General features: G+C 63.3%; 51 protein-coding genes and 1 pseudogene (1 of these 52 only partly in view). 26 read left to right on the forward strand and 26 right to left on the reverse strand.

Translation table 11 applies throughout. The features are described 5' to 3' along the window. Positions 1-190: 190 nt before the first annotated feature. A complete protein-coding gene (locus M1B35_RS11050) occupies positions 191-868 on the reverse strand; it encodes a TetR/AcrR family transcriptional regulator (RefSeq protein WP_123334788.1) in 678 nt (225 codons plus the stop codon). A 104-nt stretch (positions 869-972) separates the two neighbouring features. Further along, positions 973-2,883 carry a 3-dehydroshikimate dehydratase QuiC gene (quiC, locus tag M1B35_RS11055; protein ID WP_123334786.1) on the reverse strand — a complete coding sequence of 637 codons (1,911 nt, stop codon included), beginning with the start codon at positions 2,881-2,883 and terminating at the stop codon, positions 973-975. 619 nt (positions 2,884-3,502) lie between these two features. Here quiC and M1B35_RS11060 point away from each other — a divergent pair. Further along, a complete protein-coding gene (locus tag M1B35_RS11060) occupies positions 3,503-4,840 on the forward strand; it encodes an MFS transporter (protein ID WP_123334784.1) in 1,338 nt (445 codons plus the stop codon). Positions 4,841-4,931: 91 nt separating this feature from the next. Further along, positions 4,932-6,554 carry a methyl-accepting chemotaxis protein gene (locus tag M1B35_RS11065; RefSeq protein ID WP_268261949.1) on the forward strand — a complete coding sequence of 541 codons (1,623 nt, stop codon included), beginning with the start codon at positions 4,932-4,934 and terminating at the stop codon, positions 6,552-6,554. Positions 6,555-6,560: 6 nt separating this feature from the next. Here M1B35_RS11065 and M1B35_RS11070 read toward each other — a convergent pair whose 3' ends face one another. The 4 genes and pseudogenes from M1B35_RS11070 to M1B35_RS11085 all read right to left on the reverse strand — a co-directional run bounded on the left by M1B35_RS11070 (position 6,561) and on the right by M1B35_RS11085 (position 10,303). Next, complete coding sequence (locus M1B35_RS11070) at positions 6,561-7,439, reverse strand: DMT family transporter (RefSeq protein ID WP_123334780.1); 879 nt, start codon at positions 7,437-7,439, stop codon at positions 6,561-6,563. 56 nt (positions 7,440-7,495) lie between these two features. Beyond that, positions 7,496-8,319 (reverse strand): annotated as a pseudogene (locus tag M1B35_RS11075) (sugar phosphate isomerase/epimerase family protein). A gap of 5 nt (positions 8,320-8,324) precedes the next feature. Then, positions 8,325-9,377: a Gfo/Idh/MocA family protein gene (locus tag M1B35_RS11080; RefSeq protein WP_268261950.1), complete on the reverse strand. Its 1,053-nt coding sequence runs from the start codon at positions 9,375-9,377 to the stop codon at positions 8,325-8,327. 149 nt (positions 9,378-9,526) lie between these two features. Continuing rightward, positions 9,527-10,303 carry an IclR family transcriptional regulator gene (locus M1B35_RS11085; protein ID WP_123334775.1) on the reverse strand — a complete coding sequence of 259 codons (777 nt, stop codon included), beginning with the start codon at positions 10,301-10,303 and terminating at the stop codon, positions 9,527-9,529. A 211-nt stretch (positions 10,304-10,514) separates the two neighbouring features. On the opposite strand from M1B35_RS11085, the gene M1B35_RS11090 reads away from it, so the two are divergent. Then, a complete protein-coding gene (locus M1B35_RS11090; protein ID WP_268261951.1) occupies positions 10,515-11,363 on the forward strand; it encodes an aldo/keto reductase in 849 nt (282 codons plus the stop codon). Positions 11,364-11,411: 48 nt separating this feature from the next. On the opposite strand, the gene pcaG is transcribed toward M1B35_RS11090, so the two are convergent. The 3 genes from pcaG to pcaQ form a co-directional block, all read right to left on the reverse strand. After that, positions 11,412-12,017, reverse strand: coding sequence for a protocatechuate 3,4-dioxygenase subunit alpha (pcaG, locus tag M1B35_RS11095; RefSeq protein WP_268261952.1), 606 nt, complete (start codon positions 12,015-12,017; stop codon positions 11,412-11,414). A gap of 10 nt (positions 12,018-12,027) precedes the next feature. Next, entirely contained in the window at positions 12,028-12,747 is a 720-nt protein-coding gene (gene pcaH, locus M1B35_RS11100; RefSeq protein ID WP_123334769.1) for a protocatechuate 3,4-dioxygenase subunit beta, read from the reverse strand. A 101-nt stretch (positions 12,748-12,848) separates the two neighbouring features. Beyond that, entirely contained in the window at positions 12,849-13,778 is a 930-nt protein-coding gene (gene pcaQ / locus M1B35_RS11105) for a pca operon transcription factor PcaQ (protein WP_123334767.1), read from the reverse strand. 139 nt (positions 13,779-13,917) lie between these two features. On the opposite strand from pcaQ, the gene ypfJ reads away from it, so the two are divergent. Beyond that, positions 13,918-14,808, forward strand: a complete 891-nt coding sequence (ypfJ, locus tag M1B35_RS11110) for a KPN_02809 family neutral zinc metallopeptidase (protein ID WP_123334765.1) — start codon at positions 13,918-13,920, stop codon at positions 14,806-14,808. Further along, positions 14,809-15,780 (forward strand): alpha/beta hydrolase, encoded by a 972-nt coding sequence (locus M1B35_RS11115; RefSeq protein WP_268261953.1) that lies wholly within the window; start codon positions 14,809-14,811, stop codon positions 15,778-15,780. It abuts the gene before it with no gap. Positions 15,781-15,808: 28 nt separating this feature from the next. Here the strand turns inward: M1B35_RS11115 and M1B35_RS11120 are convergent, their stop codons facing one another. From M1B35_RS11120 to M1B35_RS11130, 3 genes are all read right to left on the reverse strand, one after another. Next, positions 15,809-16,402: an HAD family hydrolase gene (locus M1B35_RS11120; protein ID WP_123334761.1), complete on the reverse strand. Its 594-nt coding sequence runs from the start codon at positions 16,400-16,402 to the stop codon at positions 15,809-15,811. Beyond that, positions 16,399-17,268, reverse strand: coding sequence for an acyl-CoA thioesterase II (gene tesB / locus M1B35_RS11125; RefSeq protein ID WP_123334759.1), 870 nt, complete (start codon positions 17,266-17,268; stop codon positions 16,399-16,401). Before tesB ends, M1B35_RS11120 begins: the two co-directional genes overlap by 4 nt. A gap of 102 nt (positions 17,269-17,370) precedes the next feature. Next, complete coding sequence (locus M1B35_RS11130; RefSeq protein WP_123334757.1) at positions 17,371-17,940, reverse strand: GNAT family N-acetyltransferase; 570 nt, start codon at positions 17,938-17,940, stop codon at positions 17,371-17,373. 76 nt (positions 17,941-18,016) lie between these two features. Between M1B35_RS11130 and M1B35_RS11135 the strand changes: the two genes are divergently transcribed. Beyond that, on the forward strand, positions 18,017-18,937 hold the full coding sequence (locus M1B35_RS11135; RefSeq protein ID WP_123334755.1) for a histone deacetylase family protein: 921 nt from the start codon (positions 18,017-18,019) through the stop codon (positions 18,935-18,937). A 188-nt stretch (positions 18,938-19,125) separates the two neighbouring features. Next, on the forward strand, positions 19,126-20,367 hold the full coding sequence (locus tag M1B35_RS11140; protein ID WP_268261954.1) for a TIGR03862 family flavoprotein: 1,242 nt from the start codon (positions 19,126-19,128) through the stop codon (positions 20,365-20,367). Positions 20,368-20,451: 84 nt separating this feature from the next. On the opposite strand, the gene rhlE1 is transcribed toward M1B35_RS11140, so the two are convergent. Next, the gene (gene rhlE1 / locus M1B35_RS11145) at positions 20,452-21,783 is read right to left on the reverse strand and encodes an RNA helicase RhlE1 (protein ID WP_123334998.1); all 1,332 of its coding nucleotides are present in this window, start codon (positions 21,781-21,783) and stop codon (positions 20,452-20,454) included. Positions 21,784-22,010: 227 nt separating this feature from the next. On the opposite strand from rhlE1, the gene M1B35_RS11150 reads away from it, so the two are divergent. Both M1B35_RS11150 and M1B35_RS11155 read left to right on the forward strand, forming a co-directional pair. Next, positions 22,011-22,457, forward strand: a complete 447-nt coding sequence (locus tag M1B35_RS11150; RefSeq protein WP_123334751.1) for a hypothetical protein — start codon at positions 22,011-22,013, stop codon at positions 22,455-22,457. A 301-nt stretch (positions 22,458-22,758) separates the two neighbouring features. Next, complete coding sequence (locus M1B35_RS11155; RefSeq protein ID WP_268261955.1) at positions 22,759-25,698, forward strand: discoidin domain-containing protein; 2,940 nt, start codon at positions 22,759-22,761, stop codon at positions 25,696-25,698. A gap of 60 nt (positions 25,699-25,758) precedes the next feature. On the opposite strand, the gene yedA is transcribed toward M1B35_RS11155, so the two are convergent. Beyond that, on the reverse strand, positions 25,759-26,667 hold the full coding sequence (yedA, locus tag M1B35_RS11160) for a drug/metabolite exporter YedA (RefSeq protein ID WP_268261956.1): 909 nt from the start codon (positions 26,665-26,667) through the stop codon (positions 25,759-25,761). 163 nt (positions 26,668-26,830) lie between these two features. Between yedA and M1B35_RS11165 the strand changes: the two genes are divergently transcribed. Further along, positions 26,831-27,289 carry an Lrp/AsnC family transcriptional regulator gene (locus M1B35_RS11165; RefSeq protein ID WP_123334744.1) on the forward strand — a complete coding sequence of 153 codons (459 nt, stop codon included), beginning with the start codon at positions 26,831-26,833 and terminating at the stop codon, positions 27,287-27,289. A gap of 21 nt (positions 27,290-27,310) precedes the next feature. On the opposite strand, the gene M1B35_RS11170 is transcribed toward M1B35_RS11165, so the two are convergent. From M1B35_RS11170 to M1B35_RS11180, 3 genes are all read right to left on the reverse strand, one after another. Next, entirely contained in the window at positions 27,311-27,922 is a 612-nt protein-coding gene (locus M1B35_RS11170) for a 3'-5' exonuclease (protein WP_123334742.1), read from the reverse strand. Positions 27,923-27,955: 33 nt separating this feature from the next. Then, the gene (locus M1B35_RS11175; RefSeq protein WP_020296927.1) at positions 27,956-28,435 is read right to left on the reverse strand and encodes an NYN domain-containing protein; all 480 of its coding nucleotides are present in this window, start codon (positions 28,433-28,435) and stop codon (positions 27,956-27,958) included. 136 nt (positions 28,436-28,571) lie between these two features. Continuing rightward, positions 28,572-29,372, reverse strand: coding sequence for a DUF2076 domain-containing protein (locus M1B35_RS11180; protein ID WP_268261957.1), 801 nt, complete (start codon positions 29,370-29,372; stop codon positions 28,572-28,574). A 179-nt stretch (positions 29,373-29,551) separates the two neighbouring features. Between M1B35_RS11180 and M1B35_RS11185 the strand changes: the two genes are divergently transcribed. Continuing rightward, a complete protein-coding gene (locus M1B35_RS11185; protein WP_123334738.1) occupies positions 29,552-30,214 on the forward strand; it encodes a YciC family protein in 663 nt (220 codons plus the stop codon). A gap of 88 nt (positions 30,215-30,302) precedes the next feature. Then, entirely contained in the window at positions 30,303-31,382 is a 1,080-nt protein-coding gene (locus M1B35_RS11190; RefSeq protein WP_268261958.1) for an endonuclease/exonuclease/phosphatase family protein, read from the forward strand. A 9-nt stretch (positions 31,383-31,391) separates the two neighbouring features. Here the strand turns inward: M1B35_RS11190 and hrpB are convergent, their stop codons facing one another. Beyond that, positions 31,392-33,923, reverse strand: a complete 2,532-nt coding sequence (hrpB, locus tag M1B35_RS11195; protein WP_268261959.1) for an ATP-dependent helicase HrpB — start codon at positions 33,921-33,923, stop codon at positions 31,392-31,394. Positions 33,924-34,042: 119 nt separating this feature from the next. On the opposite strand from hrpB, the gene M1B35_RS11200 reads away from it, so the two are divergent. Continuing rightward, a complete protein-coding gene (locus M1B35_RS11200; RefSeq protein ID WP_123334732.1) occupies positions 34,043-34,462 on the forward strand; it encodes a polyribonucleotide nucleotidyltransferase in 420 nt (139 codons plus the stop codon). A gap of 25 nt (positions 34,463-34,487) precedes the next feature. Continuing rightward, positions 34,488-35,384 carry a cation diffusion facilitator family transporter gene (locus M1B35_RS11205; RefSeq protein WP_123334730.1) on the forward strand — a complete coding sequence of 299 codons (897 nt, stop codon included), beginning with the start codon at positions 34,488-34,490 and terminating at the stop codon, positions 35,382-35,384. On the opposite strand, the gene M1B35_RS11210 is transcribed toward M1B35_RS11205, so the two are convergent. After that, complete coding sequence (locus M1B35_RS11210; protein ID WP_268261960.1) at positions 35,378-36,526, reverse strand: DUF6515 family protein; 1,149 nt, start codon at positions 36,524-36,526, stop codon at positions 35,378-35,380. The two genes, M1B35_RS11205 and M1B35_RS11210, sit on opposite strands and share 7 nt — an antisense overlap. Positions 36,527-36,939: 413 nt before the next feature. Here M1B35_RS11210 and M1B35_RS11215 point away from each other — a divergent pair, with 413 nt between their 5' ends. Next, complete coding sequence (locus tag M1B35_RS11215) at positions 36,940-37,419, forward strand: Lrp/AsnC family transcriptional regulator (protein ID WP_123334727.1); 480 nt, start codon at positions 36,940-36,942, stop codon at positions 37,417-37,419. A 217-nt stretch (positions 37,420-37,636) separates the two neighbouring features. Further along, positions 37,637-37,846, forward strand: coding sequence for a DUF2788 domain-containing protein (locus M1B35_RS11220; RefSeq protein ID WP_003228500.1), 210 nt, complete (start codon positions 37,637-37,639; stop codon positions 37,844-37,846). Here the strand turns inward: M1B35_RS11220 and M1B35_RS11225 are convergent. The 4 genes from M1B35_RS11225 to M1B35_RS11240 form a co-directional block, all read right to left on the reverse strand. Continuing rightward, on the reverse strand, positions 37,841-38,407 hold the full coding sequence (locus M1B35_RS11225) for a pseudouridine synthase (RefSeq protein ID WP_268261995.1): 567 nt from the start codon (positions 38,405-38,407) through the stop codon (positions 37,841-37,843). The genes M1B35_RS11220 and M1B35_RS11225 overlap by 6 nt on opposite strands. A 141-nt stretch (positions 38,408-38,548) precedes the next feature. Continuing rightward, positions 38,549-40,021, reverse strand: a complete 1,473-nt coding sequence (gene amn / locus M1B35_RS11230) for an AMP nucleosidase (protein WP_185039325.1) — start codon at positions 40,019-40,021, stop codon at positions 38,549-38,551. Between the two features lie 98 nt (positions 40,022-40,119). Beyond that, a complete protein-coding gene (locus M1B35_RS11235; protein WP_123334721.1) occupies positions 40,120-41,769 on the reverse strand; it encodes an acyl-CoA dehydrogenase family protein in 1,650 nt (549 codons plus the stop codon). A 75-nt stretch (positions 41,770-41,844) separates the two neighbouring features. Beyond that, positions 41,845-44,229 (reverse strand): hybrid sensor histidine kinase/response regulator, encoded by a 2,385-nt coding sequence (locus M1B35_RS11240; protein ID WP_268261961.1) that lies wholly within the window; start codon positions 44,227-44,229, stop codon positions 41,845-41,847. A gap of 291 nt (positions 44,230-44,520) precedes the next feature. Between M1B35_RS11240 and M1B35_RS11245 the strand changes: the two genes are divergently transcribed. From M1B35_RS11245 to M1B35_RS11260, 4 genes are all read left to right on the forward strand, one after another. After that, on the forward strand, positions 44,521-45,318 hold the full coding sequence (locus M1B35_RS11245) for a hydroxymethylpyrimidine/phosphomethylpyrimidine kinase (protein ID WP_123334717.1): 798 nt from the start codon (positions 44,521-44,523) through the stop codon (positions 45,316-45,318). A gap of 18 nt (positions 45,319-45,336) precedes the next feature. Next, a complete protein-coding gene (gene thiE / locus M1B35_RS11250; protein WP_123334715.1) occupies positions 45,337-45,960 on the forward strand; it encodes a thiamine phosphate synthase in 624 nt (207 codons plus the stop codon). Positions 45,961-45,977: 17 nt separating this feature from the next. Next, positions 45,978-47,261, forward strand: coding sequence for a glutamate-1-semialdehyde 2,1-aminomutase (gene hemL, locus M1B35_RS11255; RefSeq protein ID WP_268261962.1), 1,284 nt, complete (start codon positions 45,978-45,980; stop codon positions 47,259-47,261). A 224-nt stretch (positions 47,262-47,485) separates the two neighbouring features. After that, positions 47,486-48,040, forward strand: coding sequence for a tetratricopeptide repeat protein (locus tag M1B35_RS11260; protein ID WP_268261963.1), 555 nt, complete (start codon positions 47,486-47,488; stop codon positions 48,038-48,040). 76 nt (positions 48,041-48,116) lie between these two features. Here the strand turns inward: M1B35_RS11260 and M1B35_RS11265 are convergent, their stop codons facing one another. Beyond that, positions 48,117-48,443: a DUF1820 family protein gene (locus M1B35_RS11265; protein ID WP_020295297.1), complete on the reverse strand. Its 327-nt coding sequence runs from the start codon at positions 48,441-48,443 to the stop codon at positions 48,117-48,119. A 135-nt stretch (positions 48,444-48,578) separates the two neighbouring features. On the opposite strand from M1B35_RS11265, the gene miaB reads away from it, so the two are divergent. The 5 genes from miaB to lnt all read left to right on the forward strand — a co-directional run bounded on the left by miaB (position 48,579) and on the right by lnt (position 53,968). Continuing rightward, the gene (miaB, locus tag M1B35_RS11270; protein WP_185039337.1) at positions 48,579-49,910 is read left to right on the forward strand and encodes a tRNA (N6-isopentenyl adenosine(37)-C2)-methylthiotransferase MiaB; all 1,332 of its coding nucleotides are present in this window, start codon (positions 48,579-48,581) and stop codon (positions 49,908-49,910) included. A gap of 174 nt (positions 49,911-50,084) precedes the next feature. Then, positions 50,085-51,104 carry a PhoH family protein gene (locus M1B35_RS11275; RefSeq protein WP_123334707.1) on the forward strand — a complete coding sequence of 340 codons (1,020 nt, stop codon included), beginning with the start codon at positions 50,085-50,087 and terminating at the stop codon, positions 51,102-51,104. Then, a complete protein-coding gene (ybeY, locus tag M1B35_RS11280; protein WP_268261964.1) occupies positions 51,097-51,555 on the forward strand; it encodes an rRNA maturation RNase YbeY in 459 nt (152 codons plus the stop codon). The genes M1B35_RS11275 and ybeY overlap by 8 nt, the downstream gene beginning before the upstream one ends. Positions 51,556-51,596: 41 nt before the next feature. After that, entirely contained in the window at positions 51,597-52,436 is an 840-nt protein-coding gene (locus M1B35_RS11285; protein ID WP_123334703.1) for an HlyC/CorC family transporter, read from the forward strand. An 8-nt stretch (positions 52,437-52,444) separates the two neighbouring features. Further along, positions 52,445-53,968, forward strand: a complete 1,524-nt coding sequence (gene lnt, locus M1B35_RS11290) for an apolipoprotein N-acyltransferase (RefSeq protein ID WP_268261965.1) — start codon at positions 52,445-52,447, stop codon at positions 53,966-53,968. 67 nt (positions 53,969-54,035) lie between these two features. On the opposite strand, the gene M1B35_RS11295 is transcribed toward lnt, so the two are convergent. Beyond that, entirely contained in the window at positions 54,036-54,797 is a 762-nt protein-coding gene (locus M1B35_RS11295) for a YdcF family protein (RefSeq protein WP_268261966.1), read from the reverse strand. A gap of 142 nt (positions 54,798-54,939) precedes the next feature. After that, a complete protein-coding gene (locus M1B35_RS11300; RefSeq protein WP_123334698.1) occupies positions 54,940-55,257 on the reverse strand; it encodes a hypothetical protein in 318 nt (105 codons plus the stop codon). Positions 55,258-55,517: 260 nt separating this feature from the next. Here M1B35_RS11300 and leuS point away from each other — a divergent pair, with 260 nt between their 5' ends. Further along, a protein-coding gene (gene leuS, locus M1B35_RS11305; RefSeq protein WP_123334696.1) for a leucine--tRNA ligase crosses the window boundary here: on the forward strand, positions 55,518-56,652 show its 5' portion. The gene runs 1,472 nt beyond the window's last position; only the first 1,135 of its 2,607 coding nucleotides appear in the window; the start codon lies at positions 55,518-55,520; the stop codon falls past the right edge of the window.

Consider the following 56,652-nt stretch of genomic DNA (forward strand, 5'->3'; position numbering starts at 1 on the left):
GCTGGCGAGCCAGCTCCTACAATGGGTATTTCGATACCCTCCATGTGAATGTGGGAGCCGGCTTGCTGGCGATGGGGCCTCCAGGTTTTGCACAGGGCTTGAGGGCGCTATTGCTGGCGAGCCAGCTCCTACAATGGGTATTTCGATGCCTTCCAGGTGTGTAGGTGCCGGCACCACCGCGGATGTTGCGTCAGGCTTGCAGGTAGCGCAGTACCGATTCGCAGATCATTTCCCGATGACGCTGCTTGATGCTCTCGTCGGGCAGGTCGATCTGGAAGATCTCGCCGAAGGTGTGGCGATTGGAGACTCGGTAGAAACAGAACGAGCTGATCAGCAAGTGCACATCCAGCGCGTCCAGCCCTGGCCGGAACACCCCATCCTCAGCACCACGCCGGAGGATTTCACCCAAGGCGTCGAGGATGGTGTTGTTCATCGCCTTGATCACCCCGGACTGCTTCACGTACTCGCCCTTGTGGATATTCTCGATGCTGACGATCCGCACGAAATCGACGTTGAGGTCGTGGTGGTCGAAGGTGAACTCCACCAACCGGCGAATGGCCTCGCGGGGTTCGAGTTCCGCCAGGTGCAAGCGGCTCTCGGTGCTGCGGATGTCGCCGTAGAGCTTCTCCAGCACTTCGACGTAGAGCTGTTCCTTGCTGCCGAAGTAGTAATAGATCATGCGCTTGGAGGTATGGATGCGCTCGGCGATGGCATCCACCCGAGCGCCGGACAGCCCCTGCTGGACGAACTCGACAATGGCCTCTTGAAGAATGTTCTCGCGGGTCTTTTCGGGGTTGTTCTTGCGGCTCTTGCGCGGCTCGACGACAGGCTCATCGGGCGCAATGGGGAGTTGGTCAGTCATTGTCATTATGGGCTCACGGCCATCGCTACATACGCGGGCGATTATGGGCCGCGTCACCCCGCGAAAGAAAGCCGGGAGGCGGCTATTTGACCGCCTCCACTGGCAACCGCCTACAACTTCGCGTGGCGCAAGCCGCCGCTGCGGGACTTGGCCATGGCCGCCAGGCGCACCGCGACGTTGGCCGCGCCGTAACCCACATAACCATTCTTGCGCTGGATGATCTCGAAGAAGAAACGCCCCTCGAACGGTTCGGTGTAGACGTGGAACAACTCACCGCCTTGCGCGTCACGGTCGTAGAGCACGTTGTAATAGGCCAGTTCGCTGAGGAACTCGTCGTCAAAATCAAACCGCGCGGCCAGGTCGTCGTAGTAGTTCAGCGGGATGTCCAGCAGCGGCACTCCGGCCTCTTTGGCGCGGCTGACTTCGGCGAAGATGTCATCGCAATCGAAGGCAATGTGGTGCACACCCGAGCCGCCGTAGCTGGACAGCGCGTGGGAGATCGCGGTCTTGTGGCTTTCAGAGATGTTCAGCGGCAGGCGAATGGTGCTGCAGCGGCTGCGCAGGGCCCGGCTTTTCACCAGGCCGTAAGGGTCGGGCAGCACCACTTCGTCATCGGCGGTGAAGTCCAGCAGGCTCTTGTAGAACAGCACCCAACTGTCGAGGCTGTCGGCCGGCAGGGCCATGGCCATGTGATCGATGCGCTTGAGGCCGCCCTTGGCCACCACGCCCGGGTGCATGTTGAAGTCAGTGTCGTACAGGTGCTGGCCGCCCTTTTCCTGGTCCACCAGGTAGATCAGGCTGCCATCCAGCTCGCGCACGGCCGCCAGCTCCAGCTCATTGGGGCCGACCAGGCCACGGTAAGGCTGGCCCTTGTAGGCTACGGCACGTTCCAGGGCCTTGGCGCTGTCCTTGACCCGAATCGCCGTGGCACACACCGAAGGGCCATGGGATTCGAAGAAGCTGTGGGCAAAGGAATAGGGTTCGGAGTTGAGGATCAGGTTGATATCGCCTTGGCGCATCAGGCTGACGCTTTTCGAGCGGTGCTGCCCGGCCTTGGCAAAGCCCAGGCGCTCCAGCCAACTGCCGAGCTTGGCGCCCAGGGCTTCGTCCACGGCGAATTCAAGAAACTCGGTGCCGCCGTATTCGCTGGCTGGCGGCGGAGAAAACAGCAAGTCCGGGGTGGCCGGCACATGGCCTTCCTGCTGCAGGCGCTCGCGGGTCTTTTCTTCCAGGTACAGCAGGGAGCGCAGGCCGTCGGCAGCATTGGCCCGAGGCGGCGCGGCGCGGAAGCCGTCGTTGAAAATTTCCAGGGACAGCGGGCCGGTGTAGCCACTCTTGATGATCGGCGCCAGGAAGCCCGGCAAGTCGAACTCGCCCTGGCCCGGGAAGCAACGGAAATGCCGGCTCCACTCCAGTACGTCCATGGCCAGGATCGGCGCGTCGGCCATCTGCACGAAGAAGATCTTGTCGCCCGGAATGTCGGCGATCGCCGCCGGGTCACCCTTGAGCGACAGGGTATGGAAGCTGTCCAGCAACACCCCAAGGCTGGGGTGATCCGCCTGCCGCACGATGTCCCAGACTTGCTGGTAAGTGTTCACGTGGCGACCCCAGGCCAGGGCCTCATAACCGATGCGCAAGCCTCGCGCCCCGGCCCGCTCGGCCAGCAGGCGCAAATCGTCCACCAGGATCTGCTGGTCGCCCACACTGTCGGCGGCGGCGTTGCTGCACACCAGCACCAGGTCGGTGCCCAGTTCCTGCATCAGGTCGAACTTGCGCTCCGCGCGTTCCAGATTGCGTGCCAGGCGGTCACGGCGGCAGCCTTCAAAATCACGAAACGGCTGGAACAGGGTGATCGCAATCCCCAGGTCCGCGCACATCTGTTTAATTTCTCGTGGGCTGCCGTCGTAGTAGAGAAGGTCGTTCTCGAAAATCTCCACGCCGTCGAAACCGGCGGCGGCAATGGCTTCGAGTTTTTCCGGCAGGGTACCGCTCAAGGAGACGGTGGCAATGGAACGCTGCATGTTTCAACTCCCGGTGGTGGAGACAAGTCGGGCAGGACCTGAACAGCACGACTGTAGACCAAGTCGGTGACAGGTCTCACCTGCGGCAGGATAATGAGCGCCGCTTTATTATTGAGATGGGACGAATTATTGAGCTGGCCATTCTATACAGCAATTCATAGTGTACGAACCGGTTAGTTTTGTGTTCGATTATCGAACAAAATGCGGATTGGCGAATTGACGATTTTTCGTCCACTGCGCACCATCGTCAGCACATTGAGCCGGCCCACAAACCACCGGCTTCAATCACCCAAGACCCAGAACAGACCATAAAAATTTCAAAAATCGGGTACACCCTCATGCTTGCACTCCACATCCCGCATTGCTGCTTACCCATCCGCCTCGCGCCTGGCCCAGCCTCTATCGGCACCTTCGGTAAGGACGCTCTAAAGCCCCAGGGCTGAGCCGTACCTGCTCGCTGAACAGACCGTTTTCATCCCCGCAAGTACTTGCGCCGACGAAAGCACTCAGCCGATCAATCCTCGCCCTGTCTGCGGACCTACCGCTCACCTGACGATTGATCACGCGACCTAGAGTCCCGACGAGCTACCACTCGTCAGTCATTGAACGGATGGCACACATGATTCCTTCTCAAAGCTCCCGCATCGCCCCGAGCCTCGGCGCTGCAAACGGCGGCATCGGCGACAAGATCCGCGGCGCCATGGCTGTCGGCAAGACCCGCTGGGGCATGCTGGCCCTGGTGTTCTTCGCCACCACCCTGAACTACATCGACCGCGCCGCCCTGGGCGTAATGCAGCCGATCCTGGCCAAGGAAATGAGCTGGACGGCGATGGACTACGCCAACATCAACTTCTGGTTCCAGGTCGGCTACGCCATCGGCTTCGTGCTGCAGGGCCGCCTGATCGACCGGGTCGGGGTCAAGCGCGTGTTCTTCTTCGCGGTGCTGCTGTGGAGCCTGGCCACCGGCGCTCACGGCCTCGCCACCTCAGCCGTGGGCTTTATGGTCTGCCGCTTCATCCTCGGGCTGACCGAAGCGGCCAACTACCCGGCCTGTGTGAAAACCACACGCCTGTGGTTCCCGGCCGGTGAACGCGCTGTGGCTACCGGTATCTTCAACGCCGGCACCAACGTCGGCGCCATGTTCACGCCGATGCTGCTGCCGCTGATCCTGCACGTCTGGGGCTGGCAAGCCGCGTTCCTGTGCATGGCCTCCCTGGGCGCCGTCTGGTTGCTGTTCTGGGGCCTGAAGTACTTCAACCCGGAAGATCACCCAAGCGTCAAACAGTCGGAACTGGACTACATCCAGCAAGAAGTCGAACCTGAGCAGGCTCGCGTGCCGTTCTCTCGCATCCTGCGCATGCGTGGTACCTGGGCCTTCGCCCTGGCCTATGCCATCACCGCTCCAGTGTTCTGGTTCTACCTGTACTGGCTGCCACCGTTCCTCAACCAGCAGTACAACCTGGGCATCAACGTGACCCAGATGGGCATCCCGCTGATCATCATCTACCTGACCGCCGACTTCGGCAGCGTCGGTGGCGGCATCCTCTCGTCGTTCCTGATCGGCCGTGGCCTCAACCCGATCAAGGCCCGCCTGGTCTCCATGTTCCTGTTCGCCTGCTGCATCATCGGCGTGATCATGGCAGCCGGTACCTCCAGCCTGTGGCTGGCAGTGTTCGCCATCTCCCTGGGGATCGGCGCGCACCAGGCCTGGACCGCCAATATCTGGAGCCTGGTGATGGACTACACGCCCAAGCACATGATGAGTACGGTGTTCGGTTTCGGCGGTATGTGCGCAGCCATCGGCGGCATGTTCATGACCCAGATCGTCGGCCACATCCTCACTGTCACCAACAACAACTACACCGTGTTGTTCACCCTGATCCCGGCCATGTACTTCATCGCCCTGACCTGGATGTACTTCATGGCCCCACGCAAGATTCCGCACGTAGAAGACTGATGCTCCTTTCACGCAGGCCCGCTCCGGGCCTGCGTTTTTTTTATCTGTTCCCCCTCCCCCCTTTTGTTTTTCCACACTCGGAGATCGTCCCATGACGCTGGGTAACCTGAGCATCGCAAAACGCGCCGTGATCAGCTTCGGCGTGATTGCCCTGCTGGTCCTGCTGCAGGGGCTGTTCGCCCTCAAGCAAGTGGCCGAGGTCCGCGCCACCGGCCAGCACACCGAAAACATTTCCCTGCCCAGCACCCGCTACCTGGGGGAAGTGCGCGACTATGTGTTGAGCATCCGCGTGCTAAGCCTGCGCATGGCCCTCAACCGTGAACCGAAAGTGCTGGAAAGCACCATTGCCCGCCTGCATCAGGTGCAAGCCTGGCTCGACCAGGCCCTGGCCAAGTTCGCGCCGCTGGTGGGCGATCACAACCGGGTGCAATACGAGAAATTCCTCGCCACGGTAAAGAGCTACCAACAGGCCCTGGCCCAGTATGAAGCCCTGTCCCAGGACAACCGCAGCGCCGAGATGACCGCCCTGCTCAACGGCAAGATCCAGGATTACTCGACCCAGACCGGCGACCAGTTCGCCGAACTGATGAACCTTACCGCCGAGGAAGTCAGCCAGTCAGCCCAGCATGCCGACGCGCTTTACAGCCAGGTCAAAGTCACGGTGATCGGTGCCCTGCTGGCCGTCGCCCTGCTGACCCTGTGCCTGGCCTGGCTGTTGATTCGCAGCATCGTCGTGCCCATCCGCCAAGCCGTGGGCGTGGCCGAGCAAGTGGCCGCCGGCGACCTCAGCCGGCCGATCCACAGCGAGGGCAGCGATGAAACCGCGCGCCTGCTCAAGGCCCTGGCCAGCATGCAGGCCAGCCTGCGTGAAACCCTGCAACTGATCAGCAGCACCTCGACCCAACTGGCCGCCGCCGCGCAACAGATGAGCCAGAGCACCCATCAGGACTCCAGCCGCCTGCAGCAGCAACACAACGAAATCGAGCAAGCAGCCACTGCCGTCAACGAGATGACCGTGGCCGTCGAGGAAGTGGCACGCAATGCGGTGTCCACTTCCGACACCACCCGCCAGTCCACCGCCCAGGCCACCCAGGGGCAGGCCCGGGTGATCGAGACCCTGGATTCGATCCAGGCCATGAGCAGCGATGTCGGCACCGCCCTGCAGCAAGTGCAGACCCTGGCCGAGCAGTCACGGGAAATCGGCAAGGTGCTGGACGTGATCCGCGCCATCGCCGAACAGACCAACCTGCTGGCCCTGAACGCCGCCATCGAGGCCGCGCGGGCTGGGGAAGCCGGCCGTGGCTTTGCCGTGGTGGCCGATGAAGTGCGGGCCCTGGCCCATCGCACCCAGCAGTCGACCCAGGAAATCGAGCAGATGATCGGCCGGGTCCAGGGCGACACCGACAGCGTGGTGCAGTCCATGCACGGCAACAGTCACCGGGTGGCCCAGACCCTGTCCATCGCCGAACAGGCCGGGCTGGCCCTGGGGGAAATCACCCGGGCCATGGAGCAGATCCACGAGCGCAACCTGGTGATCGCCAGTGCCTCGGAAGAGCAGGCCCAAGTGGCCCGTGAAGTGGACCGCAACCTGCTGAACATCCGCGACCTGTCCCTGGAAAGCGCCGACGCCGCCACCCGCACCAACGCCACCAGCCAGGAGCTGTCGCACTTGGCGGCGGGGCTGCAGAATCTGGTGGTGCGCTTCCGTTTCTGAGCCATTTCAGCGGCGGCGTTGCTGCCAGGCCGCCGCCAGCCCACTGAGGCAGATCACTGCGATGCCCACTTGGGTAATCGCATCCGGCGTGTGGTTGAACAGCAACCAGCCCAGCAGCCCGGCAAAGACAATCTGGCAATAACCGAAAGGCGCCAGCAGGGCCGGCGCCGCCAGGCGAAAGGCCTGGGTCAGGAACAAGTGGGCGGTCATCCCGCACGCTCCCAGCGCCAGCATCAACACCCCGTGGCCAATACTCGGAATCTGCCAGAAGAACGGCACCAGCGCACTCATCAGCAGGGTGTTGCACAGCCCGGCGAAAAAGTTGCTGGTGGTCGGACTGTCATGCTCAGCCAGCTTGCGGGTCAGCAGTTGATAGAAACAGAAGAACAGCGCCGAGCAGAACGGCAGCAGCACCGCCGGAGTGAACAAATCACCGCCGGGGTGCACCACGATCAGCACCCCGACAAACCCGCAGATCACCGCCAGCCATTGGCCCCGCGTCACCTGCTCGCCCAACAGCGGCACCGACAGCGCCGTGACCAGCACCGGCGCCAGGAAGTTGACCGCCGTCGCCTCCGCCAGGGGAATGAACATCAGCGCCGAGGTGAACAACAGGCTGGTGCTGAGCAAGCACAGGGCCCGCACCACCTGGAGCAACGGCCGCTTGGTGCGCAACACCCGTAAGCCGGACTGAGGCAGGAAGATCCCGGCCATCAGCAAGGTGTGCACCAGGTAACGAGCCCAGACCACCATGACGATGGGGTAGAAACCCGAGAGGTATTTGGACAGCGCGTCGTGACTGGAAAACAAGAAGGTCGCCACGACCACCAGGAGAATGCCCTTCAAGGGCTGATTGACACCGGAAAGAGGTGTACTGACGGTCATGGGGCTTCCTTGTTGTTTCTCGGTCGGTTCAAACAGCGATAGACCCTTGAACGTGATCAGGCCATCTGGATGCTTGCCAATAATGCCCGTGTTTTGTCGAGAGCGGTTTGCGCCCGCTGCAAGGCACTCACACCCTGTTGCAACAATTGCACTGTGGGGATTTCCAGGCTCAGGGGCAAATCGGCTGGCAAACAATGCAAAAGCCCCGCCAGATCGCAGTCGCCGTCCCCAGGGAAACGCCGCTCGTTACGCGCCTGACGGAGGATTTCCTGCATGTCCGCAGGCCGCGGGCCGGCCACATCGCATAACTGGGCGTAACGCAGGCGCGCCGGTCGACCCGGGCCAGATCCTCCAGGCTCGACGCCGAGCGATCGAAATGAAAGGCATCCACCAACACACAGCCGTTGTCACGCCCGGCATGCTTGACCACCCGCAGCGCTCGCTCAAGGTTGGGCGCATCTGTCCAGGGCATGAACTCCAGGTGCGGGTGCAAACCGTAGCCGGCAGCCAGGTCGCAGAGGGCAGCGAAGTGGTCGGTCATGCGCGCCTCGTCTGCATCGTTGCCCGCCACCAGCAACTCACTGGCGCCGAACTCTGCACCCACCGCGAGGATGGCCTCGAAATCCGCCACCCGGGTCTCGGGCTTGAGGCGCAGGATTTCCACATCCAGCACCCGGACGCCGGTATCCCGCAGGCGCGCCATGGTTTGCCGGCGCAACTCGGCATCGGCCACCAAGGGGAAGTGATGCTCTTCCGCGGTGGCCGGCACCAAGCGCAGGCCCACATGGCTGTAACCGGCGCGCGCGGCAACCTCGACCATGTCCGGCGGGGACAACTCCAGCACCGTCAGGCTGGCCAGGGAAAAAATACGTTCGCTCATCGTTCTCACTCAATCAGGGCCGGCGCACAGGCGCGACCGGTCTGGGCGGCCTCGCGGATCGCTTCGACCAGGGCCAGGGTACGGGCAGCATCGGCAGCGCTGACCAACGGCAGCACCTCGCGCCGCGCCACTTTGATGAAATGCTGCAACTGCAAGCGCAAGGCTTCGTCGCGGCTGAAACTTTCCTGCACATTCAGCAACGGCTGGTGCCAGCCGGCGCCCGCTTCGGCGTAATGCCAGCGCTTGAGTTGAGGGATGCTCAAGGCGCCGCCCGTACCGGCCAGCAAGTAGCACGGTTGATCGGCCTGCCGCGGGTACACCGGGTTCTCGCCGGAGTCCAGCTCCCAACTCCAGGGCGCCGCCACCGCATCGGAACCGGTGAGGCTGCCCAAGGCACCGCTGTCGAACTGCAGCAATACCGCGGCGCAATCCTCATTGGCAAAGCCGCGCACCGCGTTGCTGGTGATGGCCTGGACCTGGCGCACCTCGCCACACAGGTGGCGCAGCAGGTCGAGGTCGTGGATCAAGTTGGTCAGGAGCATCCCGGCCCCCGCCTCCCGGCGCCAGGGGATGTCGAAATAATTGTCGGGTTTCTGCAACTGCCAGAGGGCGGTGACCGTTGTCAGTCGACCCAGGGCCCCGCTGTGCACCAGTTCGTGGGCCCGGGCAATCAGCGGGTTGTGTCGCCGATGGTGGCCCACCAGCACCGGCACCCCGGTGAGTTTCGAGGCGCCCACCAGCTCACGCACCTCGTCAAGATGCACGCCAACCGGTTTCTCCAGCAGCACCGGCACCCCGGCCGCCAGGCAATCCAGGGCGGTGCTTACGTGCAAGGTATTGGGGTTGGCGATGATCACCGCGTCGGGGCGCGCCTGCGCCAGCATGGCCGAGTGATCGGCAAAGTAAGGAACATCCCATTGCCCAGCCAGCTCCGCCGCTTGGGAGCCAGGGTCGGCAACGGCACAGAGTTGGGCTTCAGGAAGGGTCTTGAGGTGTTGATAGTGCTGCTGCCCCATGTTACCGGCGCCAATCAGGGCAATGCGCAGTGACGAATTCAAAGCAAAATCCTCTTGTGATTGTTATCAGGATGCTGGATTTCCAATATTTAGAACCCAGTTCCAATTTCCCACAAGAGACAAAGAAAATACTGTCCGATCAGCGCACAACTTTGCACGCTGAGCGGCCATCGACACTCCAAGTCAGGTCATCAGCTAAAGAGTTCGGAGGCCTGGCTGGCAGCGGACAGTTCTTCGGCGAAGCTCAGCAACAGCGGCGCCAACTCATGCAGGCGCGCTTGGGGCAGCCGGGCACTGGGCCCTGCGACGCTGAGCACGCCCACCACCCGACGATCCAACGGATGACGCACCACCGCGGCAATCGCCGAGGTGCCCACCGCCGAACTTTCCTCGACCCAGGCATAGCCCTGCTCCCGGGCCAGGCGCAGCCGCTCCAGCAATTCGATGTTGGAACGCGGGGCGTTGGGCCCCAGGCCTTCGGCAATCGCCACGTCCTGGCGCTCCACCAGGGACAAGGCCTCGGCATCGCTCAGGGTCGCCAGCCAGGCATGCCCGGAAGCGGTGTAGAACAGCGGCGCCTCGCGCCCCATGTCCGGGTCGTAGCGCAGGCCGGAGCGCGCGCCCTGCGACTTGGCGATCCAGGTCTGGCGCTCACCCTCGATCACCCCCAGGCGCACCAGCTCACCGGTTTCCTGGGCCAGCCGGTCGAGCACCGGCTGCACGATATCGGCACCGCTGCTGGCCAGGTAACGGAACCCCATGGCCACCAGCTTGGTCGACAACTGATAACGCAGGTTGTCCGGGTTCTGCCGCACATAGCCCAGGCGGACCAGCTCGGCCAACAAGCGATGGGTCGCGCTCTTGGGGATGCCCAACTGCTCTGCCAGGGTCTGCATGGGCAGCCCGCGAGGGTCCTGGGTGAGGTGTTCGAGAACACTGAGCACGCGTTCGATTTGACTGCCGGCCATGGGGGGGTCCACACGAAATTTGGCCGATTCTAGAGACAACCGGCGCAATCGGATAGCTCAGGCGCCCGGTTCGATTACCGCCCAGAAAAACCTCGACACAGGATTATCCAAGGCCGCTCGCCTTGCTGGGCGATACACCGCCCCGTATATTTTTTTGGAATCAAGTTCCGGAACAGTCTTGTTACCTGCCCCCCGCTGAAGGAGATCGATCATGCCCCATCCGGCTCATAGCCCGGTTCTGACTCACCACGGCCTGCACATGCCGAAACTCGGCCTCGGCACCTGGCCCATGTTGGGCGACGAATGCACCCGCGCCGTGGAACAAGCCCTGGAACTGGGTTACCGGCACATCGACACCGCCCAGGCCTACAACAATGAAGACGCCGTGGGCCGCGCCCTCGGCAACACCGCCGTGCCACGGGAACAGATCCACGTCACCACCAAGGTCTGGTGGGACCAACTGCAACCCGATGCCATGCGCCATTCCCTGGAGCGCAGCCTGAAAGCCCTGGGCAGCGACTACGTCGACCTGTTCCACATCCATTGGCCAACCCAAGGCTGGGACCTGGAGCGCAGCATCGAGACCCTGGTGTCGTTCAAGGAACAAGGGCTGGCGCGGCATATCGGCGTGGCCAACTTCCCGCTGCCGCTGTTGCGCAAGGTGGTGGAAGAACTGGGGGCGCCGCTTTCGGCGATTCAAGTGGAGTACCACGTGCTGCTGGGGCAGAACGCCCTGCTCGGTTACGCCCGCGAACATGACTTGGCGCTCACCGCCTACTCGCCGCTGGCCCGCAACAAAGTCTCCGAGGTGCCACAAATCCGGGCGATTGCCGCCAAGCACGGCGTGCTGCCGACCCAAGTGGCTTTGAAATGGCTGCTGGATCAGGACAACGTCTCGGCCATTCCCAAGGCCAGCAGCCAGGCCAACCAACTGGCTAACCTTGAGGCCCTGGACCTGGTGCTGGATGACGAGGACCGGGCCGTCATTGCTGCGCTGCCGAAGAATCAGCGCCTGGTAAGCCCGGACTTCGCCCCAGTCTGGGACGCCTTCGACCGCTAGGTGGTCGATGCTCCCACGTCGATGGCTCGACGTGGGAACAGGCCAGGCTCAGAAGTCGAAGAACACCGTCTCGCCTTCGCCCTGGATGCGGATATCAAAACGGTAGGCGCGCTGGCCATCCACCTCGCACGGCTGGGCCAGCAGGGTTTCACGACGCTGGGGCTGCTCAATCAGATTCAACACCGGGCACGCGGCGTTGGCCTCGGGCTCATCGGCGAAATACAGCCGCGTGTGCAGGTGGATATTGATCCCCCGGGCAAACAGCGACAGGTTGATGTGCGGCGCCATGGGCACGCCTGCGGCATTTTTTACCACGCCCGGTTTGACCGTGTTCAGGGTCCACTCACCGGCATCGAAGGTGGTGGCGGTACGGCCAAAGCTATTGAAGGGCTTTTCCGAATCGAACACCGGGTCGTAGACCCCTTCGTGGTTCGCCTGCCAGACCTCCAGGAACGAGTCGCGCACCAAGTGGCCGTTACCGTCGAAGACCCGACCGATCAGCACGATGCGCTCCCCCGGTGCGTCAGGCTTGGCCATCTGGTTCCAGATTTCGTCCGCGCGGGTCGGGTTGCCGGCGGCCGCCAGGGCCAGGCCAATGTGTACGTAAGGGCCGGCCGTCTGCGAAGGGGTTTCAGGTAGCAATTGGATAGGCATGGCAGGCTCCTCAGCAGTTCTCGAAATGGGTCTTGCGCTGGCCGCGCAGCACGATGTCGAAGCGATAGGCCAGGCAGTCCATCGGGTTGGCGCTGCCCATGTCCAGGCGCGCGATCAGGCTCTGCACCGCGTCCGGGTTGGCAATCGACTTGACGATCGGGCACAGCGGAATCAGCGGGTCGCCCTCGAAATACAGCTGAGTGATCAGCTTGGTGGCAATCGACGGGCCGCTGATGGAGAAGTGGATATGGGCCGGACGCCAGTCATTGGGGCCATTGCGCCATGGATAGGGCCCGGGCTTGATGGTGCGGAAGCTGTAATAGCCGTCACGGTCGGTCAGGGCCCGGCCGACGCCGCCGAAGTTCGGGTCCAGGGGCGCCAGGTAACGGTCGTTTTTGTGCCGGTAGCGGCCGCCGGCGTTGGCTTGCCACATCTCCACCAGGGTATGGGGAATCGGCTTGCCGTACTGGTCGCAGACCCGCCCGGAAACGATGATCCGCTCGCCCACCGGCAGACCGCCGTTGTTGAAGTTGAGCAGCAGGTCGTTGTCAAAACGCCCGGTCTTGAGGTGGGAAAAATCTGGGCCGGTGGTTTCACTGATCGACTGCGGAATGCTCACCAGGGCCTGACGCGGGGAGCGGGCCACTGAAGTCTTGTAGTCGGGGGTCAGGGCTTTGGGGTGCCAGTTGCGATCACGGATAACGAAACGACTGTTGTCTGCATCAGACATGTCGGTCTCCTGTTGTTGGATTTATGGAGCTGCCGGGGCAGTTTCAAACAACAGGACGCCCTAGAACATTGAAAAGCCGCCTTTTATCCATAACCAAATAGTTATGGATAAAGCCCCTCGCGATAGGCCTGCCCCACCTCACGCAGTACCTCGACACAGCCTTGCGCGGCCAGGGACAAAGGCAGGCTGGCATTGCTGGAGATGCCCACCGAGCCGCCCGGCTCCCGCAGGCCGAGGTCAATCTCCCGTAGGTCGCCATGGCCCAGGTCCAGGCGCACCGCGTCCAGCGGGGCAATCCACAGGGCGTCACTGGACAGGGCATAACGCCGGCTCAGGGCCACCGACAAGGTTTCCAGGCGCTGCTGGGGCTGACGGATGCCGCACTGCACAAAAAGGCTGTCGGCAAACTTGCGAATGGTGGTGCCGGCGAGCGGCAGCACCAGTGGATAACGTTCCAGGGCCTCGCGCTCCAGCGGCCCGTCGAACAGCGGATGCCCAGGCCGCGCCACCAGGGTCATGGACTCGCTGTACAGGTGCTCGAAACTCAGGCCCTGGATCTCCGGGCTTTCGGTCATGCGCCCCACCACCAGGTCCACATCGCCCACGCGCAGTTGCGACAGCAGGTAGGCGCTGGGCCCGGTGACCACGCTGACCACCAGCGCCGAATGCCGCTGATGCAGGCGCCGCACCACCTCGGGCAACAGCAGACTCTCGGCGGTGGAAAGCACCCCGAGACGCACCACCCCGGCGGCGTAATCGCCGCCGCGCAAGGTGTTGACCCCTTCGCGCAGAGCCTGCACCGACGGCCCGGCGTAATGCATGAAGGCCCGCCCGGCCTCCGTCAGGCTGAGCCCGGCCTTGCTGCGGGTGAACAGCGCCGTGTCCAGCAGTTGCTCCAGTTCCTTGAGGGTTTTCGACATGGCCGGCTGGCTCACCGCGAGCACGTCCGCCGCCCGTGCCAGGCTGCCCTGGCGGGCCATTTCAAGAAAACACACGAGGTGACGGAATTTGATGCGGGTGTCGATGTTCAATAGTGGGCCCCGAAGGTGTCGCGACAGAATCGATACGGCGGTGGGCAATGGTAACGTGCGCGCAAAACCCTGACGACCGGACTGGCGTCGCCCCCACTCACCAGCAACACTGATCAGCACAAAAAACGAGGATTCCCCCATGCTTTGGAAAAAAGGCCGGCGCAGCGACAACGTGGTGGATGCTCGCGATGACAGTGGCGGGGGCGGAGGCGGCATGCGTTTCGGCGGCGGCAAGGGCCTGAGCCTGACCGCCATCCTGCTGATCGTCGGCATTGGCTGGATCACCGGCCAGGACCCGATGCAGATCCTCGGGCAGTTGGCCGGGCAGATGGAACAGACCTCGGCCCCGGCCACCCCCCAGGCGCGCAAGGCTCCCCCGGCGAACGACGAGCAGGCGGAGTTCGTACGCGCCATCCTCGGCGACACCGAAGACACCTGGGGCCAGATTTTCCAACAGGCCGGGCGCCAGTATCAGCAGCCCAAGCTCATCCTGTTCCGCGGCCGGGTCAACTCCGCCTGCGGCGCCGCCAGTTCGGCCACCGGCCCCTTCTACTGCCCGGCTGACCAGCAGGTGTACCTGGACATGGACTTCTTCCGGGAAATGGCCCAGCGCTTTTCCGCCGCCGGTGACTTCGCCCAGGCCTACGTGATTGCCCATGAAATCGGCCACCACGTGCAGACCCTGCTGGGTGTCTCAGCCAAGGTCCAGGCGGCGCGGCAACAGGGTCGGCCGATGCAAGGCGACGGCGGCTTGCTGGTGCGCCAGGAACTGCAGGCCGACTGCCTGGCGGGGGTCTGGGCCTACCACGCGCAGAAACGCCTCAACTGGCTGGAACCCGGGGATGTGGAAGAAGCCCTGAACGCGGCCAACGCCATCGGTGACGACCGCCTGCAACAGCAAGGCCAGGGCCGTGTCGTGCCTGACTCCTTTACCCATGGCACCTCGGCGCAGCGGGTGCGCTGGTTCAAGACCGGCTTTGCCCAGGGCCAGGTCGGCCAGTGCGACACCTTTGCCGCCAAGAGCCTGTAGGTGCGTCGGCTACTGGCAACCTGGCTGTGCCTGGGCTGCCTCGGCGCCCAGGCTGCGGAACACGGGGTCAAGATCATCAGCCCCGAACGCCTGACCGTGGACGGCGGACAACTGGCCCTGGGCCTGAGCCAGGACTGGCGCCAGCCATTGCCCGAGGTGCAACGGGCGCTGATCATCGTCCACGGGCGGCTGCGCAATGCCCAGACCTACCTGCACAGCGGCGAGCGCGCCGCCGAGCAGGCCGGACAGCGCGCCACGACCCTGGTGATCGCTCCGCAGTTGCTCAATCAGGACGACATCGCCCGCCATCATTTGCCCGACGCCCTACTGCGCTGGAAGGGCAATGACTGGATGGCCGGCGCCCCGTCCAGCGGCCCCGTCACCTTGAGTTCCTACGCCGCGCTGGATGCCATCCTCCAACGCCTCAGCGATCGCAAACGCTACCCGGCACTCAAGCAGGTGGTGATTGCCGGGCACTCCGGTGGTGCCCAAGTGGTGCAGCGATATGCCCTGCTCACTGGCGAGCATGCCGAGCTGAAACAGGCCGGGATCGGTCTGCGCTACGTGATTGCCAATCCGTCGTCCTATGCCTACTTCGATGCCTGGCGGCCGATGCAGATCGTCAAGGACAGCTGCCCGGGCTTCAACGACTGGAAATACGGCCTGCAGAAGCTTCCGGCCTACGCAGCCGGGCACAGCGGCCGTGAGCTGGAACAACGCTATGTGCAGCGCGACATCACTTACCTGCTAGGGCAGCAAGACATCGACCCGCAGCACCCGGCACTGGACAAGGGCTGCGCCGCCGAGGCCCAGGGCGCCTATCGGCTGATTCGCGGGCACAACTACTTCGACTACCTCCGGCAGCGTCACCCGCAGGGGCTGATGCAACGCGTGGTGGAGGTGCCCGGGGTCGGGCATGACGGCGACAAGATGCTCACCTCGCCCGAAGGCCAGGCAGCACTTTTCCACTAGGCAGGAGCCGGCTTGCCGGCGAAAGCCCTCAAGCCAACAGCCATTCCCGCAACTGGGCACAATCCCGCGCATGCCAATCGGTCAGTTCCGGCCACGGATTATCCGGTAGGTTCACCAGCACCGTGCGCGTCCCGGCGGCGCGGCCACAGTCCAGGTCAAAGCGGTAGTCGCCCACCATGACCATGGCTTCAGGCGCCACTTGCCAGGCTTCGGCCAGCTTCAACAGCCCGCCCGGATGAGGCTTGGGCGGTGCTTCATCGCGACCCAGCACATCCTCCACGGCAAAGCAGTCCGCCAGGCCGATGGCCTCCAGGGTCACATGGGCCAGCTCCCGCGCATTGCGGGTAAGAATGCCCAGGCGATAACCGCGCCCCGCCAACTCACGCACCAGTTCCACGGCACCCGGTGCCGGGCGCGAACCCAGGGCCAGGTCGCGTTCATGCTCCAGCAGCCAGGCGTGCTTGGCCGCAGACTCATCGGCCGGCAACGCGGCCAGGTGGGTGAGGATGTCGTCTTGCGCGGGGATCGCCAGGGCTTGGCGAATCGCCGCAAAATCATGCACGGCCACGGTCAGGGTGCCGTCCATGTCGAACACCCAATGCCGAACGCCTGAGAGGCTCATGCCCAATCCTTGCGATGGCGAATCAGGCCTTCCTGGGTCACCGAGGCGACCAGTTGCCCGGCACGGTTGAACACGCTGCCCCGGGAAAACCCGCGGGAATTGCCGGCCCAGGGGCTGTCCATGGCGTACAGCAACCAGTCATCGGCACGCAGGTCAGCGTGGAACCACAGGGCGTGGTCCAGGCTGGCGACCTGCATGTCTTTCTGCCACACCGACTTGCCGTGGGGCAGCATCGAGGTGGTCAGCAGGCCGAAGTCCGAGGCGTAGGCCAACAGGTATTTGTGCAGTGCCGGGATGTCCGCCAGGGCGCCGTCTGCGCGGAACCAGACGTACTTCACCGGATCCATCGGCTGCGGGTTGTAGGGGTCTTTTTCGGTGACCGGGCGCACTTCGATGGGCTTGGGGCACAGCAGTTTTTCGCGCATGTGCTGAGGAATCAGGTGCGCACGCTGCTGGGTCAGTTCCAGCTCCGAGGGCAGGTTCTCCGGGCCGACCACCTCGGGCATGCTGCTCTGGTGTTCGAAGCCCTCTTCGTCGTACTGGAACGACGCGCTGCAGGTGAAGATCGGGTTGCCCTTCTGGATTGCCGTGACCCGGCGCGTGCTGAAGCTGCCACCGTCGCGGACCCGGTCCACTTGGTAGACCACCGGCAACGCGGCGTCCCCGGGGCGCAGGAAGTAACCATGCATGGAGTGCACATGCCGCGCTGCTTCAACGGTCTGGCTGGCGGCGGACAAGGACTGGCCGAGCACCTGGCCACCGAACAGCTGGCGGAAACCCAGGTCCTGGCTACGACCGCGGAACAGGTTTTCTTCGATCGCTTCCAGGGTCAACAGGTCGACCAGATCATCCAACACATGGCTCATTCAGACTCTCCTCACACAGAGCAATACCGCGCAGTCTTGGCTGCGGCGGTCAATTCAGTAGGCTGCTGCAAATAATCGGCACATTCTAAACGTGCCCGCCGGCTATCCATGCAAGGTTTCCAACCATTGTTCACGGGTGATGCGGTACAGCACGTGCCCGCGCAGCGGATGGTCGCCCGCCAGCGCAGGGTGGTCGAAATCGTCTTCGGGGGCCGGCTGCATGCCGATGGCCTGCATGACTTTCTGCGACGGCAGGTTGCTGCGGCTGGTGAACGCCACGATCTCTTGCAGGCTCAAGCGATCGAAACCGCAACGCAGCACCGTCCAGGCCGCCTCACTGGCGTACCCCAGCCCCCAATGCTCCTTGGCCAGGCGCCAGCCAATTTCCACGGCGGGGGTAAAAGACGCCTCGAAGCCCACCACGCCCAGGCCGGTGAAGCCGATAAAGGCCCCGGTGTCCTTGCGTTCCAGAGCCCAGAGACCAAAGCCGTGCTCGGCAAAATGCCCGCGCACGCGGCCGATCAGCGCGGCACTTTCCAGGCGGCTCAACGGCGCCGGAAAATAGCGCATGACCTGGGGATCGGCGCACATCGCCGCAAACTCCGCCAAATCGTCGTCATGCCATTGCCGCAACACCAGGCGTGCACTTTCGAGTTGCAGTATTGGCTCCATCGGTCCCCCTCCGTTCCCATGGGAGCCAGTCTACATCGCTGGTAGGATCCTTCACGGGTTCCTCTAAGAAAATGCCATGTCCTTGCCGCTGATTTACCACGACGACTACAGCCCCGAATTCCCTGCGGACCATCGCTTCCCCATGGACAAGTTCCGCTTGCTGCGCGATCACCTGGTGGCCAGCGGCCTGACCCGTGACGCCGACCTGCTGCGCCCGCAGCTGTGCCCGGCCGACGTGCTGGCCCTGGCCCACGACCCGAGTTACATCGAACGCTACATGAGCGGCGAGTTGTCCCGGGAAGACCAGCGGCGCCTCGGCCTGCCCTGGAGCGAAGCCCTGGCCCGACGCACCGTGCGTGCGGTGGGTGGCTCGTTGCTGGCCGCCGAACAAGCCTTGGAACACGGCCTGGCCTGCCATTTGGCGGGGGGCACCCACCACGCCCACTACGACTACCCGGCGGGGTTCTGCATCTTCAATGACCTGGCGGTGATCAGCCATTACTTGCTCGCCAGCGGCCGGGTCAGCCGAGTGCTGATCTTCGACTGCGACGTGCATCAGGGCGACGGTACCGCGCGGATTCTGCAACACACGCCAGACGCGGTGACCGTGTCGCTGCACTGTGAAAAGAACTTCCCCGCGCGCAAGGCCAGCAGCGACTGGGACATCCCCTTGCCCATGGGCATGGGCGACGCCGATTACCTGAAGGTGGTGGACGACGCCCTCAACTACCTGCTGCCGCTGTACCAGCCGGACCTGGTCCTCTACGACGCCGGTGTGGACGTGCACCAGGACGACGCCCTGGGTTACCTCAAGCTCACCGATGCCGGTGTGGCCGAGCGCGACGAGCGGGTCATGCGCCATTGCCTGGGCCGGGATATCCCCGTGGTAGGGGTAATCGGCGGTGGCTACAGCAAGGACCGCCAGGCCCTGGCGCGGCGCCACGGCATCCTCCACCACAGCGCCCAACGGGTGTGGCAGTCATCAGGCTGTCATTGAAGCGTGCTGGCGTTACCCACAATGCCTGTGGAACCGCCTGTGGATAACCTGAGCGAAAGCCCCTACAGGCCAGGCTGATCAAGGCCCACAGGAGCATGGTTGTTTTTTGATCAGCACTGTAGAGCGACGACAGCGGGGCATCCTCGGGTAGAATGCGCGGCTTATTCCGCCGACACCGCCCCTTTGCCATGACTCGATCCAGCCCTGCCCTTTCCCATCACGTCGTTATTATCGGTGGCGGCCCCGCAGGCTTGATGGCGGCCGAGGTGCTGAGCCTGGCCGGGGTTCGGGTCGAACTGTACGACGGCATGCCATCGGTGGGCCGCAAGTTCCTCCTGGCCGGGGTCGGCGGCATGAACATCACCCACTCCGAAGCCTACCCGGCCTTCCTTTCCCGTTACGCCGAACGGGCGCCGCAAATGGCCCCGCTGCTGCGGGAGTTTGGCGCCGAGGCCCTGTGCCAATGGATTCACGACCTGGGCATCGAGACCTTTGTCGGCAGTTCCGGCCGGGTGTTCCCCACCGACATGAAAGCCGCGCCGCTGTTGCGCGCCTGGCTCAAACGCCTGCGGGACGCCGGCGTGGTGATTCACACTCGCCATCGCTGGCTGGGCTGGCAGGCCGATGGCAGCCTGCGCTTCCAACATCCCGAGGGCGAATGCGCGGTACAGGCGGATGCCGTGATCCTGGCCCTGGGCGGTGGCAGTTGGGCACGCCTGGGCTCCGACGGCGCCTGGATGCCAGTGCTGGCAGAACGTGGCGTCGAGTTGGCGCCGTTGCAGCCGAGCAACTGCGGTTTCGAGGGGACGGGCTGGAGCGAACTGTTACGCAGCAAGTTCGCCGGCGCGCCGCTGAAAAACGTCGCCATCGGTCTCAACGACGATGTGCCACGCCTGGGTGAATGTGTGATCACCGCCGGCGGTGTCGAAGGCAGCCTGATCTATGCCCTGTCGGCATCGATTCGTGAGGCGATCCGGCAACACGGCCAGGCGACGATTCATATCGACCTGCTGCCCGGCAAGCCACGGGACAAGGTCCAGGCGGCCCTGGCCAAGCCGCGCGGTTCACGCTCAATGGCCAAGCACCTGCACAGCCAGTTGGGGATCGACGGGGTGAAAGCGGCGTTGTTGCGCGAACTGACGCCAGCGCAGACCTTCAATGACCCGGTCCAGTTGGCGGCGTCGATCAAGGCGCTGCCCTTGACGCTGGTCAGTACGCGACCACTGGACGAAGCCATCAGCAGCGCCGGCGGCGTGCCGTTCGAAGCGCTGGATGAGCAACTGATGCTCAAGCAATGCCCCGGAGTGTTCTGCGCCGGGGAAATGCTCGACTGGGAAGCCCCCACCGGCGGCTACCTGCTGACGGCCTGCTTTGCCAGCGGACGCCGGGCCGGATTGGGGATGTTGGAGTGGGTGAGGGGTAGGCGTTGAGCTGCAAGCTGCAAGCTGCAAGCTGCAAGCGTGGGGCTTTTCACTTACCGCTTGAAGCTTGCAGCTTGAATCCCCCAACTACTCCTAAGGCTTCCTTTTGCGCGGCCCGGTGTTGAATACGGGCACTTTGCGTACGGGTTTGGCCGCTGGCGCTTCGGCCACATCACCGCTGTCCACCCATTTGCCCAGGTTGCGTTTGCCGCCCCCGGAGGTTTTCGGCTTTTTGGGTTTCTTCGGCTTCTTGATCACCTGGCCACTGGCGTCGGTGTCCGGCACCCGGTGCTCCGGTTCGAAATCCTGCTCCATGTGACGGGTCAGGGTCTGGCGGGTCAGGGTCTCGATGGCCGACAGCAGGTTCACTTCGTCGGCACACACCAGGGAGATCGCCTCACCGGTGGCACCGGCGCGGCCGGTACGGCCGATGCGGTGAATGTAATCCTCGGCCACGATCGGCAGGTCGAAGTTCACCACCAGCGGCAGGTCTTCAATGTCCAGGCCACGGGCTGCCACATCGGTGGCCACCAGGATCTGGATTTCGCTGGCCTTGAACCGGTCCAGGGCGCGCTGACGGGTGGCCTGGGGTTTGTCGCCGTGGATGCCGTCGGCATTCACGCCCTGGCCTTGAAGTTTTTCCACCAGGGCGTCCACGCCGTTGCGGGTCTTGGCGAACACCAGCACCTGCTTCCAGCGGTTCTTGCGCAGCAGGTGGCTGAACAGCTCCGGCTTGCGCTTCTTGTCCACCGTCACCACCCATTGCTTGACGCTGCTGGCCGCCACGTTGCGCGGGCTGACTTCAATGCTCAGCGGGTCATTGAGCATCTGCCCGGCCAAGGCGCGGATAGCGTCGGAGAAGGTGGCGGAAAACAGCAGGGTCTGACGCTGCTTGGGCAGCGCGGCGTAGATGTCCTTGAGCTCTTCGGAGAAACCCAGGTCGAGCATGCGGTCGGCCTCGTCCAGGACCAGGGTCTGCAACTGGCTGAACTTCACCGCGTTCTGCCGGTGCAGGTCGAGCAGGCGGCCGGGCGTGGCCACCAGCAGGTCAATGCCTTTGCGCAGTTTCATCATCTGTGGGTTGATGCTGACCCCGCCGTACACCGCATAGGTGCTCAGCGGCAGGTGTTCGGCGTACTGGCGCACGCTCTCATGTACCTGCTCGGCCAGTTCCCGGGTCGGCACCAGGATCAGCGCACGCACCGAGTTGCTGGTGACCTTCGGCCCCTCCATGGTCAGCCGCTGCAACAGCGGCAAGGCGAAACCACCGGTCTTGCCGGTGCCGGTCTGGGCCGCCGCCATCAGGTCACGACCGGCCAGCACCGCAGGCACGGCCTGAGCCTGCACTGGGGTCGGGGTCTGGTAACCGAGGGTTTCGAGGGCGCGCAGCAAGGGTTCGATCAGGCCAAGGGTGGCGAATGTCATGGGGGTACCGTAGGAAAAAGTCAGCACAGGAAGGCAATGGGCGGCAGTTTACCTTAATTCAGGGCCGCACTCCCGGGCCGCACCGCAGGGCCCGAGACGCCCACGGTCAAGCCTGATGCGGTATGCTCGCCGCCCTCACACACCCCATGGCCTGACACGGGTCACCCGAGGACGCACAGCCCCGTCCCTCAACCCACTGCCGGGCCAATAAAGGAGTTCCAACCCCCATGGACAGCCAAAACCCCTTCCAGGCCCCCGCCGCCGAACTGCTCGCCAACCAGGCACCGGCCCAGAGCCCACGGCTCTACAGCGTCGCGGCGATCGGCCTGGGCACCTTCGTCGGCACCTCAGTGGCCGGCGCCTATTTCATCACTCAGAACCTCAAGGCGCTGGGACGTGAGCGTGAAATCAACAAGGTCTGGGCCATGGGCATCGGCATCTTTATCGCCATGACCCTGGCCGGCTTTCTGCTGCCGGACAGCGTCCCCGGGATCGTTTTCATCCTGCCGCCGATCTTTGCGATGAACACCTACGCCCGCCAGTTGCTCGGCCCACAGCTACAGATCCACGAGCACTTCTTCTCGTTATGGCGCGCGGTGGGTATCGGCCTGCTGTTCTCCCTGGTCGTGGTGGTGGCACTCATCGCCGTGGTGATGCTCAGCGGTTTTGAGTGACCTTCAGGGCTGAAACCAGAACGCCGGGCACTGCCCGGCGTTTTTTATGGCGCGCCGGTGCAACGCCTGGCCGCTGAACCCAACACCCGGCAAAACCACTGCCTAACGGCCATTTCAGCCCCTGGCCACGCAGGTTCCTTAGGACCGGTACTAAAAGCCCCCCTCTCGATGTACGGCACCCAGGCCACTGCCTATGATGCCCGCCGCCGGCACAACTCCTTATCCACACCCTCAGCGCGGACGCTTTAGCGGGCCTGTTCGCCAGGCGTTGCGCCGCGCTGCGTTTTTTTCAGGAATGGTTATGTCGAGCTTCACCTTGAACCCCTTGTCCCGCGCCAGCCGTCTCTGGATCGCCAGCCTGGGAAGCGCCCTGCTGTTGCCACTCAGTGGCATGGCCCTGGCCCATGAAGAACCCGTCACCAGCGCGCAGTCAGGCAGTGAACGCCGGATCAGCGGTCACTTCATCAACCTCCAGGCACTGACCGCCCACCCACAGCAGCGCACAGTCATCGAAGCGGGAACCGAACGCCTGCAGGAGGAAATCGGCCTGCGCATCCGCAACCTGGTGGCGCAGCCCAATGACCGCTTCAAAGACCTCCGAGTCATGACCGGTCAACTCGAAGGCCGCGCCCGCTCGCTGAGCCCGCCCGGGGAAATGACCCTGGTGGCCCGTGAGGACGGCAGCTTCATCGCCCTGCTGCCTGACGCCCACGCGATCATTCGCGGCCAGGCCAACGGCGAGCAGCAGTTGATCCGTCTCGACGCCCACCCCCAGGCGCCGGGCAACATCGACTACGTGGAAAGCGACGTGGTCGAGACGCCGCAGGTGTTGGAAACCCTGAGCGGCCAACGCAGCCTGCAACTCAACCGCAACGCCCAGGGCGAAACCGTGATCGACGTGCTCGCCGGTTTCTCCCAGGTAGCAGTCGACTACATCGGCGACCACGAAGCCTATGCCCTGGCCCAGATCGCCGCCGTCAACCGTGCCCTGAAACAGTCCCTGGTCCAGGGGGTGCGCCTGCGCCTGGTAGGAACTCAGGTGATCCCCGGTGACTACCCGATTACCGCCGCTGCCGGCACCGGCAGCCTGGGCAAGGTCAGCACCCTGTTCGCCGAAGGCATGAAGCAATACAGCCCTGACATGGTGGCGGCATTCGTCAAAGGCATACCCGGCGAAGACACTGCCGTGGGCTGGGGTTATGTCGGTGGCCGCTACACCATCAACTACGTCGGCTCGGCCGCCGTCTTCCGTCATGAAATCGGTCACAACGCCGGCGGCCATCACTGTTCCAACGGTTCCAGCTACAAATTCGGTCATAACAACGGCTCGGTCGGCAGCATCATGTGCGGCAACAACATCGGCTACTTCTCCAACCCCGATGTGAAAGACATCCGCGGGGTGCCGATTGGCGATGCACGCACCGCCAACATGGCGCGGGTATGGCGTGAAAACGCGGCAAGAATGTCCGCCTTCGCCCCTGCCGTGGTGCCCCTGGCCGAGGAACAGTCGAGCCGGACCCTCGAAGAGCGGGTCAGCCTGGACCAGAACCAGTGGCGCTACTTCCCGATTGACGTGGCCCCTGGCACAGAGCGCCTGGTGTTCATGATCACCAGCGGCGAGCGCACCGAGCACCCGGCAGCCACCCAGTTGCTGATCAAGCGTGGCGCCCAGCCGAGCCTCAGCGATTACGACTATCGCTCCCAGGAAAGTGCCGGGCCGTCGCTGGGGGTGAACAACCCGCAAGCCGGCCGTTGGTACCTGGCCGTGCGTGGCAACAAGAGCAAGGCCGTCTCTGACCTGGCCCTCGATGGTTTCAGCTACGCCAACCCGAGTGAAACCGCCCAGGCGCGTTACCTGAAGCTGGTGGCGACCTCGTCGGTGGACGGCAAGGACACTGCCAGCGTGGCTGAATTGCTGCTGGCCGACGCCAAGGGCCAATCGCTGCCACGCAGCAGCTGGCGTGTCCTGTCCACCAGCAGCGCCGTGGCCGGCTCCGCCGCAGGGGCTCACGTCCTCGACGGCAACCCCAAGTCCTACTGGAGCTCCGCCGCCGGTGCGCGCTACCCCCACGAGATCGTGATTGACCTGGGTGCAGACAGCCGCTTCTCGCAGTTGCATTACCTGCCCCGCCAGGACGCAGGCCAGGCCGGCAACATCAAGGGCTACCAGGTGTATGGCAGCAACAACCCAAGCGGCACCTGGAACTTGCTCGCCGATGGCGAATTCAGCGCCGACAACCAAGTCAAGGCAGCGTCGCTGAAGCCTGTGGATGCGGGCCAAGCCCCCGTGCCGGTCATCAATGGCAAGAGCCAAGCCAACGCTGGGGACAAGATCGTGCTGGACGCTTCCGCCTCCAGCGATCCGCAAGGCAACGCCCTGAGCTTCACCTGGCAAGCCTCGCCCAAGCTGGACTTCAGTTTCGCTGGCGCGCAGATCAGCTTTACCGCCCCCGAACTGACGGAGGACACCCGCTACGCCTTCACCCTGACCTTGAGCAACGGCAAGCAAAGCAGCACCCGCACCCACGACGTGCTGATCAAGGGCAAAGCCGCCACCGCCAGTTGCAAACCCGAGTGGAAAGTCGGTGGCACCTACGTCGCCAATGATGTGGTGCAGTGGAAAGGTCGTCAGTACCAGGCTCGCTGGTGGACATCCGGCAGCGAGCCGGGCACCCCCTCGTTCACCGGGCCCGATGGCGCCGGCAAAGTCTGGCGTGACCTCGGCCCCTGCCAGAGCGGTGGCGATAAACCGAGCGAACCGCCCGTGGAAGAGATCAAGCCGCCGGTGGCGATTATTGGCGGCGCGACCCAGGCCAAGGGCGGTGACACGGTCTACCTCAACGCCACTGACTCCAAGGACCCGGCCGGACTGGCCCTGAGTTACAACTGGAGCCTGAGCCCCAGCGTGGGCTTCCAGGCGGCGGGCTCACTGATGAAGTTCGTCGCCCCGAACGTCGCCCAGGACACGACCTACAAGGTCACCCTGACGGTGAGCAACGGCAAACACAGCGCAACCCGCGTGCATAACGTCAAGGTCCTGGCCGACACCGTGGAAAAACCCGTCGGCTGCCAAGGCCCATGGAGCCCGGCAGGCACCTACTGGGAAAACGATAAGGTCAGCCACAAGGGGCGCTTCTACACCGCTCGCTGGTGGACCAAAGGCAATGAGCCGGGCAACCCGGCGTTCACCGGCATAGAGGGCGCCGGCAAGGTCTGGCGTGACGAGGGCGCCTGCAACTGATACACGGGCGGTCGCTGACCCTGCTTCAGCGGCCGCCCCTGCCCCTCACCGCCTGGCTGCTCAGGCCACCTCTTGCTGGACCACCGCCTTGGGCTTGCGCCACTGAGGCAAGCCGATCAGCACCACGGCACTGATAATGACCACCATCGCCAGGGCCTCTTCCATCCCGATGGTCTCGCCCACGAACACGATGCCCAGCAACACCGCCACCGCCGGATTGACATAGGCGTAGCTGGTCGCGGCCGCCGGGCGCACGTTTTTCAGCAGGTACATGTAGGCGTTGAAGGCAATGATCGACCCGAAGCCGGTCAGGTAGGCCAAGGCGGCCCAACCTTCCAAAGGCGGCATGCTGTCCAATTGCTCGCCGCTCATGGCACTGGCGATCAACAGCACCACCCCGCCCACAAGCATTTCCGCGGCGCTGGCCATTGCCCCTTGAGGCAGCGGCAAGTGCTTGCTCCAGACCGAACCGAAGGCCCAGGCCGCCGCTGCAAACAGCAACAACGCCGCGCCCAGGGGGCTCGATTGCAGGTTGGAGCCCAGGTTGAGCATGCCGATACCAATCAGCCCAAGGGTGATGCCGGCCCACTCCAGGCGGGTGTTGCGCGCGCCCCAGAAGTAACCGCACAGCAGGGTGAACAGCGGCACCGTGGCCACTGCGAGGGCCGCAACGCCGGAAGTCACGCCCGTGTGCTCGGCCACACTGACCGCGCCGTTGCCGCAACTGAGCAGCAGGATGCCGATCATCCCGGCGGCCTTCCACTGCGCCCAGGTGGGTGCCGGCACGCCGCGCCAGCGCAGGTAGCCATACATCAGCGCGCCGGCGATCACGAAACGGATGCCCCCCAGCATCAGCGGCGGCCAGTACTGGACGCCGATGCGGATCACCAGATAGGTCGACCCCCAGATCACATACAAGGCAAAAAACGCCGCGATCAGCGGCAAGGGAAAACGGCGTGAACCAGGCATGGGGGGAGCACTCGCAGGCAGGCAAGAAAGAGCCTTATTCTAAAAAAGCCGGTCACGATAACTAAGCTACAAAAACTGTTTAAAAGGCCCATACACTTTTCAAACCCTTGAGTTAAGGGCTATATACCGTGCTTTCGAAAGCCGGCCACTTTAGGAGCCTTGGATGGACAAATACGACCGCATGCTGCTCGCCGGCCTGCTGGAAAACGGCCGGGCGAGCTACGCCGACCTGGCGCGCAAGGTCAACCTGTCGCCCCCGGCCGTGGCCGAGCGCGTGGCCAAGCTGGAGGCCAGCGGCGTGATCACCGGTTATCAGGCCAAGGTCGACATGGCCAAGCTGGGGCTACCGATCCAGTGCGTGATCGAACTGCGCCTGGCGCAACACGGCAACCAAAAGGCCTATGACGAGTTGATCAGCATCCCGCAACTGACCGAATGCCACCGGGTGACCGGCGACCCCTGCGTAATCATGCAAGCGGCCGTGGGCTCGATGCCGGAACTGGAGGAACTGATCAACCGGGTGGCTCAGTTCGGTTTCAGCAAAACATCCATTGTGCTGTCGAGCGCCATCGAGCGGCGCGTGCCCCTGGGGCAACTGGAAAACGCCACCAAGCCAGGCTGACGCGAGCGGCTGCGGCCGAGGCTAGACGCCGCGCTGACGCTTGAGGTGCTCGGGGATTTTCGCTGCAGGGACCTTCTGCAACTTGCACAGAAAATCATGGGACAGCTCGCGCAAACCGTGGGTTTGGCGCAGCTCCTGGGCCAGGTGCGCGGTGAGGTTGGCGGCCATCTCGGCATCGGCCATGGCCCGGTGAGCCTGACCGGTGTGGGGCAGGCTGGCGTAAGTGGTCAGGGTGCCAAGCTTGTGGTTCGGTGCCGCCGGCATCAGACGTCGGGCCAGCAACAGCGAACAGGCAAAATTCTGCAAGCGGGTGCGCTTGATCCGGCCCAGTTCGAAATCCCAGAACTTCTGGTCGAACGCGGCGTTGTGGGCCAGCAGCGGCGTGGTGCCGACAAACTCGTTGACCTCGTTCATCACCTGCTCCGCCGACGGCGCACTGCGCAGCATGGCGTTGCTGATGCCGGTCAGTTGCTCGATAAACGCCGGCACGCGCACGCCAGCGTTCATCAGGCTTTGGTAACGCTCGACGATGCGCCCCTGCTCCAGGATCACCACGGCAATTTCGGTGGCCCGGCAACTGCTGCTCGGGGAAATGCCAGTGGTCTCAAAGTCGATGACTGCAATGCGTTCCAAACCTGTGGAGCTCCGTAAACAAAGGGTCGATATTCAGTTCTTCAGCAGTAACGCGCCTTCAATCGGCACGTAGCGGCTGGCGGCGCGGATCAGCGAATTGGCGGTGAGCCCCGGCACGCCATACGCCACCGCTTGCACACCGTGCTTGTGGATGATGCGCTCCAACAGCATGTCGAAATCACCGTCGCCGGAGGCCAGCACCACTTCGTCGACATGGGCCGCAGCATCCATGATGTCGATGGTGATGCCCACGTCCCAGTCGCCCTTGGCCGAGCCGTCGCTGCGTTGGATATAGGGTTTGAGTTTTACCGTGAAGCCGAGGTTGCGCAGGATCTGCTGGAACTGCTGCTGCTTGCTGTCACCCCGGTCGATGGCATAGGCATAGGCCTCGACAATCTGCCCCTGCTTGCTGATATCCGCCCACAAGGCTGCGTAGTTGAAGTGGCAACCATAGGCCTGACGCACGGTGTAATAGAGGTTCTGGACATCGGCGAACACCGCGATTTTCTTCACCGCTAATCCTCATGGCGCTGACGCGCATAGGCTGGGTCGGGACTCGGGGCCCGAAAAGTCGCCCAGTATGCCAGCGCAAAGGAGTGTTCCGCGAATAATCGATCCGCGGCACGGGACGCCGCGGATCGAGGGTCGATCAGACGAAGGAGTCGTCGTCGGAGAACAGCGAGCTGTCGTCGTCGCCATAGTCGGCGTCGCTGAGGCCGCCCTGGTCGTTGTTGCCCCAGTTGTCGTTGTTGGCCAGGCGCGGCTCGTCATTGCCCCAGCCACCCGTATCACTGGCCGGTGCGGGCTCTTCCTTGATCACCTCAACGATTTCCTGAGGCTGCTGCTGGCTGTGGAACAGGCTGCTGATGCCCTGCGCCAGCATCACCCCGCCCGCCACACCGGCTGCGGTTTTCAGGGCACCGCCGAGAAAGCCGCTGCCGGCGGCGGGAGCCTGTTGGGGTGGTGGTGCATAGTTTTGCTGGCCGGCGCCATAGCCCGGCTGCCCTGAACCGTAGTTTGGCGGCGGGGCATTGAAGTTCTGTTGCGGCGCGACGCCAGCGGAAGGCCGGCCCGGCTCACGCCAGCCGCCTCCTGAAGATGGCGGTGCACTCGGCGCCGGAGCCGACTCTCGGGGCCCTCCACCAAAGATGCTGGAAAGAAAACCGCCACTGCTGGGGGCCGCTGCCGGCGCCTGGGCCTTGGCTTGCTGCAGGGCGTCTTGCAGTTGCTGGACCTGCTGGTTCAATTGCTGGTTCTGTTCATCGAGACTCTTGAGTGCAGCCTCCTGCACCAGAATCGCCTGGGTCATGAAATACCCCGCCGTGGGCTGGCGGGTCAGATGCTCCTTGATCAACGCCTCGGCCTGGGCGTCACGCGGGGCTGAATCCTTTTCGGCTTGCTGCAACCGTGAAAACAGTCCATCGATCAGGGTTTGCTCTTGGTGGTTCATGGCGACCTCTTTAGATTGCCGGTAGGAATCTGGTCCTTGGCCAGTGTGGCCAGGGTGCGCACCAGTAATGGGGCCTGCCATCGGGCTTTCAATGGCCTTTACCCAAGCTTTACGTTTGCTCGTGGCCCGGCTGCATCGGTTAAAGTGGCGGACCGCTTTGCGACCTGCGACCCCAATCGATGAATCCATTAGATGTACTCCGCGACTCGCTGTATTTCTTCCGCCGTCACCTGGGGCAGATCGCCCAGCTGTGCCTGCCGCTGGTGGTGTTCGAGGCCCTGCTGCAACACGCGGTGGACACTGCCCTGGGGCCAGAGGCTTCGCCCGGCTACAGCCTGGTGGTGGGGTTGCTGCTCTACCCGCTGTACACCGGTGCGCTGATTCTGTTCCTCGACGCCCGCAGCCGCGGCGAGTCGCCCCGCACCCGCGATGTGCTGGCCATGGCCCTGAGCCTGTGGCCACGCTTCGCCCTGCTGACCGCGGTCAGCACTTTGCTGATCATGCTCGGCTTGTCGCTGTATTTCCTGCCCGGGCTGTGGCTGATGGTGATGCTGGCATTCGCCGAGTACCTGCTGGTGCTCAAGGGCCTGCATCCGCTGGCGGCGATCAAGCAAAGCTTTCGCCTGAGCCGGGGGCATTTCCTGCGCATCCTGGTGTGCATCCTCTGTGTGATGGTGCCGCTGTGGCTGCTCAAGCGCGCCAGCCTGGAGGTCTACCCGGAGCCGCAGAACGCCATGCTTTCGCTGCTGATCGACAGCACCCACAGCTTTTTGCAGTTGTTCACCTGCGTGGTGTTGTACCGCCTGTTCACCCTGGTCAGCGAACGTGCCGAACGCCCCTGAATAGTGCGCTGGCCGCTCTGCCCCTTGGGCTGCGGCCACGCTCTCGGTTATGCTCGGGCGCACTCCTGGATCGCCATAAGCCGAGCCGATGACCCGTCTACTTCGCTCCATCCTGTTGGCCCTGCTGTTAATCATGATGCTGCTCGCCAGCCTCACCTACAGCCTGACTTGGCGCCCCGAAGCCAAGGCCCCGGCACCCGTCAGTTGCAGCGCCGGCGCCAGCCCGCTGGTGCCGGGCCAGGCGCTCAAGGTGATGACCTGGAACGTCCAGTACCTGGCCGGCAAGCGTTATGTGTTCTGGAACGACCAGGCCCATGGCGAGGATGAGCAGCCCACCGTCGAGGACATGGCCTTCAGCCTTGATGAAGTGGCCCGGGTCATTCGGGACGAACAACCGGACCTGGTGCTGTTGCAGGAACTGGATGACGGCGCCAAGGCCAGCGACTACCAGAACCAGCTCAAGCTGCTTCAGGAACGCCTCACCGACCTCTACCCCTGCAGCACCCAGGCGTTCGACTGGAAAGCCGACTTCGTACCCTGGCCCCAGGTGTTCGGCAGTGTCGGCCGGCAACTGGCAACCCTCAGCCGCTACCGCATCGAACATGCCGAACGCGTGCAATTGCCGGTTGCTCCGGCGAACCTCTTCAGCCGCCAGTTCCAGCCCAAGGACGCCTTGCTGGTGAGTTACCTGCCCATCAGCGACGGTGGGCAGATCGCGGTTCTCAACACCCACCTGGAACGTCCGCGACGGGCTGATGACACCCTGAAAACCCAAGTCACGGCGATTGCCAAGGTGCTGGACAAGTTCGAAGGCCGGGGCACACCGTGGCTGATCGGCGGCGACTTCAACTTGCTGCCCCTGAGCCAGTACCAGCGCCTGGCCCCGGAACAGCGGGCGCCTTACGCCGCCGATAGCGCGCTGCACGTATTGTGGGACAAGTACCCGATGATCCCGACCAACACCCAGGCCAGCGGCGTCGATCGCGCCAACTGGCTGACTCACTACCCCAACGACCCAAGCCTCAGCGGCCCGGACCGCACCGTCGATTACCTGTTCTACAGCCCACGGATCAAACGGGTGGAAGCCCGGGTGAGGCAGGACGACACCTTGCGCATCTCTGACCACTTGCCCGTGCTGGCGCGCTTCCTGTTGCCGGCCGCGCAGTAGCGACCGCCCCTATTTGCGCGGCTTGACCCGGGCCGTGGCTTCGGCCACCAGCGGGTCGTCCGGCCAGTAGTGTTTCGGGTAGCGGCCCTTGAGGTCCTTCTTCACCTCCGCGTAGGTGCTGCGCCAGAAGTTCGCCAGGTCCTGGGTCACCTGCACCGGACGCCGGGCGGGCGACAGCAGGTGCAACTTCACCACCTGCCGGCCACCGGCGATGCGCGGGGTCTCGGCCAGGCCGAACAACTCTTGCAGGCGTACCGCGAGAATCGGCGGCTGCTCGCTGTAGTCCAGGCGGATCGACGACCCCGAGGGCACCGACAGATGCTGCGGTGCCTGCTCTTCAAGGCGCTGGGGCAGCGGCCAGGGCAGCAGGTTATGGAGCATATTGGCCAAGTGCAGATTGGCGAAATGGCTCAGCCGCGAAACCTTGCCCAAGTAAGGCCGCAGCCAGTGTTCCAGATCCTTGAGCAAGGCACTGTCGCTGACATCCGGCCATTCGCTCTGCCCCTTGGCGCTCAGCTCAAGTTGCCGCAGCAAGGCCACCCGCGCCTGCCACTGGCGCAGCTCCGGGGTCCAGGGCAGCAGCTCCAGGCCCTTGCGCCGCACCAGGTTGACCAGCGCCTGGCTGCGCGCCGTTTCATCCAGACCGGTCAAGGGTTCACGGCTGAGCACCAGCTCACCCACCTTGCGCTGGCGCTCGGCACGCAGCACGCCTTCTCGCTCGTCCCAATCCAGTTGGTCGACGCTGCGCACCTGCTCGGCAAGCACGGAGTCGAACAGCGTCGGATCAAAATCCGCCGCCAGGTAAATACGCTCTTCGCGCTGCCCCTGGCGGCTGCCCAAATCAGCAATCACCAGCCACGGCTGCTTCATCAGGTTGTCGGCTTCACTGAACAACGCCGCGCGGCCGTTGGCCAGGCGATATTCAGCACCACCCGGACGGCGTTGCTGGGCGACTCGATCCGGATAGGCCAGCGCCAACAAGGCGCCGAGCCAGCGGGGATGTTCAGGGTCGGCCACCGGCTCACTCGCCGGCCCGCGCAAGTAACCGCGATATTGCCGGGCCAATTGTCGCGCCCGCTGCACGCCACCCTGAGCGCCACGGGCAGCACGCGCCTCACCGGCGAGCAAGGACAGGCGGCTGTGCAGATCAGCGCCGGCGCCGCGCAGGATGTCCCGCTCGCCGAGCAACGCCGCCACGTCACAGGCCATGTTCGCCAAGCCCAGGGCCTGGCCGCGCAGCAACAAATGGGCGATCCGCGGGTGCGCCGGCAACTCGGCCATGGCCTGGCCATGACGGGTCAGACTGCTGTCCTCGCCAGCCGTGATGTTCAGAGCGCCCAGGCGTTCGAGCAAATCCTGCGCCTGTGCATAAGCCGCCCCGGGCGGCACGTCCAGCCACACCAATTGCCCCGGGGTCACGCCCCAGCGCGCCAGTTGCAGGGCCAGCCCCGCGAGGTCGGCCTGGAGAATTTCCGCGCTGGCGTAGGCGGCCAGTTGCTCGTGCTGGTCTTCGGACCACAGGCGGTAACACACCCCCGGTTCCAGGCGCCCGGCGCGGCCGGCGCGCTGGGTGGCGCTGGCCCGGGAGATGCGCTGGGTATCGAGGCGGGTCATGCCGCTGCCCGGATCGAAACGCGGCACCCTGGCCAGGCCGGCATCAATCACCACCCGCACACCGTCGATGGTCAGGCTGGTTTCGGCAATGTTGGTGGCCAGCACTACTTTGCGCTGGCCGGCGGGGGCCGGGTCGATGGCCGCCCGCTGCGCCGCCAGGTCCAGTTCGCCGTGCAACGGGCAGAGCAACACATCACTGCCCTCGCCCAGGGCCTCGACCAACTGTTGATGGACCCGGCGAATTTCCGCCTGCCCCGGCAGGAACACCAGCAAGCTGCCGTGTTCGTCGTTGAGGGCTTCAAGAATGGTTTGCAGCACCCGGGGCTCGATGAACTCCCCAGCCTGGAACGGCCGTCCCCAGCGCTGCACCACCGGGAACATGCGGCCCTGGCTGCGCAGGATCGGCGCATCATCCAGCAGCCCGGCCAGGCGCTCGCCTTCCAGAGTGGCCGACATCAGGAGGATTTTCAGCGGCTGTTCATCACGGAACAATTCCCGGCCGTTGAGGCTCAAGGCCAGGGCCAGGTCAGCGTCCAGGCTGCGCTCGTGGAACTCATCGAAAATCAACAGGCCCACGCCTTCCAGGGCCGGGTCGTCCTGCAGGCGCCGGGTGAGGATGCCCTCGGTAACCACTTCGATCCGAGTCTTGGGACCGACCTTGCTGTCGAGGCGGATCCGGTAACCCACGGTCTCGCCGACTTTTTCTCCCAGCTCACTGGCCAGGCGCTCGGCCGCCGCACGCGCTGCCAGACGCCGGGGTTCGAGCATCAGGATGGTCTGTCCGGCCAGCCAGGCTTCCTGCAACAGTGCCAAGGGCACGCGGGTGGTCTTGCCGGCACCGGGCGGCGCTTCGAGCACCGCTTCGTGGCGTGTCGCCAAGGCTTCACGCAGTGCAGGTAAAACTTCATCGATTGGCAGAGAATTCATGCTGGCTCCAAAACAGAGGCGCGAGTATAACGGCGAACTGCCTGGCGTTAATCACGGTCTGACCTCAAACCGACAACGCTTTATCGACCTTTCATCACGTGCTTGCTCAGGAGATTTCCATGCGTATTCCCTTCCGTGTCATTGGTGGCGTCCTGGTCGCCAGCCTGCTGACCCAGGTCACGGCCTGCGGTTCGATCTTCTTCCCGGATCGGCGCGGCCAGATCGAAGGCAAGCTCGACCCGGTGGTGGTGGCCCTGGACGCCGTGGGCCTGCTGTTCTACGTGATTCCCGGGTTGATCGCCTTCGGCATCGACTTCGCCACCGGCGCGATCTACCTGGAGCCGGGCAAGACCGCACAGATCGCCCCGGAAAAACTCCAGCAAGCCATCGGCGCCGACGGCAAGGTCGACAACCGCAAGTTGCAGGCGATCCTCGAAAGCGAACTGGGCGGCAGCTTTCCCCTGGATGACCCACGTCTGATCCAGCACAAAGGCAGCGTGCAGCAACTGGCGCTGTACGGCCTGAAACCTTCTGCCTGAATGCACCGCTGAAGGAACCTCGCGCATGAGCAGCAGCCCGGAACACGCCCGCCTGTTACGCCTGGCCACCCGGGCCTCGCTGGCGGTGGCGAGCATCCTGATCGTCAGCAAGGCCATCGCCTGGTGGCTAAGCGGTTCGGTCAGCCTGCTGGCCGGGCTGACCGACTCGCTGCTGGATGGCGCGGCCTCCTTTCTCAACCTGCTGGCTGTGCACTACGCCCTGCGCCCGGCCGATGACGACCATCGTTACGGCCACGGCAAGGCGGAATCCCTGTCGGGCATGGCCCAGGCCCTGTTCATTGCCGTCAGTGCAGTGCTGATTGCCTTCCAGGCCGTTGAACGCCTGAAAAACCCCGAGCCTCTCGGGGCGCCCTGGATCGGCATCGGCGTAATGCTGCTGTCACTGGCGCTGACCGTGGCGTTGCTGATGGTGCAGCACCGGGTGATCCGCGAAACCGGTTCCACCGCCGTGCGCGCCGACTCGCTGCACTACCGCTCCGATCTGCTGCTCAATGCCAGCATCCTGGTCGCACTGGTGCTGGCGAGCTTCGGCTGGCAACAACTGGACGCCTGGTTCGGTTTGGCGATTGCCGTCTACATCCTCTGGAGCGCCCTGCAGATTGCCCGCGAAAGCGTTGCCGTGTTGATGGATGAGGAACTGCCGCCAGACGTCAGCCAGCACATGCTGGAACTGGCCTGCAGTGTGCCCGGAGTGTTGGGGGCCCACGATTTGCGCACGCGCATTTCCGGCAATCACTGGTTCGTGCAACTGCACCTGGAATTGCCGGGGGAACTGAGCCTATCGGTGGCCCACAGCATCAGCGATCAAGCTGCCGACGCCATTCACACCGCCTACCCACGGGCCGAAGTGCTGGTGCACGCCGACCCGCAAGAAGTGGTTGAGGCCGCCCGGGCTCAGTAAGTGACCTGGTAGCCGCGCGAACTCAGGCAATTGCCCTGGGCCTGACGGTAGGTCTGCACCACTTGGGGCGCTGGCGGGTAGGTCATTGCCGCCGGGTCGAAGCCGCTTTGCTGCACTGCCCAGCGATAGCAATCGTAGCGATCCTGATCGACCTGTTGCGGGGGCTGGCCGTTGATGGGGTAGGCCACCACGTCATACCCGCTGTTGACCGGTTGCGGCTGCGCCACCGGCGGCTCGACCACTACATATTCTCGGGTATTGGCTTCGTAGGTGTAGTAGGCGCCGGCGGCGAGGAAGAACAGCGCGCTGCCGATCCATACTTCACGGGCATAGTCCGGCAGGTAGCCCACGCGGATCCCGTAGGGCGGCCGTACCACGACATAACGCGGACCCTGGGGCTGGTACCAATAGCCACCGGAGAAGAAATAGTCGCGCCCACGGTAAGGCACACGAAAGTTGCGATCCGGAAACCGATCGACCACGTAACCCGGCCGGTGTTGCGGGCCGGGGCCCCAACCATTGCCACGGCCATCCGGACGACCCGGCCAGCGCTGATCGTTGCTCGGACGCGCCCCTGGGCCGCCCGCTTGCCAATGCTGATTGCCGTCGTTGCGCCGTGGAATGTCCTGGTAGTAGCCCCGTTGCGGTTCCTGGGTCTGCCGAACGGTGTCGGGGCGCCCCTGGATCGGCAGGTTATTGCCCGGCTGCGACACTGGGCGGCCCTGGCCATTCGGGTCTTGCTGGGGGCGATCTTGCTGCTGACGGTTTTGCCACTGGCCACCGGCGTTCTGGCCGTTGTGTTCGAACTTCTGGCTGTTGTCGCCCCGAATGATTTCATTCTGTGGACGCGGCGCATTGTTCTGGGAACGGCCCTGCGCCGCCTCATTACGGCCCGGGTTCTGCTCACCGCGGCCCGGGTTGCCTTCCGGGCGACGCTGGCTGTTGTCAGGGCGCTGTTGATTGTTTTCCGCCCGCGGCTGGCTCGGTGCCGGACGCGCTTCGGGGCCACGCTGCCCCGCATTGTTATTACCGCCGTGGGGAGGCCGTTGCTGGCCCTCATCATGCTCTTCTGCCAGGAGCTGGGTCGTCACACTTGCACACAGCAAACCAACACCTGCCAAACGCCAGATGCGCGATTTCATGCTATTCCTCACTGCGGATGGGGGCCTGAACATAAGACTGGAAAAGCACAGGCGCGTTCGGCGACAGATTATCAGTCGCGCAACTTATTTCGCAGGCAATAAAAAAGGGCGACCCGTCGGCCGCCCCTTGAGATTTTGTCCGTGCTCGACGCTTTTGACGCCGGCTCACCTCACGCCGTCTTCTGGACAGTGTGTAGCCCGGGGGCCGACTCAACCCTGTGGGGTTGGCGACCGCGGCAGGCCTGATTCGGCGGGCCGCATTGGACTCTGTGTCCGGGCAGTGATTCTGGTGATAAGAATAGGCCTATGGGGCCGACAGCGGATTGCGAATATTGCTCAATAAAACACTACTTGCGCAATTTTTAACCCTAGATAGATAATCTGTCGCAATATTTAAGACAAAGGCCCGAACGATGAGCAAACTCGACCGCTACGACCTAAGTATTTTGGCGGAATTGCAACGCGACGCGCGCATCTCCAACCAGGAACTGGCCGAGCGCATCGGCCTGTCGCCGTCCCCCTGTTCGCGCCGGGTCAAGCAACTGGAAGACGACGGGTACATCAGCCGCCAGGTCGCACTGCTGGACCGCAAGATGCTCGGCCTGAGCCTGACCGCCTACGTGCTGATCGGCATGGATCGGCACACGCCGGAGCGTTTCGAGAACTTCGAAGCGGCGATCCGCAACCTGCCCCAGGTCCTGGAGTGCAGCCTGGTGACCGGAATGGACGCCGACTATCAGCTCAAAGTGCTGGTGCCAGACATGGACCACTACCAAAAACTGCTGCTGGGCCACTTGACCCGCATCGAAGGCGTGACCAGCGTGCGCTCCAGTTTCGTGCTCAACCAAGTACTGAACAGCACGGAACTGCCCCTGACCCACCTGCGCAGCTAATCCTGACCACCTCCCCCTGTAGCCAGCTTGCCGGCGAAGAGGCCCTTCAGAGTGGCGTTGACCCGGTGGGCGCTATCGCTGGCGAGCCAGCGCCTATATAAGCCGGGCACGAGGTGTGGGCTGTGGCGACGTAACGCACGCAGATCAATGCTTGGCCAGTATCCCTTGGCGTATACTCGCCCCGCCTTTTTTGCCCTGCCTGCGCTGGAGAAAGTCGATGGATCCTGCCGTATTCGAAGAGTGGATGATGACCGGACTGGTCAGCATCCTGATCATTTTCATGGGTTTCATCGTCTGGGACCTGGCGAAGAAATCCAAAGCCGGGCGCTTTGGTTCCTTCATCCTGTTCTTCGTCCTTGGCCTCGGTGTGGCCGCCTTCATCATCAAGAGCGTGGTGATCGGCCTGATCGAGTCGGGCGCCCTATAGGCGCGCCGGCACTTCCTTCCACTGGCCCTCATCGAGCCCCTCAAGGGTCCAGTCACCGATGCGCACACGCACCAGACGCAGGGTCGGCAACCCCACCGCGGCGGTCATGCGCCGCACCTGACGGTTGCGCCCCTCGCGAATCACCAGTTCCAGCCAGTGGGTGGGCACACTCTTGCGAAAACGCACCGGCGGGTTGCGCGGCCACAGCTCGGGCTCATCGAGTTGACGCGCCTCAGCCGGCAAGGTCATGCCGTCATTCAACTCAACACCATCACGCAAGCGCTGCAACTGCTCGGCACTGGGCTCACCCTCGACTTGCACCCAATAGGTCTTGGCCAGCTTGTGCTTGGGGTCAGCGATCCGCGCCTGCAGCTGGCCGTCATTGGTCAGCAGCAGCAAACCTTCGCTGTCCCGATCCAGGCGGCCTGCCGGGTAGATGCCGGGGATGGCGATGAAATCCTTGAGGGTCGCCCGCCCTTCACCGTCGCTGAACTGGGTCAGCACATCAAACGGCTTGTTGAACAGGATCAGCTTCGGCTCGGCCGGCGGCGCCTTGGCGATGCGGCGGGGAGCGGAGGAAGACGCAGGCTTCACGCCGGGGCGGCGAGAAGGGGGACGCAGAGGACGGGACATGGCGAAGGGAAATCTAACGTTCAGGGCCACTTATCCTAGTGGCCCGAACGCCAAATAACCATCCCGCAATCAGCGGAACGGCGGTTCGTCGAAGCTGCGCAGTTTGCGCGAATGCAGGGAGTTGAGCTCGGTACGCAGCAGGTCTACCGCCTCGATACCGATCTTCAAGTGCTGGCTGACCGCACGCTCATAGAAGGCGTTGGCCGAACCCGGCAGCTTGATTTCACTGTGCAGCGGCTTGTCCGAGACACACAGCAAGGTGCCGTAAGGCACTCGCAGGCGATAGCCCTGGGCCGCGATGGTGCCGCTTTCCATATCTACCGCCACGGCGCGCGACAAGTTGATCAGCGGCCGTTCCTGGGCCCAGCGCAATTCCCAGTTACGGTCGTCGTAGGTCAACACGGTGCCGGTGCGCAAGCGCTTCTTCAGATCGTCGCCCTTCTCCCCGGTCACGTTCGCCGCCGCCTGTTGCAGGGCCATCTGCACCTCGGCCAGGGCCGGGATCGGGATGTTCGGCGGCACCACCCGATCGAGAATGCCGTCGCGGCGCATGTAGGCGTGAGCCAGTACATAGTCGCCAATGGTCTGCGACTGCCGCAGGCCGCCACAGTGACCAATCATCAGCCAGCAGTGCGGACGCAGCACCGCCAGGTGGTCGGTGATGTTCTTGGCATTGGACGGGCCGACGCCGATATTGACCAGGGTCACGCCGTGGCCGTCGCTGGCCTGCAGGTGATAGGCCGGCATCTGATAACGGTGCCAGACCACACCGGCGGCGATGGCCGAGGCCTCACCGTGGTCCATGTTTTTCTCGATGATCACGTTGCCCGGCAGAACCATGCGCACAAAACGCGGGTCGCTGCGCAATTGCTCCAGGCCATGGGTGATGAACTGATCGACGTAGCGGTGATAGTTGGTCAGCAGGATCCACGGCTGCACATGGCGCCAGTCACTGCCGGTGTAGTGCACCAGGCGCCGCAGAGAGAAATCCACCCGCGCCGCATCGAACAGTGCCAGCGGCAGTGGGTCGGTATTTTCCCAGTCGTACAGGCCATCGGCGATGCCGTCGGTGGCGGCCGACAGGTCAGTGCTAGGGAATACCCGGGCCAGCACGGCAGCAGTCACGCCGGAGCCGGCCAGTTCATCGCCCTGCTCCACCACGTAAGGGTAAGGAATGTTCTGCTCGCTGACGCCCACTTCCACGGTCACCGTGAAGTCGTGCATCAAAGGCACCAACTGCTCCAGCAGGTACTTACGAAACGCCGCGGGGTGAGTGACGGTTACGCTGTAGGTGCCCGGCAACTGCACCTTGGCATAGGCCCGGGTGGTCTGTGGGACTTCACCCTGGCAGAGGTAGGTCAGGCGCAACTCGGGGTAGCGAAACAGCGCGCGCTGCTCGGCATCCGGTTCCACCCGATCCTTGAGGTAGCGCTTGAGGGCCTGGCTCAGCGCCGTGGTGGCCCGCTCATGCAACGCGGCCAGCCGGTCCACGGCTTGCTCGGCGGTTTGAACGACAATAAAAGCTTCGGTCACGGTAAGCATCCTGTGTTCTGATCTTGCAGGCGCTCATCTTGCCTGCATCGCCGTCCCACGGAAACAGCGGATTCGCCGCAGGCGCCGGCAAATCGGCGCCCATCGGATCAGAACCCTTGCACGCTGGAGCGAGCGACAATCGCCGCCGCCTCCACTCCTCGCGGCAGCCCACCGTAAACCCGCCCGGCCGCGCCCAGGCGACTGGCGATAAAGCCATCGCTGACCGCGGCATTGCCGGCCTCCAGCAGCAACTTGGCCTGCAGGGCCAGGGCGATGTCTTCGGTCAGTTGGCGAGCACGATACTGAATATCCCCGGTGTCCTTGAAGGCCGCCTTGAGCCCTTCGATGTGGCTGGCCAGACGCCGGTCACCGTGGCCATCCCCCAACTCGGTGAACAACGCATCGAGCACCCCCGGCTCTTTTGACAGGGCACGCAGCACATCCAGGCACTGCACGTTGCCGGAGCCTTCCCAGGTCGAGTTGACCGGCGCTTCGCGGTACAGGCGCGGCAGAATGCTTTCCTCGACGTAACCGGCACCGCCCATGCATTCAGCCGCTTCGTTGATCATTGCCGGGGCACGCTTGCAGATCCAATACTTGCCCACCGCCGTCACCAGCCGGGCAAAACGGGCTTCCTGAGGATCATCCTGATGGTCCAGGGCGCGCCCCATGCGCAGGCTCAGGGCCAGCGCGGCTTCGCTTTCCAGGGCCAGGTCGGCTAGCACGTTCTGCATCAGCGGCTGTTCGCTGAGCAGTCGGCCGCCTACCGTGCGATGGGCGCAGTGATGGCTGGCCTGAGTCAGCGCTTGGCGCATCAACGCGCTGGAGCCGACCATGCAATCGAAACGGGTCATGGCGACCATTTCAATAATGGTCGGCACCCCACGCCCCTCCTCCCCCAGCATCCACGCCAGAGCCCCGCGAAACTCCACTTCGCTGGAAGCGTTGGAGCAGTTGCCGAGCTTGTTCTTCAGGCGCTGGATGTAGAACTGGTTACGGCTGTCGTCGGGGCGATGCCGGGGCAGCAAGAAACAGGTCAAGCCCTTGTCGGTCTGGGCCAAAGTAAGGAAGGCATCGCACATCGGCGCCGAGCAGAACCATTTATGGCCTACCAGCTCATAGGCCTGGCCCGGCCCGGCGGCGCCCACTGGATAGGCCCGGGTGGTGTTGGCCCGCACATCGGTACCGCCCTGTTTCTCGGTCATGGCCATGCCGATGGTCACGCCTGCCTTGTGTGCCATGCCGACATTGCGCGGGTCGTATTCGGTGGCCAGCACCTTGGGCAACCACTGCCCAGCGATCTCGGGCTGCAACTGCAAGGCTGGCACACAGGCAAAGGTCATGGTCAGTGGGCAACCTGTTCCTGCCTCCGCCTGGCTATGCAGGTAGGTCATGGCCGCGCGAGCCACGTGGGCACCGGATTGGGGGTGAGCCCAAGGCAGCGAGTGCAAACCATGCTCCACCGCCGTGCCCATCAGCTGGTGGTAAGCCGGGTGGAACTCCACCAGGTCGAGGCGATGCCCATAGCGGTCGTGGCTGACAAACTCCGGCTTGTTTTGATTGGCCAGAAACCCCGCCGCCATCAAGGGACCGCCGGCCAGGGCACCGTAGGCATCGATCCGCGACTCGGCCCAGCCCGCGCCGAAACGCCGAGCCCACTCTTGCAGAGGCACGTCGATTCGGTAGAGGTTGGCGCCGTCCAGCGGTGGCGGCTGATTGGTAACTTCGTGGGTTTCAGCGAACTGATGGAAGTTCATCGCGGGGCTCCTTCAGGGTGTGCCAAGACCCCAAGTTAAGCACCCACGCCCCGCTGAAAAAAGCGTCATACACGCCTAAACCCCGGCGCTTTCACCCTGTTCCGAGCACAGCACTTGGGTGAACAGCACGGCCTGCAGCTCCTCGAATTTAACCGGCTTGGCCAGGCATTCAGCACCGCTATCGGCCTGGCTGCGCTCACCACCCAGGGGCGTGGCCAGCGCCAGCAACACGGGCAACCCAGCGCACCCCGGCAGGGACCTGGCCTGGTTGCGGAAGGTCTGGGCCGCCAGCACCGACACCTGGCAATCCAGCAGCACCGCGTCCACCGGCTGCTCGCGCAACAGCTCCAGAGCGCCGCCCAATGCGTCAGCGGTGCGCACCCGATAACCGAGCTTGAGCAACATGCCCCGCACCACCAGTTGGTTGATGCTGTCGTCGTCCACCAGCAGCACCGTGCAGTCCTGGGGTGCCCGCCGGGATTGCGAACGCGGGGCCCCTGAGGCCGGTAACAACGGTACCCATTCGCCACCCAGCTCGACTTCCAGGCGGAAGCAGCTGCCACGCCCTGGTTCGGACTCGTGGGTCAAATGCCCACCCAGCAACTCCACCAATTGCCGACAGATCGCCAGGCCCACACCGAGCCCGCCGTATTCGCGAGTCATCGAACCATCGAGTTGGAAAAAGCGCTGATACAGCGTCGCCTCGTCCAGACCGACAAAACCGATGCCGGTGTCGATCACCGCAAAGCACAGCGCCACCCGTCCCTGGCCCGCCGGCTTGGCACTGATACGCAACACCACACCGCCGACCCGCGTGAACTTGATCGCGTTGTCCAGCAGGCACTCCAGGCATTGATTGATCTTGTTGCGATCGCCCTGCAAACGATCCGGCACTCCCTCGGCCAGGTCGACATCAAAGCCCAGGGACTTGGCAGCCGCATTGGCACAGAACTGCACCTGCAGCGCATCCAGCAGCCCGCGCAGGCTGAACCACTCAGACTGGGCACTAAGCTTGCCGGCCTGCAACTCGGTCAGGGTGAGGATGCCGTTGACCATGCGCATCATGTCCCGGGCCGAACCGGCAGCGGTCTGCTGGTACTGCTCCAGTTCGGGATCGAGGTCGAGGGTCTGCATCAATTCCAGGGAACCGATGACGCCGTTCATCGGCGTGCGCAACTCGTGGGTCAAGGTGGCCAGGAACTCGTCCTTGAGCCGATTGCTGTGGGCCAGTTGCTGGTTGAGCACTTCCAGCTTCTGCCCGGCGTCGAACAGGGTCTGGGCCTGCTGCTCGCGCATCGCGTTGATGCGGTCGGCCAGGGCCAGGGACAACAGCGCCACCTCAATCGCCGAGCCGATCTGGCTGGCGTACATGGTCAGGAACACATTGGGCAGGTAGCCGAGCACCATCAAGGTGTTGACCACGCCACCAAACAGGAACGCCGACCAGGCAATGATGAAATACCGCGCCACCCGCAGCCCGCGGCACCAGGCGACGATGCCGGAAATAAAGATCACCACGGTGAAGATCAGCGCCAGGGCCGTGGCCAGGCGCAAAGCCAGGGCGTAGCTGGTCATCAGCGACAGGGCCATGACCAATGCGCTGCAAGCCATCAACAGCAGCAACAGCCGATCGACCCAGGGGCTGTGGCTGGAGGTCTGCAGGAAGCGACGGGCGAACTGGCTGCCAAAGAACGACGCGGCGCCGATGAACAGCGGCGTCGCGGCATTGGCCCACCAGGGGTTGTTGGGCCAGAAATACTCGACGGCAGCGCCGTTGACCGACACCTGGTAGAGACCGAAGGAGGCGATGTAGACGATGTAATAGAGGTAGCTGGTGTCGCGCACGCTGAGGTAGATGAACAGGTTGTAGACCAGCATCCCCAGCAGCACGCCGTAAATCAGCCCCAGCACATACAGGCGCACCGGTTGCGCTTCGAGGTAGGCGGTGCTGGACCAGAGCGTCACCGGGGCCTGGATCGACCCTTCGCTGGCCAGGCGCAGGAACAGCGTCTGCTGCTGATAGGGGACAAAATTCAGGTTGAACAGGTAGTTGTTCTGGCGAATCTGCCGACTGTCGAAGGGCAAGGCGTCGCCGGTACGGCCAGCCAAGCGGAAACCGCCAGAAGGGTCGGGCACGTAAAGGTCAAGGTGGTCCAGCGGCGGATAAGCCAGCTCCAGCAGCCAGGAACGCTGTGCATTGGGGTTGCCGGGGCGGTACTCAAGGTCGATCTTCAGCCAGAACGCCGAGTGCGAGTAACCGGCGTTGAGGGTCGCCTGGTCATGGGGTTTGAAATGGCCGGCCAACGCCTGGGAACTGACCTCGGCGATGGTCGCCGTGCCGCCCACGTCTTCGTAGACCTGCATCACCCGGCCCAGAGGCAGGTTTTCAGTAAACTCGTCGAATTCGACTGCGCTGGCCAACATCGGCAAGCTCAACAGCAACATCAGCAAATAGCGCATAAAGCCCCAGCGTGGCCTGTCCGGTTGTGTCAGGAAGCCCCCCATTTCCTTTGAGTCGACGTAAAACCGGCATTACCTGTTATTGGTTTGGATCCACTCTAGCATAGCCGCTGATGGCCATTGAGCACCATTGAAAGTTTTAGTTTAAAGGCTCTAGAACAAGCGTTTCAGCGTCATCCATTGAGCTAGAGCGGCCGCGTCACTGAAGGGGATTATGCCCCTCGACCGGCATCGCCCAATCGCGTGCCGACAGCCGCGAAAAAAAAACGTTTGGTGGTAAGCTCGCGCACCATGAATATCTATAGCTCTCGCCCCGTTGTCCTCTGTCTCTCCGGCCACGACCCAAGTGGTGGCGCCGGCTTGCAGGCAGATATCGAAGCCCTGCTCGCTCAGGGTTGCCATGCCGCTCCGGCAGTCACCGCCCTGACCGTGCAAGACACGGTCAACGTCAGCGATTTCCGCGTCCTGGATCGCGAGTGGGTATTGGCCCAGGCCAATGCCGTGCTCAACGATTCCGAGGTGGCGGCGGTCAAGCTGGGCATGCTCGGCTCCCTGGAAATGGTCGACACCGTGGTCGAGCTGCTCCAGGCCCACCCGCACCTGCCACTGGTCTGCGACCCGGTGCTGCGTGCCGGCGGCGGCGGTCGACTGGGCAAGGACGAGGTGGGTTACGCCATGCGCGAGCGCCTCCTGCCGCTGGCCACCATCGCCACGCCGAACCTTCCGGAAGCACGCATCCTGGCCGAACTGCCCGAGGGCACTGCGGACCAGTGCGCTGAAAAACTCCTGCCGTTCGTCAAGCACCTGCTGATCACCGGCGGCCATGGCGACGAACATGAAGTGCACAATCGCCTCTACAGCCGCGATGGCCGTCGCGAAACCTACACCTGCCAACGCTTGCCAGGCAGCTATCACGGCTCCGGCTGCACCCTGGCCAGCGCCCTGGCCGGGCGCCTGGCACAAGGCGAGAACCTGGCCAGTGCCGTAAAGTCGGCCCTCGATTACACCTGGCGCACCCTGCGTGACGCCGAACAGCTGGGCAAAGGCCAGTTCGTGCCCCGCCGCCTGCCACTGGACTTCTGTTCGTAACACCATGAGGCCTGCTCGATGAAACTACGTGGTCTGTACGCCATTACCGACAGCCAACTGTTGGCCGGCAAGTTTCTGCAGTATGTGGAGGCGGCGCTGGAAGGCGGCGTGACGCTGCTGCAATACCGCGACAAGAGCACGGACGAAGCCCGTCGCCTGCGAGAAGCCGAAGCGCTGCACACCCTGTGCGAACGCTACAAGACCCGCTTGATCATCAATGACGATGCAGAACTGGCAGCCCGTATCGGCGCCGGCGTGCACCTGGGCCAGACCGACGGCCCGCTGACACCCGCGCGAGCCCTGCTGGGCCGCACCGCCATCATCGGTTCCACGTGCCACGCGCAATTGTCCCTGGCCGAGCAGGCCGCCAAGGAAGGCGCCAGCTATGTCGCCTTCGGTCGCTTTTTCAATTCCAACACCAAGCCCGGAGCGCCGAGCGCCAGCCTTGAACTGCTGGACCAGGCCCGCGCCAGCCTGCACCTGCCGATCTGCGTGATTGGCGGCATCACCCTGGAAAACGCCGCGCCCCTGGTGGCCCATGGTGCCGACCTGCTGGCGGTGGTCCATGGTTTGTTCGGCGCCGAAAACGCCCAGGAAGTGACGCGCCGCGCCCGCGCCTTCAACGCCCTATTCAATAGCTGATGCCTGAGAGCCCGATCATGTCTCGTTCCGAAACCCTGTTTGCCAATGCCCAGAAACACATCCCCGGCGGCGTCAACTCGCCTGTGCGGGCGTTCAAGAGCGTTGGCGGCACGCCGTTGTTCTTCAAGCACGCCGAAGGCGCCTATGTCACCGATGAAGACGACAAGCGCTACGTCGACTACGTCGGTTCCTGGGGCCCGATGATCCTCGGCCACAGCCACCCTGACGTGCTGGACGCAGTACGCAAACAGCTGGAACACGGCCTGTCCTATGGCGCACCGACCGCCATGGAAACTGAAATGGCCGACCTGGTCTGCTCGATCGTGCCGTCCATGGAAATGGTACGCATGGTCAGCTCCGGCACCGAGGCCACCATGAGCGCCATTCGCCTGGCCCGCGGTTTCACTGGTCGCGACAGCATCATCAAATTCGAAGGCTGCTACCACGGCCACTCTGACAGCCTGCTGGTCAAAGCCGGCTCTGGCGCGCTGACCCAGGGCGTTCCCAGCTCCGCTGGGGTTCCTGCAGCGTTCGCCAAACACACCCTGACCCTGCCGTTCAACGACATCGATGCGGTGGAGAAGATGCTCGGTGAAGTCGGCCGGGAAGTGGCCTGCATCATCGTCGAGCCCGTGGCCGGCAACATGAACTGTGTGCCGCCCGCACCGGGCTTCCTCGACGGCCTGCGCCGCCTGTGCGACCAACATGGCGTGGTGCTGATTTTCGACGAAGTGATGACGGGTTTCCGCGTCGCCCTGGGTGGCGCCCAGGCCTACTACGGCGTGACCCCGGACCTGAGCACCTTCGGCAAGATCATCGGCGGCGGCATGCCGGTGGGCTGCTTCGGCGGCAAGCGCAAGATCATGGAGCACATCGCGCCACTGGGCCCGGTCTACCAGGCCGGCACCCTGTCGGGTAACCCGCTGGCCATGGCCGCTGGCCTGACCACCCTGCGCCTGATCAGTCGCCCAGGCTTCCACGACGAGTTGAGCGACTACACCAGCCGCCTGCTCGCCGGCCTGCAGGAACGCGCCGATGCCGCGGGCATTCCCTTCGTCACCACCCAGGCCGGGGGCATGTTCGGCCTGTACTTCAGCGGCGCCGACGACATCGTCACCTTCGACGATGTGATGGCCAGCGATGCCAACCTGTTCAAGCGCTTCTTCCACCTGATGCTCGAGGGCGGCGTGTACCTGGCGCCAAGCGCCTTTGAGGCGGGCTTCACCTCGATTGCCCATGGCGACGCCGAGCTGCAATTGACACTGGACGCTGCCGAGCGCGCGTTCGCCGCCCTGAAATAACGGCCTGGCCACTGGCGCCGGCCTTGGTCGGCGTCAGCTATAACCTTCTCATTCGAACTTTTTCTGCCCGAGCAGCGCCAAATCCCCGGAAAGCGGCGGATATAGCGCCCACGCAGCAGAAAAACGAGTAAAGACTTTGTAAGGTTGGCCCTGCTTATTTCATAATGCGCGCTTATTGGATCCCTCGATGGGTCCACGCGCCCTTCAGAGGTAAGTCGATTCCCATGAACCGCACCGGCCGCGCCCTTGCACTGGGCTGCCTGTTGCTCCTTCAGCCCCTGCTCGCGCACGCACAAGCAGGCGGCAACTCGTTGTTGATCCCAGCGATGGGCCGTTGCACCCTCAATACTCAGCCACAAGATCAGGCAGAGGCCTTGGCCGCCTGCCAGAAAGCGTCTGATGAAGGGGATGCACAAGCGCAATACGAGTTGGGCGAGTTCTACTACGAAGGCAAAACCACCGAGCGCGATCTCAATCAGGCCTTGGGCTATTTCGAGAAAGCGTCGCTGCAGGGTCACGCCCAGGCGCAGTTCAAGCTCGGCACCATGTTCTTCCACGGTGAAGGCGTGCCGGCCAATAACGTCCAGGCTTATATCGTGCTGAAGATGGCGGCGGTCAATGGTGCCGAAGACGCGCTGGATACGGCCGACGAGGTCGCCGAACACATGCAGCGTGATGAATTGGAAGTCGCTACCCAGGTACTGGGGCAGATCTTCCGCAAATACCTGATGGAGTTGCAGAGCGCCGATGGGCGTTCGCCCTTCTCACCCCTGCCTTAGATTGCAGCACCCCTGACGCCAAAGCCGGCAAGCCCACTCCTGCATCAAAGACCGGAGCGCGCCTGCCCTTGGCTGCCTATTTTTCAGGCATCGGCATCGGGAATGGCATGACGTTGCTCATGCCCCGGGCTTCGCTGATTTTCGGCGTACCCAGGCGCTCGACTTCATCAATGCGCACGATCGAATGCATCGGCACAAAACTGCGTACCACGCCTTCGAACTGGGCCTTGAGCTTCTCTTCGCTCGGGTCGACGACCACCTGCGTGCGCTCGCCGAAGACGAACTCTTCCACTTCCAGGAAACCCCACAGATCGCTTTGATAGATCTGCTTGGCGTACATTTCGAACACCTGGCCCTGGTTGAGAAAAATCACCTTGTAGATTGGAGCTTCACGTTTGGTCATGGTGGGCGGGTAACACATCGCGGGATATAAAAGAGGGCGCGAACTATAGCATAGCTACCCGATGCGCAACGCTAGGAACCTGCGGACATGGACTCTATAATGCGCGGTTCTTTGAATCACGTGATGACCCCGTCCATGGCCAAGAAGCTATATATCGAAACCCACGGTTGCCAGATGAACGAGTACGACAGCTCGCGCATGGTGGATCTGCTGGGTGAGCATCAGGCCCTGGAAGTGACTGCTCGCGCCGAAGATGCCGACGTCATTCTGCTCAATACCTGCTCCATCCGTGAGCGCGCCCAGGACCGGGTGTACTCCCAACTGGGCCGTTGGCGCGAGCTGAAGCTGGCCAACCCGGAAATGGTCATCGCCGTCGGTGGCTGCGTGGCCAGCCAGGAAGGCGCCGCCATCCGCGACCGGGCGCCCTACGTGGACGTGGTCTTTGGCCCACAAACCCTGCACCGCCTGCCGGAAATGATTGATGCCGCACGCGCCACCAAGCTGCCGCAAGTCGACGTCTCATTCCCGGAAATCGAAAAGTTCGACCACCTGCCCGAACCCCGTATCGACGGCCCCAGCGCCTACGTCTCGGTCATGGAAGGCTGCAGCAAGTACTGCACCTTCTGCGTGGTGCCCTACACCCGCGGTGAAGAGGTCAGCCGACCGTTCGATGACGTGATCGCCGAGATCATTCACCTGGCAGAAAACGGTGTCCGCGAGGTCACCTTGCTGGGGCAGAACGTCAACGGCTACCGCGGCCTGACCCACGACGGGCGCTTGGCGGACCTGGCGGAACTGATCCGCGTGGTCGCGGCCGTCGACGGCATCGAGCGTATTCGCTACACCACATCGCACCCGCTGGAGTTCTCCGACAGCCTGATCCAGGCCCACGCCGAAGTCCCGGAGCTGGTGAAACACCTGCACTTGCCGGTGCAGTCGGGCTCGGACCGGATTCTCGCGGCCATGAAACGCAACCACACCGTCCTGGAGTACAAATCCAAGTTGCGCAAACTGCGCGCGGCGGTGCCGGGCATCTGCATCAGTTCGGACTTTATCGTCGGCTTCCCGGGGGAAACCGAGAAAGACTTCCAGCAGACCATGAAACTGATCGAGGACGTGGGCATGGATTTCTCCTACTCCTTCGTCTACAGCCAGCGCCCGGGCACTCCGGCCGCCGACCTGGCGGACGACACACCGGAAGCGCTGAAGAAAGAGCGCCTCAATGCGCTGCAGCACCGCCTGAACCAGCAAGGTTTCGAAATCAGCCGACAAATGGTCGGCACCATCCAGCGCATCCTGGTCACGGATTACTCGAAGAAAGACCCGGGCGAACTGCAAGGGCGGACCGAGAACAACCGCATCGTCAACTTCCGTTGCGACACCCCAACCCTGATTGGCCAGTTCGCCGATGTGCATATCGACGCGGCGCAACCCCATTCCTTGCGTGGCTCGTTGCTGTTGCAGTGACCTGAAGGGGCCGGCGGGCTGACGATGGCGTCCATGAGAACGCCCGCTCCGGCCCGCTGGCGCAGACAGAAAATGCGCGGAAAGACATTGCTTCGTATAAGAGCTTTCGCACCCAGGCCACTGGCGTTATTCTTCAATTCACTTTCATTGCCGTCGGGCGGCTAATAAACGACCTTGAACGCACCCATAGAACCTCATCGTTTCATCCTCGAGCCCTTTGAGGCTCGCCGCTTCGCCAATCTGTGCGGGCAATTCGACGAGCATTTGCGCTTGATCGAACAGCGCCTGGCCATCGAAATCCGCAACCGCGGCAATCAATTCGAACTGATTGGCGACCCCAAACACACCACCTCCGCGGAAACCCTTCTGCGCCGTCTGTATCGGGAAACCAAAGCCACCGAGCTGTCGCCGGAGCTGGTGCACCTGTACCTGCAGGAATCCGCCGTGGAAGAACTGGAAAACCCCTCGGTGGCCGACGCCGCCGTCGCCTTGCGTACCAAAAAAGGCATGATTCGCCCCCGCGGCTTGAATCAGCAGCGCTACGTCAAGGAAATCCTCGGCAACGACATCAACTTCGGCATCGGCCCGGCCGGTACCGGCAAGACCTACCTGGCCGTGGCCTGCGCGGTGGATGCTTTGGAGCGCGAGCAGGTGCGACGCATCCTGCTGGTGCGCCCGGCGGTGGAAGCTGGCGAGAAACTCGGTTTCCTGCCCGGCGACCTGGCACAGAAGATCGACCCTTACCTGCGCCCGCTGTATGACGCGCTCTACGAGATGCTGGGCTTCGAGTACGTAGCCAAGCTCATCGAGCGCCAGGTGATCGAGATCGCCCCGCTGGCTTACATGCGCGGCCGCACCTTGAACAACAGCTTCATCATCCTCGACGAAAGCCAGAACACCACCGTCGAACAGATGAAGATGTTCCTGACCCGGATCGGCTTCGGCTCCACGGCGGTGATCACGGGTGACATCACCCAGGTCGACCTGCCCAAGGGCACCAAGTCCGGCCTGGCCCAGGTGATCAACGTACTCAAGGATGTGCCGGGCATCAGCTTCACCCACTTCATGCCCAAGGACGTGGTACGCCACCCGTTGGTGCAGCGCATCGTCGAAGCCTACGAGCGCTTCGAGCATCGTGCGGACGAAGAGGCAGCCCAGGCTGTTTCGGAACGAGGCAATCGCCGCGATGCTTGAGCTCGATCTGCAACTGGCCAGCGAACAGCCGGCCCCCAGCGAAGCCCAGTTCCGCCAATGGTGCGAACTGGCCCTGCGCCAGCGCAGCGCCGACTCCGAGCTGACCATCCGCCTGGTAGACGAGCCGGAAGGCCGCGAGCTCAACTACACCTGGCGCCAGAAAGACTACGCCACCAACGTGCTGTCCTTCCCGGCCGATGTGCCGGACGAGTTGCTGGACATCCCACTGCTTGGCGACCTGGTGATCTGCATCCCGGTGGTGGCGCGCGAGGCGGCGGAACAAGGCAAGGAACTCCAGGCCCATTGGGCCCATCTAGTCATTCACGGCTGCTTGCATCTGCTGGGTTACGACCATATAGATGACGACGAAGCCGAAGAAATGGAAGCACTGGAACGAACGTTGCTTGCAGAGTTGGGTCATCCGGACCCTTATGCAGACGACGAAACCTAAGAACACTCACCTGTAACAACCAAGGATTTAGAGTAATCGCTATGAGCGAAGATCGATCGAGCAACGGGCAAAAGTCATGGCTGGGCAAACTGACCCAGGCTTTTGCCCATGAGCCGAAAAACCGCCAGGAGCTTCTTGAGCTGCTGCGTGAAGCCCATCAGAACAAATTGCTGGACAGCGAGGCGCTGGCCATCGTCGAAGGCGCCATCCAGGTGGCTGACCTGCAAGTGCGCGACATCATGGTCCCGCGCTCGCAGATGATCAGCATCAAGGCGACCCAGACACCCCGGGAATTCCTTCCCGCCGTCATCGACTCCGCGCACTCGCGCTACCCGGTGATCGGCGAAAGCCACGACGACGTGATGGGCGTCCTCCTGGCCAAGGACCTGTTGCCGCTGATCCTCAAGGAGAACGGCGACAGCTTCAACGTCAAGGACCTGCTGCGGCCGGCGACCTTCGTGCCCGAGTCCAAGCGCCTGAACGTGCTGCTTCGTGAGTTCCGCGCCAACCACAACCACATGGCCATCGTCATCGACGAATACGGCGGCGTTGCCGGCCTGGTGACCATTGAAGACGTGCTGGAACAGATTGTCGGCGACATCGAAGACGAGCACGACGTCGAGGAAGACAGCTACATCAAGCCACTGCCCAGCGGCGACTTCCTGATCAAGGCCCTGACCCCGATCGAAAACTTCAACGAGTTCTTCGACAGCGAGTTTTCCGACGACGAGTTCGATACCGTTGGCGGGCTGGTGATGAGCGCGTTCGGGCATTTGCCCAAGCGCAATGAAATCACTGAAATCGGCGCCTACCGTTTCCGCATCCTCAATGCCGACAGCCGTCGAATTCACCTGCTGCGCCTGACGCCTATCTCTCGCTAAGGATCCACATGTCGCGCTTAACCCGCCCCGGCTGGCCCGGTAACCTGCTAGCCGTGGCGGCTGGCGCAATCACCACCCTGGCCCTGGCGCCCTACAACATCTGGCCCCTGGCCTTGTTGGCGGTGGGCTTCTTCTATGCCGGCCTGCGCGAGCTCACACCCCGCCAGGCGCTAGGTCGCGGCTGGTGTTTCGGTTTCGGCCTGTTCGGCGCGGGCACCAGTTGGATCTACGTCAGCATCCACACCTACGGCGGCGCCTCGGCGCTGCTGGCAGGTTTGCTGATGCTGGCGTTTATCGCCGCCATTGCCTGGTTCTTCGCCCTGCCCGCCTGGCTCTGGGCCCGCTGGTTGCGGCGCAACGAAGCGCCCCTGGCCGACGCCCTGGCGTTCGCCGCCCTGTGGGTCGGCCAAGAGGCATTCCGCGGCTGGTTCCTGACCGGGTTCCCCTGGCTGTACTCGGGCTACAGCCAGCTCGATGGCCCCCTGACCGGGCTCGCTCCGCTGGGCGGAATGTGGCTGATTTCCTTCTCCCTGGCCCTGACCGCAGCCCTGCTGTACAACCTGCCACGTCTATTCAAGGCCGGGCGTAAAGCCTTTATCGTCGCGGGCGCCCTGTTGCTCGCCGCTCCGTGGGTCATCGGCCTGGCCCTTAAAGGCCACGCCTGGACCAGCCCCTCAGGCGAGCCCCTGTCCGTTGCCGCCATCCAGGGCAACATCGAACAGAGCATGAAATGGGACCCGGCCCAGCTCAACGCACAACTGGCGCTGTACCGCGACATGAGCTTCAGCTCCAAGCGCGTGGACCTGCTGATCTGGCCTGAAACCGCGGTACCGGTGCTCAAGGAATCGGCGGAAGGCTACCTGAACATGATGGGCAACTTCGCTTCTGACCGGCATTCCGCGCTGATCACCGGCGTACCGATTCGCCAGGAAGTACGCCATGAAAAACGCTACTTCAACGGCATCACCGTGGTCGGCGAAGGCGACGGCACCTACCTCAAGCAAAAGCTGGTGCCCTTTGGCGAATACGTGCCTTTGCAGGACCTGCTACGGGGCCTGATCGACTTCTTCAACCTGCCCATGTCCGATTTCGCGCGGGGCCCAAGCGACCAGGCGCTGCTACAGGCCAAGGGCTATCAAATTGCGCCATTCATCTGCTACGAAGTGGTGTATCCGGAGTTCGCCGCCAGCCTGTCGGCACGCAGCGACCTGCTGCTGACCATCAGCAACGACACCTGGTTCGGTACATCCATCGGCCCTTTGCAGCACTTGCAGATGGCCCAGATGCGCGCCCTGGAAGCCGGTCGCTGGATGATCCGCGCCACCAACAACGGCGTGACCGGGCTGATCGATCCGTTCGGCAAAATCACTGTACAGATTCCACAGTTCGAACGCGGCATTCTCTACGGCGAAGTGGTGCCCATGCACAACCTCACGCCATACCTGCAATGGCGCTCCTGGCCGCTGATTATTCTCTGTGGCCTGCTATTTGGCTGGGCGCTGCTGGCTAGCCGGATGGCCAAGACCGTCTGAGGCAACGATCGGCAGGCCGGCACCTTGAGTTCAAGGTGCCGGCCTGCCTTAGATCCGCGTTAAAACATCAGCGATAGAACAATTTGTAGCCGACCTGGCCCACTGCCTCGTTCAGCAACTGACCACTCTGCCAGATCGCCTTGAACTCCGGCATCCAGCCGCCCATGGGCAACGCCTCATCCCCGCCTAAAAAGCCCACTGGCGCCGGCACCACAGTGAACCCAGCCTTCTCGAAACTCCAGACCGCACGGGGCATATGCCAGGCCTGGGTTACCACCACCACTCGCTTGACGCCTTGGGGCAGCAGCTCCTCGGCACTGAACTGAGCGTTCTCCCAGGTCGTACGGCTCCGGCCTTCCTGCCAGCGCACGCTGACGCCAAAGTCGTCCGCCAAGGATTGCGCCATCAATGCCGCCTCCGTGGGCGGGGTGCCGTAATGCAGGCCACCACTGGTCAACAACGGCAAGCCGGAAGCCTTGGCCAGGCGCGCCGCATAACGCTGGCGCTCAAGCCCAACCCCCGTCGGCTGATCGGAACCCCAGGCCGGGTCACCCCGCTCCCGACCCGACCCCAGTACCACAATGGCATCCGCGTGCTCGGCCAACGTCGCCCACTGGCTGCGCTGCAGCGGCGGCTCCTGCTCCAGCATCCCGCCCCCCCACTGCACCATCGCCGGCAAGCTCATCAACCAAAAGCCCCCGAACCCCAGGGCAAAGCACAGCCCTGCCAAGCGCGGTCGGGAACGCCGCAAGCACCAGGCAAGCAACAACAGCAGCAATAGAACACCGGGGGGTAAAAGCAGGGTCTTGATGAAGTAACGAAAGGGCATCGGGCATCTCCAAAGATGCCCGAAGCCTAAGTGGATAGAGACAATGCAACAACAGGAACCCGCAATTTTCCAAGCCCGATAGCGATCATCAACCTGATCATAAAGAACCCGGCCAGACGCCAGAATGGGCTGCGGGAAGGCATCAGACCTGCCGAGACCGGACCTTGACCGAGCCCCTTGTGGGCTGCCGGTCTTGCAACCAGATGATCTGCGCCGAACGGGGCGCCTCATGCTGCTTCAGGCTTTCCAGAACACTGGCCTGCGTCTCGCGCTGACTCCTGGCCAGATACACCCTGATCAACTCAAACTCGCCGCGACTCAGGCCACGCAATTCCAACTCAAGAGGACGCTCATCACGCAAGCGACTTGCCGCTTTTGCAGCATCCAGGGCCAGGGCCAGTCGATCTATCAGTCTTTCGTACAACTCGGGTTTTGTTACTTTTCGCTGTGACTCAGGCATCCGCTCACCTCACTGAAGACAAGACTCACTCCCCTTTTTCAGCTTAGTCGTGCAGATGAAAGCAACGGGGTGCCGCGACCAACGGCCCGCCCCGCGCAATCAGGGTTTCCCTCGGCGGAGCGCGGTCATGTATGCTACGGCGCTTCCTGTAACTCCACTTCCAGCTCGACTGGGCCTCGAAAACGCCGTCTCTGGCGTCATCACTGCCCAACCTTGCATTGAAGAGGATTAGGCCACCCCTATTCAGTTCATAAGTAGCCATGCACGAACAATATCAGCCCCGTGAAATCGAAGCCGCCGCCCAATCATTCTGGGATGAGCAAAAGTCCTTTGAAGTCAGCGAACAGCCAGGCAAGGAAACCTACTACTGCCTGTCGATGTTCCCTTACCCCAGCGGCAAGCTACACATGGGGCACGTGCGTAACTACACCATCGGCGACGTGATCTCTCGCTACCAGCGCATGCAAGGCAAGAACGTCCTGCAACCCATGGGTTGGGACGCCTTCGGCATGCCGGCGGAAAACGCAGCGATGAAGAACAACGTAGCGCCCGCCAAGTGGACCTACGAAAACATCGCCTACATGAAGTCCCAGCTGCGCAGCCTGGGCCTGGCGGTAGACTGGTCCCGCGAAGTGACCACCTGCAAGCCGGACTACTACCGCTGGGAGCAGTGGCTGTTCACCCGCCTGTTCGAGAAAGGCGTGATCTACCGCAAGAACGGCACCGTCAACTGGGACCCAGTGGACCAGACCGTACTGGCTAACGAGCAGGTGATCGACGGTCGCGGCTGGCGTTCCGGCGCGCTGATCGAAAAGCGCGAAATCCCGATGTACTACTTCAAGATCACCGCCTACGCGGATGAGCTGCTGGAGAGCCTCGACGAGTTGACGGGCTGGCCTGAACAGGTCAAGACCATGCAGCGCAACTGGATCGGCAAATCCCGCGGCATGGAAGTGCAGTTCCCCTACGACCAGGCCTCCATTGGCGAAGCCGGTGCGCTGAAAGTCTTCACCACCCGTCCGGACACCCTGATGGGCGCGACCTACGTCGCGGTGGCTGCCGAGCACCCGCTGGCCACCCTGGCCGCACAGAACAACCCAGAGTTGCAGGCATTTATCGCTGAATGCAAAGGCGGCAGCGTGGCGGAAGCCGACGTCGCCACCCAAGAGAAAAAAGGCCTGCCGACGTCGCTGTTCGTCGAGCACCCGCTGACCGGTGAAAAACTCCCGGTCTGGGTCGCCAACTACGTACTGATGCACTACGGCGACGGCGCGGTCATGGCGGTTCCAGCCCACGACGAACGCGACTTCGAATTCGCCATCAAATACAGCCTGCCGATCAAGTCCGTGGTACGCACCAGCGCTGGCGACGAGAACCCGGCACCTTGGCAAGACG

Origin of the sequence: Pseudomonas morbosilactucae (assembly GCF_023241665.1) — a bacterium.
Classification (GTDB): Bacteria; Pseudomonadota; Gammaproteobacteria; order Pseudomonadales; family Pseudomonadaceae; genus Aquipseudomonas; species Aquipseudomonas morbosilactucae.

Excerpts from the sequence above, each read along its gene's own strand:
- M1B35_RS11235 (WP_123334721.1), bottom strand. The coding sequence starts at position 41,769 with ATGAACTTCCATCAGTTCGCTGAAACCCACGAAGTTACCAATCAGCCG.
- M1B35_RS11220 (WP_003228500.1), top strand. The coding sequence starts at position 37,637 with ATGGATCCTGCCGTATTCGAAGAGTGGATGATGACCGGACTGGTCAGC.
- M1B35_RS11060 (WP_123334784.1), top strand. The coding sequence starts at position 3,503 with ATGATTCCTTCTCAAAGCTCCCGCATCGCCCCGAGCCTCGGCGCTGCA.
- M1B35_RS11240 (WP_268261961.1), bottom strand. The coding sequence starts at position 44,229 with ATGCGCTATTTGCTGATGTTGCTGTTGAGCTTGCCGATGTTGGCCAGC.
- amn (WP_185039325.1), bottom strand. The coding sequence starts at position 40,021 with ATGCTTACCGTGACCGAAGCTTTTATTGTCGTTCAAACCGCCGAGCAA.
- M1B35_RS11130 (WP_123334757.1), bottom strand. The coding sequence starts at position 17,940 with ATGGAGCCAATACTGCAACTCGAAAGTGCACGCCTGGTGTTGCGGCAA.
- M1B35_RS11215 (WP_123334727.1), top strand. The coding sequence starts at position 36,940 with ATGAGCAAACTCGACCGCTACGACCTAAGTATTTTGGCGGAATTGCAA.
- quiC (WP_123334786.1), bottom strand. The coding sequence starts at position 2,883 with ATGCAGCGTTCCATTGCCACCGTCTCCTTGAGCGGTACCCTGCCGGAA.
- M1B35_RS11150 (WP_123334751.1), top strand. The coding sequence starts at position 22,011 with ATGGACAGCCAAAACCCCTTCCAGGCCCCCGCCGCCGAACTGCTCGCC.
- M1B35_RS11285 (WP_123334703.1), top strand. The coding sequence starts at position 51,597 with ATGAGCGAAGATCGATCGAGCAACGGGCAAAAGTCATGGCTGGGCAAA.
- M1B35_RS11180 (WP_268261957.1), bottom strand. The coding sequence starts at position 29,372 with ATGAACCACCAAGAGCAAACCCTGATCGATGGACTGTTTTCACGGTTG.
- pcaG (WP_268261952.1), bottom strand. The coding sequence starts at position 12,017 with ATGCCTATCCAATTGCTACCTGAAACCCCTTCGCAGACGGCCGGCCCT.
- M1B35_RS11065 (WP_268261949.1), top strand. The coding sequence starts at position 4,932 with ATGACGCTGGGTAACCTGAGCATCGCAAAACGCGCCGTGATCAGCTTC.
- M1B35_RS11090 (WP_268261951.1), top strand. The coding sequence starts at position 10,515 with ATGCCCCATCCGGCTCATAGCCCGGTTCTGACTCACCACGGCCTGCAC.
- pcaH (WP_123334769.1), bottom strand. The coding sequence starts at position 12,747 with ATGTCTGATGCAGACAACAGTCGTTTCGTTATCCGTGATCGCAACTGG.
- M1B35_RS11205 (WP_123334730.1), top strand. The coding sequence starts at position 34,488 with ATGAGCAGCAGCCCGGAACACGCCCGCCTGTTACGCCTGGCCACCCGG.
- M1B35_RS11085 (WP_123334775.1), bottom strand. The coding sequence starts at position 10,303 with ATGGCCGGCAGTCAAATCGAACGCGTGCTCAGTGTTCTCGAACACCTC.
- M1B35_RS11050 (WP_123334788.1), bottom strand. The coding sequence starts at position 868 with ATGACAATGACTGACCAACTCCCCATTGCGCCCGATGAGCCTGTCGTC.
- yedA (WP_268261956.1), bottom strand. The coding sequence starts at position 26,667 with ATGCCTGGTTCACGCCGTTTTCCCTTGCCGCTGATCGCGGCGTTTTTT.
- M1B35_RS11135 (WP_123334755.1), top strand. The coding sequence starts at position 18,017 with ATGTCCTTGCCGCTGATTTACCACGACGACTACAGCCCCGAATTCCCT.
- M1B35_RS11155 (WP_268261955.1), top strand. The coding sequence starts at position 22,759 with ATGTCGAGCTTCACCTTGAACCCCTTGTCCCGCGCCAGCCGTCTCTGG.
- hemL (WP_268261962.1), top strand. The coding sequence starts at position 45,978 with ATGTCTCGTTCCGAAACCCTGTTTGCCAATGCCCAGAAACACATCCCC.
- ypfJ (WP_123334765.1), top strand. The coding sequence starts at position 13,918 with ATGCTTTGGAAAAAAGGCCGGCGCAGCGACAACGTGGTGGATGCTCGC.
- M1B35_RS11210 (WP_268261960.1), bottom strand. The coding sequence starts at position 36,526 with ATGAAATCGCGCATCTGGCGTTTGGCAGGTGTTGGTTTGCTGTGTGCA.
- M1B35_RS11295 (WP_268261966.1), bottom strand. The coding sequence starts at position 54,797 with ATGCCCTTTCGTTACTTCATCAAGACCCTGCTTTTACCCCCCGGTGTT.
- M1B35_RS11245 (WP_123334717.1), top strand. The coding sequence starts at position 44,521 with ATGAATATCTATAGCTCTCGCCCCGTTGTCCTCTGTCTCTCCGGCCAC.
- M1B35_RS11185 (WP_123334738.1), top strand. The coding sequence starts at position 29,552 with ATGAATCCATTAGATGTACTCCGCGACTCGCTGTATTTCTTCCGCCGT.
- M1B35_RS11190 (WP_268261958.1), top strand. The coding sequence starts at position 30,303 with ATGACCCGTCTACTTCGCTCCATCCTGTTGGCCCTGCTGTTAATCATG.
- M1B35_RS11165 (WP_123334744.1), top strand. The coding sequence starts at position 26,831 with ATGGACAAATACGACCGCATGCTGCTCGCCGGCCTGCTGGAAAACGGC.
- ybeY (WP_268261964.1), top strand. The coding sequence starts at position 51,097 with ATGCTTGAGCTCGATCTGCAACTGGCCAGCGAACAGCCGGCCCCCAGC.
- tesB (WP_123334759.1), bottom strand. The coding sequence starts at position 17,268 with ATGAGCCATGTGTTGGATGATCTGGTCGACCTGTTGACCCTGGAAGCG.
- M1B35_RS11300 (WP_123334698.1), bottom strand. The coding sequence starts at position 55,257 with ATGCCTGAGTCACAGCGAAAAGTAACAAAACCCGAGTTGTACGAAAGA.
- miaB (WP_185039337.1), top strand. The coding sequence starts at position 48,579 with ATGGCCAAGAAGCTATATATCGAAACCCACGGTTGCCAGATGAACGAG.
- M1B35_RS11140 (WP_268261954.1), top strand. The coding sequence starts at position 19,126 with ATGACTCGATCCAGCCCTGCCCTTTCCCATCACGTCGTTATTATCGGT.
- lnt (WP_268261965.1), top strand. The coding sequence starts at position 52,445 with ATGTCGCGCTTAACCCGCCCCGGCTGGCCCGGTAACCTGCTAGCCGTG.
- rhlE1 (WP_123334998.1), bottom strand. The coding sequence starts at position 21,783 with ATGACATTCGCCACCCTTGGCCTGATCGAACCCTTGCTGCGCGCCCTC.
- thiE (WP_123334715.1), top strand. The coding sequence starts at position 45,337 with ATGAAACTACGTGGTCTGTACGCCATTACCGACAGCCAACTGTTGGCC.
- M1B35_RS11265 (WP_020295297.1), bottom strand. The coding sequence starts at position 48,443 with ATGACCAAACGTGAAGCTCCAATCTACAAGGTGATTTTTCTCAACCAG.
- M1B35_RS11260 (WP_268261963.1), top strand. The coding sequence starts at position 47,486 with ATGAACCGCACCGGCCGCGCCCTTGCACTGGGCTGCCTGTTGCTCCTT.
- hrpB (WP_268261959.1), bottom strand. The coding sequence starts at position 33,923 with ATGAATTCTCTGCCAATCGATGAAGTTTTACCTGCACTGCGTGAAGCC.
- M1B35_RS11120 (WP_123334761.1), bottom strand. The coding sequence starts at position 16,402 with ATGAGCCTCTCAGGCGTTCGGCATTGGGTGTTCGACATGGACGGCACC.
- M1B35_RS11070 (WP_123334780.1), bottom strand. The coding sequence starts at position 7,439 with ATGACCGTCAGTACACCTCTTTCCGGTGTCAATCAGCCCTTGAAGGGC.
- M1B35_RS11200 (WP_123334732.1), top strand. The coding sequence starts at position 34,043 with ATGCGTATTCCCTTCCGTGTCATTGGTGGCGTCCTGGTCGCCAGCCTG.